At 72.1% G+C, this 55,860-nt stretch carries 51 protein-coding genes, 1 pseudogene and 1 riboswitch (2 of these 53 running past the window's edge); of the genes and pseudogenes, 28 read left to right on the top strand and 24 right to left on the bottom strand.

The window, feature by feature from the left end:
• From H343_RS30320 to cobC, 10 genes are all read left to right on the top strand, one after another.
• Positions 1-718, top strand: the 3' portion of a protein-coding gene (locus H343_RS30320; RefSeq protein WP_078505505.1) for an inorganic phosphate transporter. It extends 653 nt beyond the left edge of the window; the window shows 718 of its 1,371 coding nt (coding positions 654-1,371); its start codon lies off the left edge, out of view; it ends in the stop codon at positions 716-718.
• Positions 719-846: 128 nt separating this feature from the next.
• Complete coding sequence (locus H343_RS0112560; protein WP_028431437.1) at positions 847-1,059, top strand: hypothetical protein; 213 nt, start codon at positions 847-849, stop codon at positions 1,057-1,059.
• A 217-nt stretch (positions 1,060-1,276) separates the two neighbouring features.
• A riboswitch (cobalamin riboswitch) is annotated at positions 1,277-1,406 on the top strand.
• A 169-nt stretch (positions 1,407-1,575) separates the two neighbouring features.
• Positions 1,576-2,556, top strand: a complete 981-nt coding sequence (locus H343_RS0112555) for a cobalamin biosynthesis protein (protein WP_028431436.1) — start codon at positions 1,576-1,578, stop codon at positions 2,554-2,556.
• Entirely contained in the window at positions 2,553-4,370 is a 1,818-nt protein-coding gene (locus tag H343_RS30315) for a cobyric acid synthase (protein WP_078505503.1), read from the top strand. The genes H343_RS0112555 and H343_RS30315 overlap by 4 nt, the downstream gene beginning before the upstream one ends.
• Entirely contained in the window at positions 4,367-6,568 is a 2,202-nt protein-coding gene (locus H343_RS30310) for a putative cobaltochelatase (protein ID WP_037903473.1), read from the top strand. The genes H343_RS30315 and H343_RS30310 overlap by 4 nt, the downstream gene beginning before the upstream one ends.
• Positions 6,568-7,167: a cob(I)yrinic acid a,c-diamide adenosyltransferase gene (cobO, locus tag H343_RS0112540; RefSeq protein ID WP_028431435.1), complete on the top strand. Its 600-nt coding sequence runs from the start codon at positions 6,568-6,570 to the stop codon at positions 7,165-7,167. Before H343_RS30310 ends, cobO begins: the two co-directional genes overlap by 1 nt.
• A 166-nt stretch (positions 7,168-7,333) precedes the next feature.
• Positions 7,334-8,758, top strand: a complete 1,425-nt coding sequence (locus tag H343_RS0112530) for a cobyrinic acid a,c-diamide synthase CobB (protein ID WP_199778918.1) — start codon at positions 7,334-7,336, stop codon at positions 8,756-8,758.
• Positions 8,759-8,847: 89 nt separating this feature from the next.
• Positions 8,848-9,333, top strand: coding sequence for a cobalamin biosynthesis protein (locus H343_RS30305; RefSeq protein WP_486586883.1), 486 nt, complete (start codon positions 8,848-8,850; stop codon positions 9,331-9,333).
• Entirely contained in the window at positions 9,330-10,247 is a 918-nt protein-coding gene (locus tag H343_RS30300; RefSeq protein ID WP_078505501.1) for a sirohydrochlorin chelatase, read from the top strand. The genes H343_RS30305 and H343_RS30300 overlap by 4 nt, the downstream gene beginning before the upstream one ends.
• Positions 10,231-11,355, top strand: a complete 1,125-nt coding sequence (gene cobC / locus H343_RS0112515; protein WP_037903583.1) for an Rv2231c family histidinol phosphate aminotransferase CobC — start codon at positions 10,231-10,233, stop codon at positions 11,353-11,355. Before H343_RS30300 ends, cobC begins: the two co-directional genes overlap by 17 nt.
• Positions 11,356-11,485: 130 nt before the next feature.
• Here cobC and H343_RS30295 read toward each other — a convergent pair whose 3' ends face one another.
• The 3 genes from H343_RS30295 to H343_RS0112500 all read right to left on the bottom strand — a co-directional run bounded on the left by H343_RS30295 (position 11,486) and on the right by H343_RS0112500 (position 15,962).
• On the bottom strand, positions 11,486-12,814 hold the full coding sequence (locus H343_RS30295) for a carboxyl transferase domain-containing protein (RefSeq protein WP_051265111.1): 1,329 nt from the start codon (positions 12,812-12,814) through the stop codon (positions 11,486-11,488).
• Positions 12,815-12,965: 151 nt separating this feature from the next.
• Positions 12,966-14,405, bottom strand: coding sequence for an acyl-CoA synthetase (locus H343_RS0112505; protein ID WP_051265058.1), 1,440 nt, complete (start codon positions 14,403-14,405; stop codon positions 12,966-12,968).
• Between the two features lie 105 nt (positions 14,406-14,510).
• Entirely contained in the window at positions 14,511-15,962 is a 1,452-nt protein-coding gene (locus tag H343_RS0112500; RefSeq protein ID WP_028431431.1) for an SLC13 family permease, read from the bottom strand.
• A gap of 235 nt (positions 15,963-16,197) precedes the next feature.
• Between H343_RS0112500 and H343_RS0112495 the strand changes: the two genes are divergently transcribed.
• The gene (locus H343_RS0112495; protein ID WP_028431430.1) at positions 16,198-16,941 is read left to right on the top strand and encodes a FadR/GntR family transcriptional regulator; all 744 of its coding nucleotides are present in this window, start codon (positions 16,198-16,200) and stop codon (positions 16,939-16,941) included.
• Positions 16,942-16,988: 47 nt separating this feature from the next.
• Here H343_RS0112495 and H343_RS0112490 read toward each other — a convergent pair whose 3' ends face one another.
• Positions 16,989-18,410 carry an amidase gene (locus tag H343_RS0112490; RefSeq protein ID WP_199778917.1) on the bottom strand — a complete coding sequence of 474 codons (1,422 nt, stop codon included), beginning with the start codon at positions 18,408-18,410 and terminating at the stop codon, positions 16,989-16,991.
• 87 nt (positions 18,411-18,497) lie between these two features.
• Positions 18,498-19,589, bottom strand: a complete 1,092-nt coding sequence (locus tag H343_RS0112485; RefSeq protein ID WP_028431428.1) for an amidohydrolase family protein — start codon at positions 19,587-19,589, stop codon at positions 18,498-18,500.
• 432 nt (positions 19,590-20,021) lie between these two features.
• Here H343_RS0112485 and ectA point away from each other — a divergent pair, with 432 nt between their 5' ends.
• From ectA to H343_RS0112460, 5 genes are all read left to right on the top strand, one after another.
• Positions 20,022-20,600, top strand: a complete 579-nt coding sequence (gene ectA, locus H343_RS0112480) for a diaminobutyrate acetyltransferase (protein WP_028431427.1) — start codon at positions 20,022-20,024, stop codon at positions 20,598-20,600.
• A gap of 104 nt (positions 20,601-20,704) precedes the next feature.
• On the top strand, positions 20,705-21,973 hold the full coding sequence (gene ectB / locus H343_RS0112475) for a diaminobutyrate--2-oxoglutarate transaminase (protein WP_028431426.1): 1,269 nt from the start codon (positions 20,705-20,707) through the stop codon (positions 21,971-21,973).
• Positions 21,974-22,051: 78 nt separating this feature from the next.
• On the top strand, positions 22,052-22,456 hold the full coding sequence (locus H343_RS0112470; RefSeq protein ID WP_028431425.1) for an ectoine synthase: 405 nt from the start codon (positions 22,052-22,054) through the stop codon (positions 22,454-22,456).
• Between the two features lie 110 nt (positions 22,457-22,566).
• Positions 22,567-23,466, top strand: coding sequence for an ectoine hydroxylase (thpD, locus tag H343_RS0112465; protein WP_028431424.1), 900 nt, complete (start codon positions 22,567-22,569; stop codon positions 23,464-23,466).
• A 143-nt stretch (positions 23,467-23,609) separates the two neighbouring features.
• On the top strand, positions 23,610-24,467 hold the full coding sequence (locus H343_RS0112460) for a DUF1989 domain-containing protein (RefSeq protein WP_028431423.1): 858 nt from the start codon (positions 23,610-23,612) through the stop codon (positions 24,465-24,467).
• A 56-nt stretch (positions 24,468-24,523) separates the two neighbouring features.
• On the opposite strand, the gene H343_RS0112455 is transcribed toward H343_RS0112460, so the two are convergent.
• A complete protein-coding gene (locus H343_RS0112455) occupies positions 24,524-26,056 on the bottom strand; it encodes an aldehyde dehydrogenase (NADP(+)) (protein WP_028431422.1) in 1,533 nt (510 codons plus the stop codon).
• 122 nt (positions 26,057-26,178) lie between these two features.
• Here H343_RS0112455 and H343_RS0112450 point away from each other — a divergent pair, with 122 nt between their 5' ends.
• Complete coding sequence (locus H343_RS0112450) at positions 26,179-26,949, top strand: IclR family transcriptional regulator (protein ID WP_028431421.1); 771 nt, start codon at positions 26,179-26,181, stop codon at positions 26,947-26,949.
• Positions 26,950-27,139: 190 nt separating this feature from the next.
• Entirely contained in the window at positions 27,140-27,487 is a 348-nt protein-coding gene (locus H343_RS0112445; protein WP_028431420.1) for a DUF952 domain-containing protein, read from the top strand.
• Positions 27,488-27,544: 57 nt separating this feature from the next.
• Here H343_RS0112445 and H343_RS0112440 read toward each other — a convergent pair whose 3' ends face one another.
• From H343_RS0112440 to H343_RS30290, 3 genes are all read right to left on the bottom strand, one after another.
• Positions 27,545-28,120 (bottom strand): carboxymuconolactone decarboxylase family protein, encoded by a 576-nt coding sequence (locus H343_RS0112440; protein ID WP_028431419.1) that lies wholly within the window; start codon positions 28,118-28,120, stop codon positions 27,545-27,547.
• A 161-nt stretch (positions 28,121-28,281) separates the two neighbouring features.
• A complete protein-coding gene (locus H343_RS0112435) occupies positions 28,282-29,595 on the bottom strand; it encodes a hypothetical protein (RefSeq protein ID WP_028431418.1) in 1,314 nt (437 codons plus the stop codon).
• On the bottom strand, positions 29,595-30,635 hold the full coding sequence (locus tag H343_RS30290; RefSeq protein WP_051265054.1) for a 5-dehydro-4-deoxyglucarate dehydratase: 1,041 nt from the start codon (positions 30,633-30,635) through the stop codon (positions 29,595-29,597). Before H343_RS30290 ends, H343_RS0112435 begins: the two co-directional genes overlap by 1 nt.
• A gap of 300 nt (positions 30,636-30,935) precedes the next feature.
• On the opposite strand from H343_RS30290, the gene H343_RS0112425 reads away from it, so the two are divergent.
• Together H343_RS0112425 and H343_RS0112420 are read left to right on the top strand one after the other, a co-directional pair.
• Positions 30,936-31,745, top strand: coding sequence for an NAD-dependent epimerase/dehydratase family protein (locus tag H343_RS0112425; protein WP_028431417.1), 810 nt, complete (start codon positions 30,936-30,938; stop codon positions 31,743-31,745).
• A 123-nt stretch (positions 31,746-31,868) separates the two neighbouring features.
• A complete protein-coding gene (locus H343_RS0112420) occupies positions 31,869-32,150 on the top strand; it encodes a GlsB/YeaQ/YmgE family stress response membrane protein (protein WP_028431416.1) in 282 nt (93 codons plus the stop codon).
• Positions 32,151-32,237: 87 nt separating this feature from the next.
• Here the strand turns inward: H343_RS0112420 and H343_RS0112415 are convergent, their stop codons facing one another.
• Entirely contained in the window at positions 32,238-32,825 is a 588-nt protein-coding gene (locus H343_RS0112415) for a TetR/AcrR family transcriptional regulator (protein WP_028431415.1), read from the bottom strand.
• Between the two features lie 111 nt (positions 32,826-32,936).
• On the opposite strand from H343_RS0112415, the pseudogene H343_RS30285 reads away from it, so the two are divergent.
• The 3 genes and pseudogenes from H343_RS30285 to H343_RS0112400 all read left to right on the top strand — a co-directional run.
• Positions 32,937-33,824 (top strand): annotated as a pseudogene (locus tag H343_RS30285) (DMT family transporter); the annotation flags it as partial.
• A 115-nt stretch (positions 33,825-33,939) separates the two neighbouring features.
• Complete coding sequence (locus H343_RS0112405) at positions 33,940-35,148, top strand: TerD family protein (RefSeq protein ID WP_028431414.1); 1,209 nt, start codon at positions 33,940-33,942, stop codon at positions 35,146-35,148.
• Positions 35,149-35,401: 253 nt separating this feature from the next.
• Positions 35,402-36,799 (top strand): NADP-dependent succinic semialdehyde dehydrogenase, encoded by a 1,398-nt coding sequence (locus tag H343_RS0112400; RefSeq protein WP_028431413.1) that lies wholly within the window; start codon positions 35,402-35,404, stop codon positions 36,797-36,799.
• 105 nt (positions 36,800-36,904) lie between these two features.
• On the opposite strand, the gene H343_RS0112395 is transcribed toward H343_RS0112400, so the two are convergent.
• On the bottom strand, positions 36,905-38,203 hold the full coding sequence (locus H343_RS0112395) for a YeeE/YedE family protein (protein ID WP_028431412.1): 1,299 nt from the start codon (positions 38,201-38,203) through the stop codon (positions 36,905-36,907).
• 593 nt (positions 38,204-38,796) lie between these two features.
• Between H343_RS0112395 and H343_RS0112385 the strand changes: the two genes are divergently transcribed.
• On the top strand, positions 38,797-39,561 hold the full coding sequence (locus tag H343_RS0112385; RefSeq protein ID WP_028431411.1) for a crotonase/enoyl-CoA hydratase family protein: 765 nt from the start codon (positions 38,797-38,799) through the stop codon (positions 39,559-39,561).
• A gap of 110 nt (positions 39,562-39,671) precedes the next feature.
• Here H343_RS0112385 and H343_RS0112380 read toward each other — a convergent pair whose 3' ends face one another.
• Positions 39,672-41,231 carry a hypothetical protein gene (locus H343_RS0112380; protein WP_028431410.1) on the bottom strand — a complete coding sequence of 520 codons (1,560 nt, stop codon included), beginning with the start codon at positions 41,229-41,231 and terminating at the stop codon, positions 39,672-39,674.
• Between the two features lie 300 nt (positions 41,232-41,531).
• Between H343_RS0112380 and H343_RS0112375 the strand changes: the two genes are divergently transcribed.
• Positions 41,532-43,376: an endonuclease/exonuclease/phosphatase family protein gene (locus tag H343_RS0112375; protein WP_028431409.1), complete on the top strand. Its 1,845-nt coding sequence runs from the start codon at positions 41,532-41,534 to the stop codon at positions 43,374-43,376.
• A 172-nt stretch (positions 43,377-43,548) separates the two neighbouring features.
• Positions 43,549-44,157: a Uma2 family endonuclease gene (locus H343_RS0112370; RefSeq protein ID WP_028431408.1), complete on the top strand. Its 609-nt coding sequence runs from the start codon at positions 43,549-43,551 to the stop codon at positions 44,155-44,157.
• Here the strand turns inward: H343_RS0112370 and H343_RS0112365 are convergent.
• The 12 genes from H343_RS0112365 to H343_RS0112310 form a co-directional block, all read right to left on the bottom strand.
• Entirely contained in the window at positions 44,117-44,974 is an 858-nt protein-coding gene (locus H343_RS0112365) for an EI24 domain-containing protein (protein WP_028431407.1), read from the bottom strand. The two genes, H343_RS0112370 and H343_RS0112365, sit on opposite strands and share 41 nt — an antisense overlap.
• A gap of 55 nt (positions 44,975-45,029) precedes the next feature.
• The gene (gene dapD / locus H343_RS0112360) at positions 45,030-46,046 is read right to left on the bottom strand and encodes a 2,3,4,5-tetrahydropyridine-2,6-dicarboxylate N-succinyltransferase (RefSeq protein ID WP_028431406.1); all 1,017 of its coding nucleotides are present in this window, start codon (positions 46,044-46,046) and stop codon (positions 45,030-45,032) included.
• Between the two features lie 100 nt (positions 46,047-46,146).
• Positions 46,147-46,758: a TetR family transcriptional regulator gene (locus tag H343_RS0112355; protein ID WP_028431405.1), complete on the bottom strand. Its 612-nt coding sequence runs from the start codon at positions 46,756-46,758 to the stop codon at positions 46,147-46,149.
• Complete coding sequence (locus tag H343_RS0112350) at positions 46,758-47,078, bottom strand: DMT family transporter (RefSeq protein ID WP_028431404.1); 321 nt, start codon at positions 47,076-47,078, stop codon at positions 46,758-46,760. The genes H343_RS0112355 and H343_RS0112350 overlap by 1 nt, the downstream gene beginning before the upstream one ends.
• Before the next feature lie 154 nt (positions 47,079-47,232).
• Positions 47,233-47,562 carry a metal-sulfur cluster assembly factor gene (locus tag H343_RS0112345; protein WP_028431403.1) on the bottom strand — a complete coding sequence of 110 codons (330 nt, stop codon included), beginning with the start codon at positions 47,560-47,562 and terminating at the stop codon, positions 47,233-47,235.
• Positions 47,559-48,026 (bottom strand): Fe-S cluster assembly sulfur transfer protein SufU, encoded by a 468-nt coding sequence (sufU, locus tag H343_RS0112340; RefSeq protein WP_028431402.1) that lies wholly within the window; start codon positions 48,024-48,026, stop codon positions 47,559-47,561. Before sufU ends, H343_RS0112345 begins: the two co-directional genes overlap by 4 nt.
• A 37-nt stretch (positions 48,027-48,063) precedes the next feature.
• Complete coding sequence (locus tag H343_RS0112335; RefSeq protein WP_028431401.1) at positions 48,064-49,311, bottom strand: cysteine desulfurase; 1,248 nt, start codon at positions 49,309-49,311, stop codon at positions 48,064-48,066.
• Positions 49,312-49,322: 11 nt separating this feature from the next.
• The gene (sufC, locus tag H343_RS0112330; protein ID WP_028431400.1) at positions 49,323-50,087 is read right to left on the bottom strand and encodes a Fe-S cluster assembly ATPase SufC; all 765 of its coding nucleotides are present in this window, start codon (positions 50,085-50,087) and stop codon (positions 49,323-49,325) included.
• A 7-nt stretch (positions 50,088-50,094) separates the two neighbouring features.
• The gene (locus H343_RS0112325; RefSeq protein WP_028431399.1) at positions 50,095-50,436 is read right to left on the bottom strand and encodes a non-heme iron oxygenase ferredoxin subunit; all 342 of its coding nucleotides are present in this window, start codon (positions 50,434-50,436) and stop codon (positions 50,095-50,097) included.
• Positions 50,433-51,641 carry a Fe-S cluster assembly protein SufD gene (gene sufD, locus H343_RS0112320; RefSeq protein WP_028431398.1) on the bottom strand — a complete coding sequence of 403 codons (1,209 nt, stop codon included), beginning with the start codon at positions 51,639-51,641 and terminating at the stop codon, positions 50,433-50,435. The genes H343_RS0112325 and sufD overlap by 4 nt, the downstream gene beginning before the upstream one ends.
• A gap of 98 nt (positions 51,642-51,739) precedes the next feature.
• Positions 51,740-53,161, bottom strand: coding sequence for a Fe-S cluster assembly protein SufB (gene sufB / locus H343_RS0112315; RefSeq protein ID WP_028431397.1), 1,422 nt, complete (start codon positions 53,159-53,161; stop codon positions 51,740-51,742).
• Positions 53,158-54,039, bottom strand: a complete 882-nt coding sequence (locus H343_RS0112310) for a helix-turn-helix transcriptional regulator (protein WP_028431396.1) — start codon at positions 54,037-54,039, stop codon at positions 53,158-53,160. The genes sufB and H343_RS0112310 overlap by 4 nt, the downstream gene beginning before the upstream one ends.
• Before the next feature lie 188 nt (positions 54,040-54,227).
• On the opposite strand from H343_RS0112310, the gene H343_RS0112305 reads away from it, so the two are divergent.
• Together H343_RS0112305 and H343_RS0112300 are read left to right on the top strand one after the other, a co-directional pair.
• The gene (locus tag H343_RS0112305; RefSeq protein WP_028431395.1) at positions 54,228-55,154 is read left to right on the top strand and encodes an ABC transporter ATP-binding protein; all 927 of its coding nucleotides are present in this window, start codon (positions 54,228-54,230) and stop codon (positions 55,152-55,154) included.
• A gap of 41 nt (positions 55,155-55,195) precedes the next feature.
• Positions 55,196-55,860 carry the 5' portion of an ABC transporter permease gene (locus H343_RS0112300; RefSeq protein ID WP_078505529.1) on the top strand. Its footprint extends 58 nt past the window's final position, so only the first 665 of its 723 coding nucleotides appear in the window; it begins with the start codon at positions 55,196-55,198; its stop codon lies off the right edge, out of view.

The raw sequence follows: 55,860 nt of genomic DNA, 5'->3' as shown, positions 1-55,860 counted from the left end.
CACCTGGGTGATCGTCTCCGCGGGCCTGGCCATCGCGCTGGGCACCTACCTCGGCGGCTGGCGGATCATCCGCACCATGGGCAGGGGCATCACCGACATCAGGCCTCCCCAGGGGTTCGCGGCACAGACCAGCGCCGCCGTCACGATCCTCGCCTCCTCCCACATCGGCTTCTCCCTCTCCACCACGCACGTGTGCTCCGGCGCCATCATGGGCTCCGGCGTCGGCCGCAAGGGCGGCGTAGTGCGCTGGTCGACGGCGGCGCGGATGGTCATGGGCTGGGGCCTGACGCTCCCGGCCGCCGGACTGATCGCCGCCGGTGCGGCCGTACTGGCCCAGCAGGGCGACTGGGGCGTCGCCACGGTCGCGGTGCTCGCGGTGGTCATCAGCGGCGGTATCTGGCTCGCCTCGCGCAGCCAGCCCGTCGACCACACGAACGTCAACGACGCGCCGCCCATCGCCGCGGACGAGCCGGCGCAGAAGGACACCGGGGTCGTGGACGCGGCGATGCAGGCACTCGCACCGCCGCCCACCGCCGCCGCGCACAATGCGGCAGTACGGGACCAGATGGACGACGCGGGGAATGCGGCCGAGCCCGTCATCCCCTCCGCTGTGCAGGAGGCCGAACCGGACGGTCCGGCGGCGGTCGCCGCTCCCGGGGAGCGCTCCGGGAGCCACACCGAGTCCGAACGGCAGTGGGCGGGCTCCAGCCTCGGCTAGCGCCCCGGGGCGGGTCCGCACGGCCCGGACGGTGCACCGACCGTGCACCGTCCGGACAGCGGCCGGACAGCGGCCGCGGAGCAGACAGACCGGAACCGACAAGACCGGACAGCAGACAGGGAAGCGCTATGGAAATCGACTGGGCAGCGCTCGGCCAGGTATTCGGCATCAGCCTCGTGGCGACGGTCGGACTGGTCGGCGTGTTCACGCTCGGCATCGTCGGCACCTCCGCCGGCCGTACGGGCGGACCGTCGGTGCTCGCCCGCACGGGCGCGTACGCCTGCTTCACGCTGTGCGCCGCGGCAGTGGCCTACGGCATCTACATCATCACCGCGGGCTGAACGCCGCCGCGGCGGCCTCCTCACCCGGCGCGCACGTGCGCCCCGAAGGGGTACGGGACACTCCCGTACCCCTTCCGTGTCGCCGAGCGCGTCACTCCCAACTGATGGGCCGCCCCTGCTCCGTGTGCCTGCTCACACTCTCCCGCCGCAGGTCAGCGGCGAGTTGACGCCCCTCCCCGTACGTGGTGGACTGCCCGTTGCCCAACGGCGGCTGGAGAGGAAGCCGGTGCGAATCCGGCGCGGTCCCGCCACTGTCACCGGGGAGCGCACTCCCACCACTGGCCACGGCCCACCCGATCGACGGGCTGGAAGGCCGGGGGGCGCTGCGATCCGGGAGCCAGGAGACTCTCGCCGCCGGTACGTCGAGCCAGGGCGAGGACCCTGAGTGAGGACTCCGCCATGCGTGGCTTCCCGGCCGCATCCCCGTCCCCGTCCCCGTACGCTCACGGGCGGGCACCCGCGCCGCCGTGTCAGGCGGGCGCACCGTGTCTCCGAGGCATGACGGCCCGCTGACGGATGCGGGCTCAGCACGCCTACTCCTACGCCTTCGGCGCCGCCCTCGGTCATCTGGGTGACCTCCTGCTGGGAGACCCGCGACGCGGACATCCCGTCGCCGCCTTCGGACGGGCCGCCGCCGCGGCGGAGCGCGCCCTGTGGCGGGACCACCGTGCGGCGGGCGCGGCGTACACCGCGCTGTGCGTGGCGGGTGCGGCCGCAGCAACGGCTGCCCTCTCCCGAGCGGTGCGGGGCGCCGGCGGCGCGGCGGCGGGCACGGCGTTCACAGGGGCGGTGACCTGGACCGTGCTGGGCGGCAGCGGACTGGGCCGCGAGGCACTGGCCGTCGGCGCGGCCCTGCACCGGGGCGATGTGGACGGCGCACGACGGCTGTTGCCGCATCTGTGCGGCCGTGACCCGCAGACGCTGGACGCGGAGGGCATCGCGCGGGCCGTCGTGGAGTCGGTCGCGGAGAACACCTCCGACGCCGTGGTCGGCGCCCTGGTGTGGGGTGCCGCAGCCGGAGCGCCCGGCGCGGCGGCCTTCCGCGCGGTGAACACCCTCGACGCGATGGTCGGTCACCGCTCCCCGCGCCACCGGCACTTCGGATGGGCGGCGGCGAGGCTGGACGACCTGGCCGGGTGGCCGGGTTCGAGGCTGACCGCGCTGCTCGCCGCTCTGGCGGGCCCGTGTCCGGGCGGAGCCCTGCGCGCCTGGCGGGCCGACGCCGGCGGGCATCCCAGTCCCAACGCCGGTCCGGTCGAGGCGTCCTTCGCGGGGGCGCTGGGTGTACGGCTGGGCGGCGTCCTCAGCTACGGGGGGCGTACGGAGCACCGGCCGGTGCTCAACTCCCCCGGGCGCACCGTGCGGTGTGCGGACATCGCGCGGGCCGTGCGCCTCTCGCGGAGAGTCGGCCTGCTCGCACAGCTGACGACCACCGCCGCCGGCGTCGCCGGACGGCTCGCTGTGGCCCGCGTGCGGGCCGGAAGGGGGAGGCGATGACCGGGGACGCGACGGACGGGCGGCGCGGCGGTACCGGCCTCGGAGGAGGGCTGCTCGTGGCGGGCACCACCTCGGACGCGGGCAAGACCGTCGTGACGGCCGGTATCTGCCGCTGGCTGGCGCGCAAAGGGCTCAAGGTCGCGCCCTTCAAGGCCCAGAACATGTCGCTGAATTCGTTCGTGACGCGGGAGGGCGCCGAGATCGGCCGCGCACAGGCGATGCAGGCGGCCGCCGCGCGCACCGAGCCGACCGCGCTGATGAACCCGGTGCTGCTCAAGCCGGGCGGCGACCGCAGCAGCCAGGTGGTGCTGATGGGCAGGGCGGTCGGTGAACTGAGCGCCCGCGGCTACCACTCGGGGCGGCAGGAGCAGCTTCTCGGCACGGTCACCGACTGCCTGACGCGGCTGCGGCGCACACACGACGCGGTGATCTGCGAAGGGGCGGGCAGCCCCGCCGAGATCAATCTGCGGCACACCGACATCGTCAACATGGGCCTGGCGCGCAGCGCGCGGCTGCCGGTGGTGGTCGTCGGCGACATCGACCGCGGAGGCGTCTTCGCTTCCCTCTTCGGCACGACTGCGCTGCTGTCCGCCGGGGACCAGTCACTCCTCGCGGGCTACGTGGTGAACAAGTTCCGTGGTGACGTGACGCTTCTGGAGCCCGGCCTGGAGATGCTCCGGGGCCTGACGGGCAGGCCCGTACTGGGCGTGCTGCCCTTCCGGCACGGCCTGGGCATCGACGAGGAGGACGGGCTGCGGGTGTCCGCGTACTCCTTCGCGGGGCACTCGGCGGGCGGCGCCGGCGAGCACCCGGCGGCGCCCCACGGCACCGACGTCCTGCGGGTCGCGGTCGTGCCCGTGCCGCTGATGTCGAACTTCACGGACGTCGACGCGCTCGCGGCCGAGCCGGGCGTCGTCGTCCGCTTCACCGACCGTCCCGAGGAGTTGGCCGACGCCGACCTGGTGGTGCTGCCGGGCACCCGCGGAACCGTGCGGGCGCTGCGGTGGCTGCGCGAGCGTGGCATCGCGGAGGCGGTGCGGCGGCGGGCGGCCGAGGAGCGGCCCGTGCTGGGTATCTGCGGCGGGTACCAGATGCTCTCGCAGCGGATCGAGGACGACGTCGAGTCGCGCGCGGGCACGGTCGAGGGGCTGGGGCTGCTGCCCGTGCGGGTCCGCTTCGCCGAGGAGAAGACCCTTGCGCGGCCGGCGGGTTCGGCGCTGGGCGAGTACGCGGAGGGCTACGAGATCCACCACGGGGTCGCCGAAGTGCTGGGCGGGGAAGCCGTCTTCACCGGTGCGGACGGAGAGGGCGTGGACGGCTGCAGGTCGGGGCCGGTGTGGGGGACGCACTGGCACGGTGCGCTGGAGAGCGACGGCTTCCGGCGGGCCTTTCTGCGCCGGGTGGCGGCCGACGCCGGACGCACCGGGTTCGTGCCGGCGCCCGGCACCGGTTTCGCCGCGCTGCGGGAGGAGCAGCTGGACCGTCTCGGAGACCTCGTCGAGGAACACGCCGACACCGACGCGCTGTTGCGGCTGATCGAGTCGGGCCCTCCCGCCGGTCTGCCGTTCGTCGCGCCCGGAGCGCCCCGAACACCCGGACCGTCCGGCCCCTCCGATCCAGCCGGCCCGTCCGATCCAGCCGGGCCGTCCGGGACGCCCGGGCCCCCCGAGCCGACCGCACAGTCCGCACCGTCCGCACGGACCGAACCGCCGGGAGCGCCCGCGACCGCCGGAGCACAGGACGCACGACCGCTGCCGGCCACCGGCCGGACGACACCGGAAGTTCCGGAAGCCGACACGTCAGGAGCAGCATGAGCACCGCACGGAGCCCCTACCCCTTCTCCGCGATCGTGGGCATGTCCGACCTGCGGCTGGCGCTGCTGCTCAACGCGGTCTCGCCCGCGGTGGGCGGTGTCCTCGTACGCGGGGAGAAGGGCACCGCCAAGTCGACGGCCGTCCGGGCGCTGGCGGCGCTGATGCCCCCCGTGGAGGTCGTGCACGGCTGCCGCTTCTCCTGCGACCCGGCCGCCCCGGACCCCGACTGCCCCGACGGGCCGCACGAGACGGGCGGCGGCCGCGTACGGCCCGCCGCCATGGTCGAACTGCCCGTCGGCGCCTCGGAGGACCGGCTGGTGGGAGCGCTCGACATCGAACGGGCGCTGGCGGAGGGCGTGAAGGCGTACCAGCCCGGTCTGCTGGCCGACGCCCACCGCGGGGTGCTGTACGTGGACGAGGTCAACCTGCTCCACGACCATCTCGTCGACCTGCTGCTCGACGCCGCCGCCATGGGCGCCTCCTACGTGGAGCGCGAGGGCGTCTCCGTCCGGCACGCGGCACGGTTCCTGCTCGTCGGCACGATGAACCCCGAAGAGGGCGAACTGCGGCCCCAGTTGCTGGACCGGTTCGGCCTGACCGTCGAGGTGACCGCCTCCCGTGAGACCGGCGAGCGGGTGGACGTGGTGCGGCGCAGGCTCGCCTACGAGGCCGACCCGGCCGGTTTCGCGGCCAGCTGGGCCGAGGAGGAGCAGACGCTGCGCGAACGCATCGCGGCGGCGCGGGAGTTGCTGCCCCGGGTGCGGCTCGGTGACGCGGCGCTGCGCCAGATCGCGGCGACGTGCGCCGCGTTCGAGGTGGACGGGATGCGCGCCGATCTGGTGATGGCGCGTACGGCCACGGCGCTGGCCGCCTGGGCGGGGCGCCGGGACGTCCAGGAGGAGGACGTACGGCAGGCGGCGCTGCTGGCACTCCCCCACCGGCGCAGGCGGAATCCGTTCGACGCGCCGGGGCTGGACGAGGACAAGCTCGACGAGGTGCTCCAGGAGCACGGAGGCTCCGACGGCGACGACACCGACCCGGACGGCCCCGGACCCGACGGGCCTCAAGAAGGACCGGAGGGACCGGAAGGGCCGGACGACGGCGGGGGCCGGCCTCCGCAGGAGGGCCCTCCGCCCGAACCGGAGACGTCACAGGACGCGGCGCAGGAGCCGGCACTGCCCGAACAGGCGCAGGGCGAGCCGCGCGAGCAGCCCTCGCCTCCACCGCCCGGCGGCCCGGCCGGAAGCGGCCAGGAGCAGACCGGAGAGGACGAGACCGGCGCACCGTCCGGGCAGAGCGGGGAGAAGTCCCCCGCGCAGGCAGCCGAGCCCTTCCGGGCCCGCGCACTGTCCGTGCCCGGGCTCGGCGAGGGCGCGGCGGGCCGCCGCTCCCGCGCCCGTACCGCGCACGGCCGCACCACCGGAGCCCGCAGGCCGCGCGGCGCGCTGGGCAGGCTGCACGTGGCGGCGACCGTTCAGGCCGCCGCACCGCACCAGCACGCCCGCGGCCGCGACGGGCGGGGTCTGCTCCTGCGCCGCGACGACCTGCGCGAGGCCGTGCGGGAGGGCAGGGAGGGCAACCTCGTCCTCTTCGCCGTGGACGCCTCCGGCTCCATGGCGGCCCGGCAGCGGATGAGCGCGGTCAAGGGTGCCGTGCTGTCGCTGCTGCTGGACGCCTACCAGCGGCGAGACAAGGTCGGCATGGTCACCTTCCGCCGCTCGGGCGCGGAGGTCGCCCTGCCGCCCACGTCATCCGTCGAGGCGGCTGCCTCCCGTCTGGAGTCGCTGCCCACCGGCGGGCGTACACCGCTGGCGGCCGGGCTGCTCAGAGCGCGCGAAGTGCTCAGGGTGGAGCGCATGCGGGACCCCGCACGCCGGCCGCTGCTGGTCGTGGTGACCGACGGGCGCGCGACCGGCGGATCCGGCTCCACACAGGACGCTCGGCGTGCGGCACGGCTGCTGGCGGCCGAGGGAACCGCCTCGGTGGTGCTCGACTGCGAGGCCGGGCCGGTACGGCTGGGACTCGCCGCGGAGCTGGCACGGGAGCTGGGCGGCACCGCCGTGACGCTGGAGGAACTGCGCGCGGACGCTGTCACCGACCTCGTCCGGCACGCCACGGGGACGGCGCCGGCGGGCGGGCCACCGTCGTCCGCGCCCACAGGATCATCTGCGAACGCACGTACAGGGAGGGCCGCGTAATGCCGAAGGGACAGCCGAGCACCGTGCCCGGGGACGGGCTGACGACACGCCAGCGCCGCAACCGTCCGCTGGTGGCGGTGCACACGGGAGTGGGCAAGGGCAAATCGACGGCGGCCTTCGGGCTCGCGCTGCGGGCGTGGAACCAGGGCTGGCCGGTCGGGGTGTTCCAGTTCGTGAAGTCGGCGAAGTGGAAGGTCGGCGAGGAGCGGGCCCTGCGCGTGCTGGGCGCGAGCGGTGAGGGCGGCTCGGTGGCCTGGCACAAGATGGGCGAGGGCTGGTCGTGGATCCAGCGCGACGGCGAGCTGGGCAGCGAGGAGGCGGCGCGCGAGGGCTGGGAGCAGGTCAAGCGGGACCTGGCGGCCGAGACGTACCGGCTGTACGTGCTGGACGAGTTCGCGTATCCGATGCACTGGGGATGGGTGGACGCTCGCGAGGTGGTCGAGGTGCTGCGCACGAGGCCCGGCACGCAGCACGTGGTCATCACCGGCCGCAACGCGCCGCAGGAGCTGATCGACGCCGCCGACCTCGTCACCGACATGTCCAAGGTCAAACACCCGATGGACGCGGGGCAGAAGGGGCAGCGGGGCATCGAGTGGTGAGGACGGCGGGCGCGAGGAGCACGAAGCGCGTGGACGGCACTGCGGTCGCGCACGGCGCTGCGGGTGCCGACGGCACGGCGGGTACCGGCGGCCACGGCACGGCGGGTACCGGCGGCCCGGCGGACGCGGCGGCTCCGGACCCTAACGCACCGGGCAGGGCGGCCACATGAGCGGTCTGGACGTCCCCCGTCTCGTCCTCGCCGCGCCCTCCTCCGGCAGTGGCAAGACGACCGTCGCCACCGGCCTGATGGCGGCCTTCGCCGAGGCGGGGCTGCGTGTCTCCCCGCACAAGGTCGGGCCCGACTACATCGACCCGGGCTACCACGCCCTGGCCACCGGACGGCACGGACGCAACCTAGACGCCTACCTGTGCGGTCCGCAGCGGATCGCACCGCTCTTCGCACACGGCTCGGCGGGTGCCGAACTGGCCGTCGTCGAGGGCGTGATGGGCCTGTTCGACGGTGCAGGAGGCGCCGGCGAACTGGCGTCGACCGCGCACGTGGCGAAGCTTCTGCGCGCCCCTGTCGTGCTGGTGGTCGACGCCTCCTCGCAGTCCCGTTCGGTCGCGGCGCTCGTGCACGGCTTCGCGTCCTGGGACCCGGAGGTACGGGTCGCCGGCGTGCTGCTCAACAAGGTCGCCTCGGACCGCCACGAGGAGCTGCTCCGCGACGCGATGGGCGCCTCGGGGGTGCCGGTGCTCGGTGTGCTCCGGCGCATGCCCGCACTGGGAACGCCCTCCAGGCACCTCGGGCTGGTGCCCGTCGCCGAACGCCGCGCCGAGGCCGTCGAGTCCGTCGCCCGTGCGGCCGCGCAGGTCCGGCAGGGCTGCGACCTGGACGCGCTGCTCGCCCTGGCGCGCAGCGCCCCGCCGCTGCCGGTCGTGCCCTGGGACGCCGAGGCGGAGATGCGGGAGACCGCGGCGGCGCCCCCTCCCGCCTCCCGGTCCTCCGCGGCCGCTCCCGTGGTGGCCGTCGCGGGGGGCGCGGCGTTCACCTTCTCCTACGCGGAGCAGGAGGAACTTCTGAGGGCCGCCGGCGCCCGGGTGCGCCTCTTCGACCCGCTGCACGACGAGAAGCTGCCGGAGGGCACGCAGGGTGTCGTCGTGGGCGGCGGCTTCCCCGAGGTGTACGCGCCGGAGCTGTCCGAGAACGCCGCGCTGCGCGAGGACGTCACGCAACTCGCCGCCGACGGCGGGCCCGTGGCCGCGGAGTGTGCCGGACTGCTCTATCTCGCACGGGAGCTGGACGGACAGAAGATGTGCGGCGTGCTGGACGCCTCGGCACGCATGACCGAACGGCTGACCCTCGGCTACCGCGAGGCCGTCGCTGTGGGCGAGAGCTGTCTGGCGGCGGCCGGTACCCGGGTGCACGGCCACGAGTTCCACCGCACCGCCGTCACACCCGGGGCGGGGGCCGAGCCCGCCTGGGGACTCGTGCGGCCCGAGCGGCGCGGGGAAGGCTTCGTGGCCGGAGTGCGGGGCAGCGTCCATGCCTCGTACCTGCACGTGCACTGGGCGGCCGTTCCGCAGCTGGCGCGCAGGTTCGTGGACTCGTGCGCCGCGCGGGAGACCCGTACGGGGCCGGCAACGTGACGGGCAGCGCGCCGCCGCCGGGACCGCCGGGGCCTCTCCGTCCGGACGCCGCCTTCCCCGCGTCCGGACTCGCCCCGCCGGTCCGGGCGTTGACGGTCGGACTCGGTGCGGGCCGCGGCGTGGACGCGCGGGAGGTGCTGGTCCTGGTCCGGCGGGTGCTCGACGAAGCGGGTCATTCGGTGTGCGAGGTCGCGCAGTTGGCGACGGTGGACGCCAAGGCCGCCGAACCGGGCCTCCTTCGCGTGGCCGACCTGCTGGAGGTGCCGCTGCGCACGTTTCCGGCCGAGGTGCTGTGCGGCGTCGAAGTGCCCACGCCCTCGGAGGGAGTGCGTGCGACCGTGGCCACGCCGTCCGTGGCGGAGGCCGCCGCGCTGGCCGCCTCCGGGACCGGTGCACGGCTGCTCGTACGCAAGACCGCGTCGGTGCCGGCCGGCGTGCGGGCCGCCGCGAGGGCCACCGCGGCCGTGGCGCTGAGCAGTCGGCGCCTTCGGGGGGAGGCCGCAGGTGAGGTGCGGCGCGGCGGAGGGCACGATGGACGTCATCACGCACGGACGGACATCAAGGAGAACCAGTGACGACCCCGCCCGCCCTCCTCCTCGTCGGCGACGGCACCCGTGACGACGACAGTGCCGAAGCCTTCCGTTCCTTCGTCGGCGAACTGGCCGGACGCGACCCGGGGTTCCCCGTCGCGGGCGGCTTCCCCGGTCATGCGCGGCCCGCGCTGAGCGACACCGTGGCCGCTCTCGTGGCCGAGGGGACGACGCGGTTCACGGCCGTCCCGCTGACGCTGGTGCCCGGCGGTCACGCCGAAGACGGCGTACGGGCGGCGCTGGCGGCCGAGGAGGAGCGGCATCCGGACGCCTCCTTCGTCACCGGCGCCGCCGTGGGACCGCATCCCGCGCTGCTGTCCGTACTGGAGCGCCGCCTGGAGGAGGCGCTGAGCGGCGACGCCGGGACTGCCGGTGCCGCCGTGACTGCCGAGGGGACCGCGTCCGGTGAACCCGCCGCCTCCACCGCCTCCGCCGCGCAGGAGGCGCGTACGCCGCGCACCCCCCTTGACCGCTTCCGCACGACCGTGCTGCTCGTCGGACGCGGCTCGACCGACCCGTACGCCAACGCCGAAGTGCACCGGGCGGCACGGCTGCTGTGGGAAGGCCGCGGCTACGCGGGCGTGGAACCCGCGTTCGTCTCGCTGGCCGCCCCGGACGTGGCCTCGGGGCTGGACCGGTGCCGCAGGCTGGGCGCGACGACAGTGGTGGTCCTGCCCTACTTCCTCTTCGACGGTGCCCTCTCGGCGCGCGTACGCCAGCAGTCGTCGGGCTGGGCAGCGGCGAACCGCGAGGTGGAGGTGCGCAACGCGGACGTCCTCGGCGTGACGGAGGAGCTGGCGGAGGCCGTCCTGGAACGCTACCGGGCGGCCGTCGGGGGCGGGGCGTTCCGCGCGCCGGGCTCCCGGCCTCACGGAGCGGATCATGCCTCAACACACTGAGAGCACACCGGACGACTCCGGTCTGCGGCACCACGGGGACGCCGAAGTGCGTGACGCCGGACCGGAGTTGACCGACCTCGCCGTCAACGTCCGTACGGGTACTCCCCCGCCGTGGCTCACAGCGCGCCTGGCCGCCTCGCTCGGCACCCTCGCCGCCTACCCGGACGGAAGGGCCGCGCGCCGCGCGGTGGCGGCCCGGCACGGTCTCGACGAGGACCGCGTGCTGCTCACGGCGGGCGCCGCGGAGGCGTTCGTGCTGCTCGCCCGCGCACTGCCGGCACGTCAACCGGTCGTGGTGCACCCGCAGTTCACCGAACCGGAGGCCGCGCTGGCGGACGCGGGACACACCGTGGGTCGGGTGCTGCTGAGCCCCGCCGACGGCTTCCGCCTCGATCCGGCGGCGGTACCCGACAGCGCCGATCTGGTCGTCGTCGGAAACCCCACGAACCCGACGTCCGTCCTGCACCCCGCCCGTACGCTCGCCGCGCTCGCCCGCGAGGGCCGGACCCTCGTCGTGGACGAGGCGTTCATCGACGCGGTGCCGGGCGAGAGGGAGTCGCTGGCGCCGCTCCTGGCGGCAGAGCCGTTCCTGACGGAGCCGCCGGCGGGAACGGCCGGGACCGCACTCCCCGGCCGCCTCGTGGTGCTGCGCAGCCTCACCAAGACCTGGGGGCTCGCCGGGCTGCGTGTGGGCTACGTGCTGGCCGATCCGGACACGGTCGCGGGCCTCGCCCGTCACCAGCCGCTGTGGCCCGTCTCGACGCCCGCTCTGACGGCCGCCGAAGCCTGCTGCGAGCCGGAGGCGCTGGCCGAGGCCGGACTGGCCGCGCGCCGGGGCGTCGCCGACCGCGCCCATCTGGTCTCCCGGCTGGGCGAGTTCGCCTCGGCGGGCCTGCGTGTGCAGGGCCGTCCGGAGGGACCGTTCGTACTGGTGCGGCACCCGGAGGCCGCCTCGCTGCGTGAGGAGTTGCGCACGCTGGGGTTCGCGGTGCGCCGTGGCGACACCTTCCCCGGGCTGGACCGCGAATGGCTGCGGATCGCCGTACGGGACAGGGAGACCAGCGACCAACTGGCCGCGGCTCTCGCCAAAGTGCTCGGCATCGCCTGACAACGGCGGGCGGAGCCGGGCCTGTTGCCTCCGCTCCGGGCGTCTGAGGGCCGGCCGGCTCCGTCCGCTCCGTCCCGCCCGCGCGGGGCCGGTGACGGACGCCGGATGTTTCCGCCCCCGGACCCGGCGGTCACCGCGCGGCGCCTTCGCTGCCCGACCGCGGCGGATGCGCGTCCACGACCGCCCGGGCGATGCCCAGCCGCACCACGTCCTGCGGCCGCAGCCACAACTCCTCCGCGGTGGCGGCGGCTTCCTCCGGTGGGCGTTTGAGGATCGCCGCGGCGAGTTCGGGGGCGATCACGGAGAAGTAGCTGTCGGGCGTGACCCACAGCCTGCCGGGAGCGGCCAGGGCCAGCGCCCCGCCCGATCCGCCCTCGCCGATGAGCAGAGAGGTCACGGGCACCTCCGCCTCGGCGACCGCGGCGAAGACTTCCGCGATGGCCGGGCCCGCGCCCGCGCTCTCCGCCTCGGCGTCGTTCGCCGCTCCGGGTGTGTCGATGAGCGTCAGGACGGGAATGCCGAGCCGGCCGGCGGTGCGGATCAGCCGCGCGGCCGTGCGGAATCCCGCGGGGCGCGTGGCCGTGCCGGTCTGGGCCGCATAGGCGACGGTACGGCCCCCGGCATGCCCGAAGCCGCAGAGCATCCCCTCGTCCACGCCGCCGCACCGGTCGCCGCGCAGCTCCTCACGCCAGTCGAAGTAGTCGTCCAAGTAGGCGGTGGCGCGCGGCCGTCGGGACGACCGGGCGCGCGCCACCGCCTCCTGCCCGCCGGAGGGGACGGAGGCGGCGGGTCCGGCGGACAGGGCCCGGGGAGGGCCGGGCGGGCGGTGCGAGCGTCCGGCCAGCAGGGCGACCCACCGCTGAAGTGCCTCGCCCAGGTCCTCCCCGGAGACGATCTGGTCGATGTGCCCGGCCGCGTACTGCCCCTCCGCCGTGTAGGCCGCCGGCTCGGCACCCTCGGGACGCACCCGGGAGCCCGCGAAGGCGACCTGCGCGCCCGGCAGTGCCAGCACCACGTCCGCCCCTGCGCCGAGGGTGGCCCAGCCGCCGCCGGTAGAGGGGTCGCGGAGCACCGCGAGCTGCGGAACACCGGCACGCCGCGCCAGTGCCGACTCCCGTGCCACCCGCTGCAGTTGGGTCAGTGCGATCATGCCTTCCTGCATGCGGCTGCCGCCGGTGGCGATCAGTGACACCAGCGGCAGCCGGTGCGTACGGGCGTGCGCGTGCGCCGCTGCGAGGAGTTCGCCCGTGCGGACGCCGAGCGAGCCGCCGAGATACCCGAACTCGAAGGAGACCAGGACCACTTCGGCCCCGCCGATGCGGGCCGTGCCGCACACGGCCGACTCGCTCTCTCCCGTGGCGGTCCGCGCCCGTTCGCGGGCGGCGCCGTAGCCCCGCCAGTTGATCGGCCCGTCCGGCGGGTCGCAGGGAGACGTTCCGGTGACGTCCGTGACATCCATGCCCCCGGTGACGTCCGCGCCCTTCGCCCCGTGTCCTTCCGTGCCCGGCGAAGCGCCGTACTCCCGTGCGGAAGGCGCCAGTTCGGCGAAGCCGCTGGAGACGGCGCGGATGATCCCGCGCGCGGAGAGCCGTCCGCCGGCAGGGGCACGGTCACTCATGGAGCGCCCTCTTCAGCAGCTTGCCCATGTCATTGCGGGGCAGGGATTCACGGAAGCGGACAGCGCGTGGGCGCTTGTGCGGGGCGAGTTGAGCGGCCACATGGTCGGCGAGTTCCTTCTCCCCGGGGCGCCGGCCGGTGCCGGGAACGATCCAGGCGACGACGCGTTCGCCGAGGTCGTCGTCGGGCTCGCCCGTCACCGCGGCCTCCACGACTCCGGGGTGCTCCAGCAGCGCGTTCTCGATCTCCCCCGCGCCGATCTTGTAGCCCCCGCTCTTGATGAGGTCGGTCGCCTTCCGCCCGACGATCCGCAGGCAGCCGTCGTCCTCGCGGACGGCCATGTCACCGGTGCGGAACCAGCCGCCGTCGAACGCCTCGGCCGTGGCGTCGGGCCTGTTGAGGTACTCCGTGAACAGGTTGCGTCCCCGCACCTGGATCTCGCCGACGCTCTCGCCGTCGCGGACGCCGAGAGCCGTCCCGTCCTCGTCGACGAGCCGCACCTCGACACCCGGCAGGGGAACGCCCACGGTGCCGGGGCGGGGCTCGCCGTCCGTGCGGACGCTGGTGTTCATCAGCGTCTCGGTCATGCCGTACCGCTCGATGACCCGCCGGCCGGTCCCGGCTGCGATCCGCTCGTGGTCGTGCACAGGCAGCGCGGCCGAACCGGACACGAGCAGGCGGGCGTTGGAGAGGGACCGGGCCAGTCGCGCATCGTCACCGACCTCCTCGGCGATCCGGTGGTACATCGTCGGTACCCCGAAGAGCATCGTTCCCCCCGCGTCGAGCGCCTCCCTGACCCCGTCGGTGGAGAAGCGCCCGAGGTGGTGCACGGTTCCGGCGCGGCGCAGCGGGCCGAGGACGCCCAGGATCAGCCCGTGCACATGGAAGAGCGGAAGCCCGTGCACGAGCACGTCCTCGGCGCTCCACTGCCAGGCGTCCCGCAGCGCGTCGAGGGTGCAGGTGACGGCCCGGCGCGGGAGGACGGCCCCCTTGGGCGGGCCCGTGGTCCCCGAGGTGTAGACGATCAGCGCGGGTGCTTCCTCGTCCACGTCGTCGGGCGGCGTGGGGACGGTCTCCGGCGGCGCGGTGACGATGTCCGTACGGGGCAGCGCGCCGAGCACCCCGGGCAGGGGGACGCCGGGTTCCGCGAGGACGAGGGCGGGCTCGCTGTCACCGACGATGTGCGCCAGTTCGCGCTCGCCCACCTTCGGGTTGAGCGGCACGGCGGGTGCACCCGCCAGCAGCGCGGCGACGACCGCCACGCTCGTCTCCATGGTGGGGGTGGCCCACACGGCGACGCGCTGCCCGGGGGTGAGCCGCCGGGCCAGCGCTCCGGCCGTCGCGGCGAGTTCCGCGTAGGTCAGTGCCGCGTCGCCGAAGCGCAGCGCGGTCTTGGCGGGCGGGTTGTGCAGCGCGGGGATGATGGCGGACACGGGGTCTCCCTCGCAGTCGTGCCGGTGGGCGTGGGCGGTACGGGCGTGGGCGGTACGGGTGTGCGCGGCCTCCGGGCGGCGGCCGTCGGGGACGGCGGCCGCGGATCACCCGAAGCCGGGTACGACGACGGCCAGCCAGATCAGTGCGGGGACCAGCGCCGTCACGGCACCGCCGTAGACCATGAGCTGGCGGAAGAAGCGGTCCCTGTCGACCTCCTCGGCGCTGGCCAGGACGAGTGCGCCGTTGGTGGAGAACGGGCTGACGTCGACGACGGTGGAGGAGACCGAGAGGGCGGCGACCATGCCGACGACGCCGATCTCGCCCTTCTCCAGGAAGGGGACGACGAGCGGGATGAGGGCGCCGATGATGCCGACGGAGGAGGCGAAGGCGGAGACGAATCCGCCGATGTAGCAGAAGAGCAGCGCGGCGAGCAGCGGGACGCCGATGGCGGCGACGCCTTCGCCGGCCCATTCGATCGTGCCCATCTCGTCCAGGACGTTGACGTAGGTGAGCATGCCGCACACCAGAAGGACCGTCGGCCAGGTGATGCCGTTCACGGCCGCCTTGCTGTCCTGCGGCCAGATGACGGCGAGGACGACGGCGAGGGCGATGGCGGTCAGGCCCGCGTCGAGGTCGAACCCGAGCACGGCGGTGACGAGGAGGAGCAGGCCGACGAGTGTCGCGGTGCGGGCCGGGGTGAGGCGCTCGGTCCCCGCGGGCAGCGCCGCCTCCCGCGGACCGTCCCCCGGCTTCCGTGTGCCGGCGGGGGAGCCGGTGGCTGTCGCGGTGGCCGCACCGGGGCCGGTGCTGGTTCCGCTGCCGCTGCCGCTTCCGGTTGCCGCTGCCGCTGCCGCTCCGGTCACCGTGCCGGAACCCGTGCCGGCGCCCGTCCCCGCGGCTTCGCCGCCGGCGGAGTCCACCCCGCCGGCGGTGGCTGTGTCCACGCCGGCACCTCGCAGCCTCATACCGCCGCAGGCGACGAAGATGACCACCGCGATGACGAGGTTCACGACCAGGCTCGCGCCGAACAGTGCGAGTTCGTTGCCCGGCAGCCCCTCCCTGGCCACGATGCTGTTGACCGTCGAACCGTAGATGCTGATGGGAGAGAAGCCGCCGGCCTGCGCACCGTGCACCACGAGCGCGCCCATGAGCAGAGGATGGATGCGGTACTTGGCCGCGAAGCCCATCGCGATCGGCGCGATGATGGCGACCGCCGCGGGAGAGACGGCGCCGATGGCCGTCAGCAGGCCGGTGACCGCGAACATCACCCACGGGATGAGCACCACCCGCCCCCGCACCATGCGGATGCCCGCGTGCACGAGCCAGTCCGTGGTGCCGTTGGCGCGGGCGATGGCGAAGAAGTAGGTGACGCCGACCAGCACCACGAAGAGGTCGCCGGGGAATCCGGCGAAGACCTTGTCGGCGTCGAAACCGGCGGCCAGCGTTCCCACCCCGAAGGCGGCCGCGAAGGCGAGCGCGCCGATGTTGACCGAGCGTGTGGTGGCGATGACGAAGATCACCGCCAGCACCAGGATCGATATGAGTTCGGCGGACATGGGGCTCCCGTCCTTCGGCTCCCAGGGGGCGGATGGGCCGGATCGCGGCTCGCGGACCGGCATGGTCACCAAATGGTCAAATGGCCAAGTGGCTGAACCACGTTGTGCCCACGGGTTTTGCGGTGTCAATGCCTCGGACGCAATTGGTTCATCCACTTGACCACCAAACCAGTGAGCCTTTGAGCCACGGTGTTAGGCTCCCGGCCACGGGGCATCGGCGATCAAGGGGGCCCGCATGACGGACGACTCGCTGCGACCCATGACACGGCCCCGCCTCTACGAACAGGTGCTTGACCGCCTGCGCGCCTATGCCGTCGAGCACGAACTCAGGGCGGGCGACCGGCTGCCCCCGGAGCGCGAACTGGCCCAGCGGCTCGGCGTCAGCCGGGCCTCGGTGAAGCAGGCCGTGGTCGTCCTCGAGGTCCAGGGACTCGTCGAGACGCGGCACGGCGGCGGCACGTACCTCGTGCGCGACACCCTCGACGCCGAACCCGTCGACCGGCTCGTCGAACGGCAGCGGCGCCTCCCCGACGTGCTGGAGGCCCGCGAGGCGATGGAGACGAAGCTCGCCGAACTCGCCGCGGAACGCCGCACGGAGGAGGACCTGGCCGCGATGCGCGCCGCCCTCGGCGAGATGGAGTCCGACATCGTGGCAGGCGGGCACGGAGCCGAGGGGGACCGCCGCTTCCACGCGGCCGTCACGGCGGCCGGACACAGCACGCTGCTCGCGCAGTTCATGCGCTCGATCTCCGATGCCGTCGCCGAGAGCCGCAACGAGTCGCTGCGTCAGCCCGGCCGGCCCACGCGCTCACTCGACCAGCACATGCGCATCCTGGACGCCGTCCAGGCCGGCGACCCCGACGCCGCCGCGGCAGCCATGCGCAGCCACGTGCGCACGGTCGCCAAGGTCCGGCTGCTGGAGTGGAACCCGGACGAGAAGGAGGACCGTCCCGGCGAGGACGGCAAGCCGGGAAGCTGACGGACGGAGGACTCGCGGGGAAGGTGAACGCCCGGGAGCCGGTCCGGTCAGCCGAGCAGCGGTGGCTTCACCCGCTCCACCCATCCGGTCAGCTGTTCGTAGGCGTGGGCCAGTTGGAGCAGCCCGAAGTCGTCCCCGTGCCTGCCGACCAGCTGGACGCCCATGGGCAGCCCGCTCTCGCCGAACCCCGCGGGCATCCCGATCGCCGGCAGCCCGCCCAGCGACCAGGGCACGACCGTCTCCATCCAGCGGTGGTAGGTGTCCATCTCCTGCCCGCCTATCCGCCCGGGCCAGTGCACCCGCTTGTCGAACGGGAAGACCTGGGCGGACGGGGCGAGTACGTAGTCGTACTCGGAGAGGAACGACGTCAGAGCGGCGTACCAGCGCTCGCGGGAGGCCGCGGCGACGCGGAGGTCGAGGGCGCTGAGCGGCAGGCCGTGCTCGACCTCCCACACCGCCTCCGGCTTCATCCGCTCACGCGAGCCGGGGTCGGCGTAGAGGCCGTGCCTTTCGAGGTTCGCCCACCAGCGCCAGGTCAGGAAGGTCTCCCACAGCTCCTCCGGCGCGAAGTCGGGCAGCGCGTAGGCGATTTCACACCCGAGGGTCTCGAAGGCGGCGAAGGAGGAGCGGCACAGCTCCAGCACACCGGGCTCGGTGGGCAGGTAGCCGTTCCAGTCGCCGACCCAGGCGATACGGGCGCCGCGGAAGTCCCTCTCGAGGCTCTCCCTGAAGCGCTCCCCTCCCTCGGTGAGGGCGGACGCGGCGCTCTCGTGCGGCCCGGCCATGACGGAGAGCAGCCACGCCAGGTCAGCCGCCGTGCGTGCCATGGGCCCCGTCACGGACGGCTGCTCCGTGAACCCCGGCGCCGGGACGCGTCCGCGGCTGGGACGCATGCCCAGTACGTTGTTGAAGGCGGCGGGATTGCGCAGCGAGCCCATGTAGTCGCTGCCGTCGGCGACCGGCAGCATTCGCAGCGCCAGCGCCGCCGCCGCTCCCCCACTGCTGCCGCCGGCCGTCAGCGCGGGGTCGTAGGCGTTGCCCGTGGTCCCCCACACCTTGTTGTAGGTCTGCGAACCCAGCCCGAACTCGGGTGTGTTGGTCTTTCCGATCACCAGCGCCCCGGCGTCCTTGAGGCGTCGCACGAACAGCGCGTCCCGCGCGGCGACACGGTCCCGGTGGAGCGGCGATCCCTCGGTCCACGGCAGCCCCTCGGCTTCGGCGAGGTCCTTCACCGCGTGCGGGAACCCGTGCATCCAGCCCAGGTGTTCGCCCCGTTCGAGCTGCACGTCCCTCTCGTGCGCCTGCCGCAGCGACATCTCCGGGTCCTGCATCCCGACGATCGCGCCGACGTGGGGGTCGAGGCCCGTCATGTGGTCCAGATAGGCCTCCATGACCTCGACGCACGAGACCTGACGGCTCGTGATGGCCTGCGAGAGGCACCTCGCGTCCCACGAGACGATCTCCTGCACGGTGGGACTCCTTCGTGGCGGCAGCGGCGGGCGGTTCGCAGGCTGGCGGTTTGCGGGCGGGCGGCGTGGTGCGGGCGGCCCGGGGGCCTACCGCACCACCTTCCCCCGCAGCAGCACCCGTCGGGGCGTGCCCAGCACCCGCACGTCCTCCCGCGGGTCCTCCCCGTAGACCACGAGGTCCGCCGGAGCGCCCTCTTCGAGCCCGGGCCGGCCCAGCCACCGCCGGGCCCCCCAGACCGCCGCGGAGAGGGCGTCGGCCGCCGGGAGGCCGGCCTTGACCAGTTCGCCGACCTCCGCCGAGACCAGGCCGTGCGGCAGCGAGCCTCCGGCGTCCGTGCCGACGAAGACGGGGATGCCCGCGTCGTGGGCGGCGCGGACCGTCTCGTAGCGGTTCTCGTAGAGCCGCCTCATGTGTGCCGACCAGCGCGGGTACTTCAGGCCGCCCGCGGCGAGCTGGGGGAAGGTGGCGGTGTTGACGAGCGTGGGGACGATGGCCACGCCGCGCTCCGCGAAGAGCGGAACCGTCTCCTCGGTGAGCCCTGTCGCGTGCTCGACGCAGTCGATGCCCGCCTCGACGAGATCTCGCAGGGAGTTCTCGGCGAAGCAGTGCGCGGTGACCCGGGCGCCCTCCTCGTGCGCGGCGGCGATCGCCTCCTCCAGCGCCCAGCGCGGCCAGCACGGCGCCAGGTCGCCCTCTTCACGGTCGATCCAGTCGCCGACGAGCTTGACCCAGCCGTCGCCCCGCCTCGCCTCGCGCCGCGTGTAGGCCGCCAGGTCGCCGGGCTCGATCTCGTGCGCGTAGTTGCGGATGTAGCGCTTGGTGCGGGCGATGTGCCGGCCCGCGCGCACGATCCGCGGCAGGTCCTCCCGGTCGTCGATCCACCGGGTGTCCGCGGGTGAACCGGCGTCCCGGAGCAGCAGCGTGCCGGCTTCGCGTTCGGTCAGCGCCTGCTTCTCCGAGGTGGAATCGTCCACGGCTCCGTGGGCGTCGAGACCGACGTGGCAGTGCGCGTCGACGAGGCCGGGGAGCGCCCAGCCCTCGATGACGTCGGGGTCCTGCCCGGTGTGAGCGGGGCGTTCGTAGGTGATCCGCCCCTGGACCACCCACAGTTCGTCCCGTACGTCCTCGGGCCCGGCAAGTACGCGCCCTTTGATGTGCAGACAGCCGCGGTCACTCATGTCCGCAGCCTACGAGGCGTTTGGGGGCACTCATACCCGGCGGAGCGGCCGGATCACCGCGCGAGTACACAACGTGGCGATCTTATTGCGTTCGGGGGACAAAAGATGCGACCTTGGAGCACCCGGCGGAGAATCCATTCCAGACTTTATGCGGAACGCACTTCCCGCCTTTCTTCTGCCCAATTTCCACCGGCTTAAACGCCGTGATTTCTCACGCCTGCTGCTGGCCCATTTCGAGCCGATCTCCAGGTTGTTATGGCACTGTGACAGACTCCACAGGGCGCCTTCATTGCAGGGAAAATGCGGATACTTCGGGGCGAAACGCGCCCCTTCCGGGAGACTTGGATCTGCTGGCGATAACATACGACCACCCTGCCGCGTAACCCTGCCTCGCCGTGCGTTTTCGGAATCTACTGGGTAAATTTAGTACCCATGACCGCCGCACAAGCAGTACCTGCACGTGCCCACAGCGATTTCCAGGGAATGCCGGAAGGGCTGATACTCGACGCTCCGCGGCTCGAGGACGGAGCGGCCCTGTGGCGTATCGCCCGCGACTCCCGGACGCTCGACCTCAACTCCTCGTACAGCTATCTCCTGTGGTGCCGCGACTTCGCCGACACGTCTGTCGTGGCACGGGACGAACGCGGCGAGCCCGTCGGATTCATCACTGGCTACGTGCGCCCACGGCACCCACGCACACTGCTCGTCTGGCAGGTGGCCGTCGACGAGTCGGCCCGCGGCCGCGGACTCGCGGCCGCGATGCTGGACGGGCTCACCGCGCGGGTGGCACGGGAGGCGGGGGTCGACGTGGTCGAGACCACCGTCACCCCCGGCAACACCCCTTCGAACCGCCTCTTCACCTCCTTCGCGGAGCGCCACGGCGCGGCGGTGGAGAAGGAGGTGCTCTTCGACGCCGACGTGTTCCCCGAGAGCGGTCACGAACCCGAAGTGCTGTACCGGATCGGCCCGGTGGCGCCCCCGGCGGACGCCGGGCCACCGGCCGGGCGCTGAAGCTACGCGCGTCCGGTGCCGCTTCACACTCCGATCTTCGAACCACCCCTGCAATTCCCGCAATCGCACGACTACCGCACGCAACTCACTCCCAGGAGCATGCTGTGACGATCACCCAGCCGGACCTGAGCGTCTTCGAGACCGTGGAGTCGGAGGTCCGCAGCTACTGCCGCGGCTGGCCCACGGTCTTCGACCGCGCCCAGGGCTCGCACATGTACGACGAGGACGGCCATACCTACCTCGACTTCTTCGCCGGAGCCGGGACGCTCAACTACGGCCACAACAACCCCGTACTCAAACGCGCGCTGCTCGACTACATCGAGCGCGACGGCGTCGTGCACGGACTGGACATGAGCACCAGCGCCAAGCGCGCGTTCCTGGAGGCCTTCAACGAGAAGATCCTCAAGCCGCGCGGCATGAACCACAAGGTGATGTTCCCCGGCCCGACCGGCACCAACTCCGTCGAGGCGGCGCTGAAGCTGGCGCGCAAGGTCAAGGGCCGCGAGTCCATCGTCTCCTTCACCAACGCATTCCACGGCATGTCCCTCGGCTCGCTCGCCGTCACCGGCAACGCCTTCAAGCGGGCCGGCGCGGGCATCCCGCTCGTGCACGGCACGCCGATGCCCTTCGACGACTATCTGGGCGGCACCACCGAGGACTTCGTGTGGTTCGAGCGGCTGCTGGAGGACCAGGGCTCCGGTCTGAACAAGCCCGCGGCCGTCATCGTGGAGACCGTCCAGGGCGAGGGCGGCATCAACGTCGCACGCGCCGAGTGGCTGCGCGATCTGTCCGATCTGTGCGACCGTCACGACATGCTGCTTATCGTCGACGACATCCAGATGGGCTGCGGCCGTACCGGTGCCTTCTTCTCCTTCGAGGAGGCGGGCATCAAGCCGGACATCATCACCCTGTCGAAGTCGATCGGCGGCTACGGTCTGCCGCTCGCCCTGACCCTGTTCAAGCCCGAGTTGGACATCTGGGAGCCGGGCGAGCACAACGGCACCTTCCGCGGCAACAACCCGGCCTTCGTGACGGCCACCGCCGCGATCGAGACGTACTGGAGGGACAGCCAGACCGAGAAGCAGACGCTCTCGCGCGGCGAGCAGGTCGAAGCCGTCCTGCGCGCCATCTCGGAGGAGCACACCGAGGACGTGGCGGACTTCCGCGGCCGCGGGCTCGTGTGGGGCCTGGAGTTCCACGACAAGGACCGCGCCGACGCCGTGGCCAAGCGCTGCTTCGACCTGGGTCTGCTCATCGAGACCTCGGGCCCGCAGAGCGAGGTCGTCAAGCTGCTGCCGTCGCTGACCATCACCCCCGAGGAGCTGGACGAGGGCCTGCGCGTGCTGGCCCGGGCAGTCCGCGAGACAGCCTAGTTCCACCGCTCACGGCCCGCCCCGGTTGCGTCCGGGGCGGGCCGACCCCGTAATGAGAAGAGAAAGGCCCGACGACACGTGATTGTTCGCTCCTTCAAGGACATCGAGAACACCGACCGCCACATCAAGAGCGCATCCGGCACCTGGGAAAGCAAGCGGATCGTGCTGGCCAAGGAGCGCGCCGGCTTCTCGCTGCACGAGACGGTGCTGTATGCGGGTACGGAAACGTCGATGTGGTACGCAAATCACATCGAAGCCGTACTCTGCGTAGAGGGCGAAGCCGAACTCACCAACGACGAAACCGGTGAGAAGCACCTGATCACCCCCGGAACCATGTATCTGCTCGACGGGCACGAGAAGCACACCATGCGCCCCAAGTCCGACTTCCGGTGCGTCTGTGTCTTCAACCCGCCCGTCACGGGCCGGGAGGATCACGACGAGAACGGTGTCTACCCGCTTCTCACCGAGCCCGACGAGGGCTGAGCCCTCCAGGCTCACTCGTTCGAATTGCCGCGGCCGGAACTGATTGGTTCCGGCCGATCCGGCCACTCGCCCACCCACAGGGCCGCACGAGAGGAGAGGAAGGCAACACCATGACCACCGCACCCGAGCGCACCGCCGACCTGTACCCGACCCGCGGAGCCACCGAGGTGGCGACACCGAGGATGGACCCCGTCGTGTGGTCCGAGCCGGGTACACCAGGGCCGATCGAGCCCGCGGTTCTGGCGGACTACGAGCGGGACGGGTTCCTCACGGTCGACCAGCTCATCACCCCCGATGAGGTGGAGACGTACCGCAGGGAACTGGAAAGGCTCACCACGGACCCGGAGATCCGTGCCGACGAGCGCTCGATCGTGGAGCCCAAGTCGGACGAGATCCGGACCGTGTTCGAGGTGCACAAGATCAGCGAGGTCTTCGCCGGACTGGTGCGAGACCCCCGAGTGGTGGGCCGGGCGCGGCAGATCCTGGGCTCGGACGTCTACGTCCACCAGTCCCGGATCAACGTCAAGCCGGGATTCGGCGCCACAGGCTTCTACTGGCACTCCGATTTCGAGACCTGGCACGCGGAGGACGGTCTGCCGAAGATGCGTACGGTGTCGGTCTCGATCGCTCTGACCAAGAACTACGAAACCAACGGTGGCCTGATGATCATGCCGGGGTCGCACAGGACCTTCCTCGGCTGCGCGGGCGAGACACCGAAGGACAACTACAAGAAGTCCCTGCAGATGCAGAACGCGGGAACACCCTCCGACGAGTCCCTGGCCAAGTTCGCCGACGCCCACGGCATCAAGCTCTTCACGGGCGAGGCCGGTTCGGCGACGTGGTTCGACTGCAACTGCATGCACGGGAGTGGTGACAACATCGCCCCGTACCCGCGGAGCAACGTGTTCATCGTCTTCAACAGTGTGGAGAACGAGGCCGTCGAGCCCTTCGCGGCACCTGTCCGCCGCCCCCCTTTCATCGGGGCGCGCGACTTCACCCCGGTGAGGTGACGCGGGGCGCGTTCCGCGAACGACCCGCCGCATGAAGGGGGGAGGCCGCACCGCGGCCTCCCCCCTTTCCACGCCGTGCCCCTGACCGCGCACATGACGGCCACCGGCCGGCAGCAGACGACCGCGAGGGAGAGCTCACACGCATGGCCAGCACCGCCGCCGCATACCGGGCCGCCGAGGGCGGCCCGCTCGACGTCGACCGGGCCTTCTACGACCGGGCGGCATCCGCCGACGGCCGGGAGCTCCTCGAGAGCTTCACCGTCCCGATCCGCTCCGGCCGCGCCTGGGAGGTACCGGCCGGACATCTGTGCCGCCTGGTGACGTTGGAGGGGCCGCAGGTGGGCGACCTCAACGTGTGGAACCGGCACGACCCGCGCGAGCGGCTGTGGGCCTCGCGCACACGGCAGTTGCAGCGCGCACACGTCAGCACCTACGACCGGCTGTGGTCCACACTGCCCTTCCTGCGGCCCCTGGTGACCATCACCCGCGACACCCTGGCCGGTTACGGCACGGACGCCGAGGGCGGAAGGGTCCACGATCTGCTGGGGACACGCTGCGACCCGTACGTCAACCGCATGCTGACGGGTGAGGACTTCGACTTCCACTGCCATTCGAACCTGGTGCGGGCGGTGCTTCCGTACGGCCTCACGGAGTTCGACGTGCACGACGTGCTGAACGTCTTCCAGTGCACGGGACTGAACGAGGACGACCAGTACTTCATGAAGGACTGCCCGGCCCGGCCCGGCGACCACCTGGAGTTCTTCGCCGAACTGGACCTGCTGTGCGCGCTGTCGACGTGCCCGGGCGGCGATCTGTCCGTACCGATGTGGGGGCCGGGGGCATCCCCCGACGACGCCCTCGCCGTCTGCCGTCCGATCGGTGTCGAGATCTACCGTCCCGACCCCGCATTGCTGAGCGGCTGGACGCCGCCGGAGCGGGCCGCGTACAGCAACCTGCACGGCATGACCCGCCCCGAACGGCCTTCCGCTCGATCCGGCTGACCGGGCCGAACGGCACCGCCGGCCCGTCAGTTCACCCCGCCGCGGCCTTCCGCCCGTCAGTTCTCCCTGCGGCCGTCCACGCGGCGCGGCAGCCCCAGCGGGTTGGCGTCGTGGAGCTCGGGCGGCAGCAGCGCCTCCGGCGCGTCCTGGTAGGCCACGGGGCGCAGCCAGCGCTCGATGGCGGTGGCGCCGACGGAGGTCGAGGTGGAGGTGGTGGCGGGGTACGGGCCGCCGTGGTGCTGCGCGGGCGCCACCGCCACGCCGGTGGGCCAGCCGTTGACCAGGACCCGGCCCGCCAGCGGCGTCAGCCGCGCCAGCAGCTGTGCGCCCAGCCCGCCGTCGCCCGCTGCCTCGCCCTCGCTGAGGTGCACGGTGGCGGTGAGGTTGCCCTGCAGCCGGGAGAGCACCGCCGTGATCTCCTCGTCCCGGCCGTAGCGGGCGACGACCGTGACCGGACCGAAGCACTCCTCCAGCAGCAGTTCGTACTCCGGCTGTCCGACCTTCTCCGCGGGGACGGTCAGACAGCCGGCGCTGACCGTGTGGCCGTCCTCGCCCGCACCGGCGGGCACGGGTGCCTCCACGCCCTCCAGTTCCGTACGGGCGGCGACCCCGGAGAGGAACGCCTCCCTCATCCTGCTGTCCAGCAGCGGTCCCTGCGCGGCCTTGGCCACCGCGTCCCCCAGAGCGCCCAGCAGCCTCTCGCCCGCCTCACCCTCGGGGGCCAGGACGAGGCCGGGCTTGGTGCAGAACTGGCCCGTGCCCATCGTCATCGACCCCGCCAGGCCCGTACCGATCTCCTCTGCCCGCTCGGCCGCCGCGGCCCCGGTGACGACGACCGGGTTGAGGGAGCCGAGTTCGCCGTGGAAGGGGATCGGTGTGGGGCGCGAGGCAGCGGCGTCGAAGAGGGCACGGCCGCCGCGCACGGAGCCGGTGAAGCCCGCGGCGGCGACGAGCGGGTGCTTGACGAGCTCGATGCCGGCCTCGAAGCCGTGCACCACGCTCAGCACGTCCTCGGGCAGGCCGGCCTGGGCCGCCGCACGGCGCAGCGCGGCGCCCGTCAGCTGCGAGGTCGCGGGGTGGTCGGGGTGCGCCTTGACGACGACGGGGCAGCCCGAGGCGAGCGCGCTCGCGGTGTCGCCGCCGGGCACGGAGAAGGCGAGGGGGAAGTTGGACGCGGCGTAGACGGCCACGACACCCAGCGGGATCTTGTAGCGGCGCAGGTCGGGGCAGGGCGGCGTCGCGTCCGGGTCGGTGTGGTCGATGGTGATGCCCAGGTACGCGCCGTCCTCGATCTCCTCGGCGAAGGCGCGCAGCTGGGCCTGCGTACGGGCCAGCTCCCCGGTCAGCCGGGGCCGCCCGAGGGCGGTCTCCGCGTCCGCCGTGGTGATGATCTCCTCGCTCGCCGCCCCCAGTTGGTCCGCGGCGGCACGCAGGAGGGCGGCGCGCACGTCGCGGTCGGCGAGGGGCTCACGGGATGCGTGGGCCGCCCGTACAGCCGCGTCGACGTCGGCGGCCGTCGCCTCCGCGCCGACCTGTTCGCGCTGCTTTCCGGTCCGGGGGTCGACGCTCCACACTGGTGTTGCTGTCACCGCGATTCCTCCTGCCGCGTGCTTGTCTCCGCAGAGCCGTCGTTCGATATGCTGAACGCCGTCTCTGTCGGTGAATCACTGCCGGGGACTTTATGAGCGCCGTCACGGAGGGGTCAAGGACGATGTCAGCTGGCGAGACGGGAGCTTCGCAGGTCAAGTCCGCTGTGCGCACGGTGGAGCTGCTGGAGTTCTTCGCGGGACGTCCCGGGATGCACTCCCTCGCCGCCGTCCAGGAGTCCGTGGGCTACCCCAAGTCAAGCCTCTACATGCTGCTGCGCACCCTCGTCGACCTGGGCTGGGTCGAGACCGATGCCACCGGCACACGGTACGGCATCGGCGTACGGGCACTGCTGGTCGGCACGTCCTACATCGACGGCGACGAGGCGGTCGCCGCCGCCAGGCCGACTCTCGACAGGCTCTCCGACGACACGACCGAGACCATCCACCTCGCACGGCTCGACGGCACGAACGTCGTCTACCTCGCCACCCGCCAGTCGCAGCACTACCTGCGCCCCTTCACCCGCGTCGGACGCCGCCTGCCGGCGCACTCCACCTCGCTGGGCAAGGCGCTGCTGGCCACGTACGACGACGAGCAGGTGCGCAAGATGCTCCCCGAGACTCTGCCCGCCCTGACCGACCACACCCTCACCGACCGCGAGAAGCTGATCGAGGAGCTGGCGCTGGTACGGGAGCAGGGCTACGCGGTCGACCGTGAGGAGAACACGCTGGGGCTGCGCTGCTTCGGCGTCGCCATCCCCTACCGCACGCCCGCACGGGACGCCATCAGCTGCTCGGTGCCGGTCGCCAGGCTGACCCCCGCGCACGAGCAGCTGATCAAGGACGCGCTCTTCGACGCCCGCGACCGGCTCACGCTGGCCACCCGACGGCTCTGAGGGCGCGCGGGCGGGGCGCGGGGACGGCAATGGGAGTGCCGGGCGTCGCGACGGGGCAGACCCTGCCGGGAGGGGCGGGGCACCAGCGTCGCCTCGTGGCTTCTCCCCCTCCGGCGGAGGGGGATTCCCACGGCTCGCTCCGTTGAGGGTTTCCGCTTCGTGACCGACTGCCCGTCCGGGAGGACTCACGATGACTGAACTGCTGCACATCACGGAGCGGTCCGTATGGGAGGCCGCCCGCGCGTCCGGTACGTACGAGATGTCCACACGCGGGCAGACCCTGCGGGAGGTGGGCTTCATTCACTGCTCCCTGCGGCACCAACTCCCGCAGGTGGCGGAGCTGCTGTACAGCGACACCGATCCGGACCGCCTCGTGGTGCTCGTCATCGACAGCGAACGGATCTCCTCACCCCTGCGGTACGAGCCGCCGTTCCCGGGGGCCGGGGAGGAATTCCCCCACATCTACGGCCCGTTGCCGGTGAGCGCCGTGATCGCCGAGGAGGCGTGGAGCGGCGGCACCCCCGGCACGGTGCCGTAGGGCCCGGACGGGACGCTCGGGACGGACGGGACGGACGGGACACTCGGGCCGTTCCGCTCAGGACGGGGCGGCCCCCGGCCTGCGCAACGGCACCGCGCACCGGTCGGAGAAGCCCTGGCCGACGAGGCCGAGCGCGGCGTTGATGCGGGAGCGGTGGTTCTCGACGGCCACGATCGCCGTCAGCTCGACGAACGCCCGCTCCCCCAGCCTGCCGGTCAGCGCCGCCACCATCCCGTCCGTGACGGTCGGCTCGGTCTCGGTCATCGCCTCGGCGAACTCCATGACGAGCAGCTCCAGTTCGCCGAAGCGCTCCCGGTGGTCCCGCCACTGCGGGACGTACTGCACCTTCTCCATCGGCATGCCCAGGTCCTCGGCCAGCCAGTGCCCGAAGTCCACACACCATGAGCAGCCGATACGGGCCGCCGAGACCATCTCGGCGAGGTGCTTGAGGGCGGGGTCCAGGTCGCGCCACTTCGCGACGCGCTGCTCGTAGCCGGCCACGGCGCGCAGCACCCGGGGGTTGTGTCCGGCGGCCAGGAGCGGGTCGAGGACCTTGCCGTACTTTCGTCGGGAGTACCACTCGGCGAGGCGCAGGACGACGGTGCGCGGCGGATCGAGCGAGATGCGGGCCATGGCGGGGCTCCTTCGCAGCGTGCGTACGGACGTGTCCGTGCCGGGTTTTCCGGCCGGCATCAACAACGACGGGACGCACCGCCGCGATGTGACATACGAGGCCGGGCCGGCCCGAAGGACCGCCCGAAGAGAGCCCGGGGAAGTAACCGCCGGGGAAGGAATCAGCCGGGCGGGCGGCTGCCGAGCACCCGCAGGCCCTCCCGCACCGCCGCGAGGTCGCTGTCGGAGGCCAGTCCCGCGTGGTACAGCCGCAGCTCGTCGGCGCCCAGCTCGCGGGCGTGCCCGGCGTCGGTGGCCAGAGTCCGCGGGGAGCCGCCCATGCCCCGGACGACTGGCAGGTTCGCCGCGACGGTGAACGGGCCGGGACGGCGGTCGGTGCGACGGCTGAACGGGCCGAGCACATCGGCGCGTTCAGCCGTTCCTCCCGCGCAGGAGAGCACCACTCCGTCGGCGTCCTCGACGGCCTCGGACGGGTCCGCGCCCGCGTTGGCGCCCACGCGGTGAGGTGCCGGATCGGCGTGCAGCAGCACCCGGAAACCCCTGGCTGCGCCGGCGGCCGCACCGCTTCCGGTGCCGGTCCCGCCGGCGTCCTGCCCGTTCCGGGCCGCCTCCGCGCGTACGGCCGCCACGGCCTCCCGGCGCAGCCGGCGCGCCGCTGACCCGCGCCAGGCCGCGAACACTCCGGCCGTCTCCTCCCCCAGCAGCCCGCACACCTCCTCCCACTCGGCGTCCCGCCCCGGGGCGCCGCCCGGCGCCCCCGCAGAGCCTGTGAGCGTCCCGCCGCTCCACACCGGCCGCATGGCCCGCCGCACCGTTTCCCGCAGCTCCTGCGGATCGGCGCCGAGCGTGGCGTAGCCGTCCTCGCAGGTCTCGCAGAAGCACAGCGACATCAGATACCCGGCCGCGCCGCCGAGCGGTACGCCGGCGGTCTTGTCGTGCGCGTGCAGATGCGCGAAGCCGTACCAGCCGCAGGACTCCAGTTCGGTGCCGCGCGTGTACGGGCGCACCGCCGCCTCGGCCGCGAGGGTGACCGCGTACTCGCGCACCTGCGGGCGGGCGATGCAGGGCGCCCAGGGGTAGCGGTCGCCGTGGGCGTTGCGGACGGTGACGTGCCCGAAGTCCTCACCCAGGCGGGAGTTGTGGGCCAGGACCACCCACGAGTGCACTTCCAGGCCCGCCGCGCTCAGCGCGCCTGCCGCCTCGGCGTAGGGGCCTCCGGGGTCGTCGCTGGTCACCCAGCGCTGCTCGTAGGGGCGCAGTTCACGCCCGCTCCAGCGCAGCGGGTCGGGCGGATAGAGCACGGCGGAGTGCTGCGCGGTCACGATGCGGTGGCGCGGATGGCGGGGGGTCAGGGCGCGGGTGGAGTGGTAGGCGGAGGCGAGGGTGACCTGCTGGATGCCGAGGTCCGCCAGACGGCGCGGGGCGTCCGGGTCGCCGACGACGTCCCAGGGGTAGACGAACGCGGAGGCGCGCATCACTCGCCGCCCCCGCCGGGGCCGTCCTCGCCGGGCCCACCCTCGCCTGCGCCCCCTCCGTCGCTCACCAACGCCAGTCCCCGCTCGATCAGTTCGGCCAGCCGATCCACGTGCGCCGGTGCGGGCTCGGTCAGCGGCGGACGCACCTCGCCCACATCCGTACCCCGCAGCCGTACACCTGCCTTGACGAGCGAGACGGCGTATCCCCGGCCCTGGTCGCGCAGTTCGACCAGGGGGTGGAAGAAACCGTCGAGCAGCAGGCGCACCGTCGCGTCGTCCCCGGTGGTCAGGGCGCGGTGGAAGGCGAGGGCGACCTCGGGGGCGAAGCAGAAGACCGCGGAGGAGTACAGGGTCACGCCCAGGGCCCGGTAGGCGAGGCCGGTCTGCTCGGCGGTGGGCAGCCCGTTGAAGTAGCGGAAGGAGGCGGCCGTTTCGCCGGGTAGCCCGGTGCGCACGGCGCTGATGATGCGCTGCATCAGGTCCAGGTCTCCGTGGCCGTCCTTCAGGCCGGCGATGCCCGGGGTGGCGGCGAGCCGGGTGACGGTGTCCGGGGTGAGGACGGCGTTGTCGCGCTGGTAGACGACGACTTCGAGGCGGGTGGCCCGGGCCAGCGCGGTGTAGTGCCGCAGCAGGCCGTCCTGCGAGGGGACGACCAGATACGGCGGCATCGCCAGCAGTCCGTCCGCTCCCGCCTCCTCGGCGAGCTGAGCGAACTGGCGGGCGAGCGCCGTGCCGTAGCCCGCGCCGGCGACGACCGGCACCCGGCCGTCCGCCTCCTCCACCGCCGCGGCCACGCACTCGCGGAACTCACCGGGCGTCAGCGCGTGGAACTCCCCCGTTCCGCAGCAGGCGAAGACCGCGCCGGCACCCGCCTCGATGCCCTGGCGCACGTGCGTACGGAAGACGTCGAGGTCGAGTGCGCCGTCCGGCCCGAAGGCGGTGACGGGGAAGAAGAGCAGGCCGCCGAGGCGTGCGGCGAGCGGGCGCGCCCCCGCCCCCGGTAGCGGTGCGGACGGAGAGGGAGAGGTCGGTGAGGTCATGTCGCTCCCTGGTCCGGGCAGGTACGGGACCGGGACGGGCGCGGGGTGCGCCGCGGGGCGCGCCCCGCTCGGCGTGCGCTTCCGCAGCCCGGCTACTCGGACACGTTTCTGATCTGCGTCTATATTTCTGAACATCGGCACCGTAAGTCAGCCCGCCCGCGCCGGTCAAGCGCGGCAGCCGCCGCCGGAGCACCGGAGAGCACCCATTCCGGCGCCCGCGGCGGCACTTGACGCCGCGGGCGGCACCTCCCAAGCTTGTCCCCATATATGAATCATGTCTATGTGGACGGAGACTCGCCGATGCCCGCCCCCCGCACGGTCCTGCTCACCGGCGCCGCCGGCGGCCTCGGCACCCTGATGCGCCGACTGCTCCCGCAGTACGGATACGCGCTGCGCCTGCTCGACCTGCGCCCCGTCGAGGGCGAAGCGGACGCCGTCACGGCCGACCTCACCGACGCCGCCGCGCTGCGCGAGGCGGTACGGGGCGTCGACGCGATCATCCATCTCGCGGGCATCTCGCTGGAAGCCCCGTTCGAGAAGATCCTGCACTCCAACATCGAAGGCACCCACCGGCTCTACGAGGCCGCCCGGGAGGAGGGCGTACGCCGCGTGGTCTTCGCCTCCTCCAACCACGCGGTCGGTTTCACGCCCGTCCCCCCACCCGGCGCACCGCCCGTCCCCGTCGGGACACCGCACCGCCCCGACACCTTCTACGGGCTGTCCAAGTCCTTCGGCGAGGACCTCGCCCAGCTCTACTGGGACCTGCACGGCATCGAGACCGTCTCCGTGCGCATCGGCTCCTGCTTCCCCCGGCCGACCACCGTGCGGATGCTGTCCATCTGGCTCAGCCCCGCCGACGGCGCCCGCCTCGTCCACGCCGCACTGACCGCAGAGGACGTGCGGCACACGGTCGTCTACGGCTCCTCGGCCAACACCCGCCTGTGGTGGGACCTGGCCCCCGCCCGCGCGCTCGGCTACGAGCCGCAGGACGACTCGGAGCCCTACGCGCCCCAACTCATCGCAGAACAGGGGGAACTGGACCCCCGTGAGCCCGATCAGGCCCATATCGGCGGGCAGTTCTGCACGCAGCCGCCCATCTGGCCGCACTGAAAGGCACGTCAACGGGCATGATGGACCCCGGACCGATCACAGGGATCGCTCAATCACGGGGAGGGGCCCGCCACCATGTACTTCTTCGCAGACACCGACCCGGAGTCGGCCTTCTCCAGCCTCATGGAGTCGGGGCTGCTCAGCTGGGTGCTCCTGGGACTGGTCGCGGGCACCATCGCCAAGGTGCTGCTCCCGGGGCGCGACCCGGGCGGCCTGCTGGGCACCATCCTCATAGGCATCGCCGGCGCCTTCATCGGCGGATGGCTGTCCTCGACGTTCCTGGACAGCTCGGTGGAGCGTGACTTCGTGGACCCGAAGATGTGGATCTCGGCCATCGCGGGTTCGCTGGTGCTGCTGATCGCCTACCGGATCTTCTTCGGCCACTCGCGCGAGAAGCGGCGCTGAACCGGCCCCGCGCGGGCGTCCGGCCCCTGCGGACGGGCCTGCGGCCGGTCCGTCCGCGGACGGACCGGCCGGCGCGGACAGCACGCCTCACCGGCGGCAGCCCGCGCGCTCCAGGGCGCACTGTGCGAGGGAGCGGGCCGCGGCCACCGGGTCGGCGACGACGCCCAGCCCGCAGAGGACCGTCGCCCCCTCGTGCAGCAGCAGGAGTTCGCCGGCGAGGCGGTCCGCGTCGTCCGCTCCGGCCTCGGCGCACAGCTCGCGCAGATGGCCGCGCAGCCACCGCTTCTGACCGGAGATCACCTCGCGTCCGGGATGCTGCGGGTCGGGGAGCTCCGCCGCCGCGTTGACGAAACCGCAGCCGCGCGGGGACTCCCGGCGCATCCACACGTCCAGCGCGTCGAAGGTGCCGATCAGCCGTTCGTACGCGCTCGCCGTGCCGTCCGCCGCCGTCTCTCCGGTCAGCCAGAGGCGCCAGCGCGCGTCGCGCTCGCGCAGATACGCCGCGACGAGCGCCTCCTTGGAGCCGAAGCGGTCGTAGAGCGTCTTCTTGGTGACGCCGGCCTCACCGGCGATCAGGTCGACGCCCACCGCGGTGATGCCGCGCTCGTAGAACAGCCGCGCCGCCGCGTCCAGGACCTTCCGCGCACCCGGGGTGAGCAGACCCTCCTGCGTCATCGCCGCTCCTCCTCCCCTTGCGTAAACCGATCGGTTTAGTTCACTGTAACGGCCAGTGGAGTAAACAGATCGGTTTACTCGCCGCGCGCAGCAGACCCGGAGGAGCCCCCAGTGCCGACCCTTCCCCCGCCGCTGATCGCGGCCGGCCTCGTCGTGATGTGGAGCTCCGGCTTCGTCGGCGCCGAGCTCGGCACCCGCCAGACCGGCGCCGGCACTCTTCTGACGTGGCGGTTCCTGGCCTCAGCCGCACTGCTGGGGAGCGTCGCTCTGCTGGTGCGGCGCCGCTCCTCCCGGCGGGGGAAACCTGTCGTGCGGACACCCGGCGGGTGGCGGCTTCCCCCGCGTGCGCTGCTGGAGCAGTCCGCCGTCGGACTGCTCTCCCAGGGCGTCTACCTCGGTGCGATCTACTGGGCCGTCGGCCTGGGCGTACCGGCCGGAACCGCCGCCCTGATCGCCGCGCTGCAGCCGCTCGCCGCCGGAGCCCTCGCGGGACGGCTGCTCGGTGAGACGGTCACCCGCGGCCAGTGGGCGGGGCTCCTGCTGGGGCTGGCGGGGGTCGTCCTGGTCGTGCGGGACGACCTCGCCTCGCCGTCCGCCGCGGCGCCGGCCGCGTACCTGCTCCCCTTCGCGGCGATGGCGGGCCTGCTGGCCGCCAGCTTCCTGGAGCGCAAGGCCCGCCACCGGGTCGCCGCGGCCGACGCGCTGCCCCTGCACTGCGCGGTCAGCGCCCTGCTCTTCACCGCCGTCGCGGCGCTGGCCGGGCGGGAGCATCTGCTGCCGCCCGCCACGGGGGCGTTCTGGCTGGCGGTGGCCTGGGTGGTGCTGCTCTCCACTGCCGGCGGCTACGGCTTCTACTGGCTGAGCGTGCGGCGCAGCGGAGTCACCCGCACCAGCGCGCTGATCTATCTGACACCGCCGACCACGATGGTGTGGGCGTACGCCATGTTCGGCGAACGGCCCGGCCCGCTCGCCCTGGTGGGCCTTGCCGTCGCCGTGCTGGGAGTGTCCTGGGCCGTACGCTCCCCCCGGCCCCGTACGGGCACCGCGCCGGGCGCGCCGCCCTCGGCAAAGGAACCGCAAAGCGGGGCCGCTCGTTACGACCGTCATGACGGCAATGACTCCTGGTTCGAACCTTCCGCTGACCGCGACACAGGTGGCTGTGGAAGTGACCGCTCCGACCCGGCTCGACGTGTCGGGACTCCTCCTCGGCGAGCAGGGAAAGGTGCGCTCCGACGACGACTTCGTCTTCTACAACCAGCCGGCCGCGCCGGGCGTCAAGCACAGCAGCGGTGCCGCTGACACGATCACCGTCGAGACGGGCTCGGTGCCGGCGGATGTGCACAAGATCGTGGTGACCGCGAGTCTCGACGCGCCGGGTGCCTCCTTCGCCGGTACGGAGCCGACCGCCACCGTCCGCGACGCGGCCACCGGAGGAGTCATCGCCACCTTCACACCCCCGCGGCTGGGCACCGAGACGGCGCTCGTCGTGGTCGAGGTCTACCGCCGCGGCAACGCCTGGAAGGTGCGCGCGGTGGGGCAGGGATACGCGAACGGGCTCGGCGGCATCGCGTCGGACTTCGGTGTCGACGTGCAGGAGCCCGCTGCACCGGCCGTCTCCCCCGCCCCTGCCTCCGCACCCCAGGCGCCCCCGTCTCCCCCGGCCGCGCCCCGGACAGCGCCGGCCGCCCCCCAGGCCGCACCGGCCCAGGCCGCTCCGGCGGCCGCATCCTCCGGCAAGATCAACCTCGACAAGGGCAGGGTCAGCCTCCAGAAGAACCAGACGGTCTCGCTCACCAAGGGCGGCGCCCCGGTCCTGACCGGCGTCAAGATGGGCCTCGGCTGGGAGCCGGCTTACCGTGCCGGACGCCGCGCCCAGGAGATCGACCTGGACGCCTCCGTCATCGCCTACGACGCCAACCGCAAGAAGGTGGACGCCTGCTACTTCGGCAAGCTCGTCATCCTCAACGGTGTCGTGCAGCACTCCGGTGACAACCTCACGGGTGAGGGCGGGGGCGACGACGAGGTCATCACCGTCCATCTCGGAGATCTCCCGCCGCAGGTCAGCGGTCTGGTCTTCACCGTCAACTCCTTCTCGGGGCAGAAGTTCACCGAGGTGGCCAAGGCCTACTGCCGCCTCATCGACGCCTCCACCGACCAGGAACTCGTCCGCTTCGACCTCAGCAACGCCGAGCCCCGCACGGGGGTGCTGATGTGCAAGCTCGTGCGCCAGTTCTCCGGCGAGTGGGACATGACGGCCCTGGGCGAGTACGTCGACTCCCGTACGGTCCGCGGCATGGTCAAACCGGGCGGCGCCGCGCTGTAGGGGCCACCGCCACGCGCCGCCCGGCACGGGAGGGGCGGCACGGGGCGGGGCGCGAACATCCCGTGCCGAGCTCCCGCAGCCATAGAGCGGCGATTCCCGGGTACCGCGGGTGGACGGCACCACGAAGCCGTGCGGCACGGGTACGCACCAGGGCCGAGGACGCGCGAGGACGTGCGCCCCCGGCCCCGCGTCCGGCACGCGGCTCGGCCACCACCCGCACAGGCACGGAAGCACGCAGAAGGAGGCGCTTCACATGGCCATCGCCACCGTGAACCCGGCCACGGGCGAGACCCTCAAGACATTCGACGCGCTGAACGTCGGCGAGATCGAGGAGCGGCTCATCAGGGCGGACCGCGCCTTCCGCACCTACCGCCTCACCGACTTCGCCGAGCGGGCCGGGCGCATGCACAGGGCGGCGGACCTGCTGGAGGCCGAGGCCGACAACATCGCCCGCACCATGACGACCGAGATGGGCAAGACGCTCGTCTCGGCCCGCGCCGAGACGGCCAAGTGCGTGAAGGCGATGCGCTGGTACGCCGAGCATGCGGAGGCGCAGCTCGCCGACGAACACCCCTCGCCGGCCGACGTCGAGGACTCCGGTGCGGCGCGCGCGTACGTGCGCTACCGCCCGCTGGGCCCCGTCCTGGCGGTCATGCCGTGGAACTTCCCGCTCTGGCAGGTCGTCCGCTTCGCCGCCCCCGCCCTCATGGCCGGAAACACGGCGCTGCTCAAGCACGCCTCCAACGTCCCCCAGACCGCGCTGTACATCGAGGAGCTCTTCCGCAGGGCCGGATTCCCCGAGGGCGTCTTCCAGACCCTGCTGGTCGGTTCCGACGCCATCGCGGACCTGCTGCGCGACGAGCGGATCGTGGCGGCCACCCTCACCGGGAGCGAGCCCGCGGGCCGCTCGGTCGCCTCGATCGCGGGTGACGAGATCAAGAAGACGGTGCTGGAGCTGGGCGGCAGCGACCCTTATCTGGTGATGCCCTCGGCCGACCTGGACAAGGCCGTTCGTACGGCCGTCACCGCGCGGGTGCAGAACGCCGGCCAGTCCTGCATCGCCGCCAAGCGCTTCATCGTGCACGCCGACGTCTTCGAGCGCTTCGCCTCCGGGTTCGTGGAGCGCATGGCCGCCCTGAAGGTCGGCGACCCCATGGCGGAGGGCACCGACGTGGGGCCGCTCTCCAGCGCGCAGGGCCGCTCCGACCTGGAGGAGCTGGTCGACGACGCCACCAGGCGCGGCGCCACGGCACTGTGCGGCGGCGGCCGCCCCGCGCACCTCCCGGAGGGCTGGTTCTACGAGCCGACGGTGCTCACGGGCATCACGGAGGAGATGAGGATTCACCGTGAGGAGGCCTTCGGTCCGGTCGCGTCCCTCTACCGTGCGACCGACCTGGAGGAGGCCGTGGAGATCGCCAACGACACCCCGTTCGGCCTCAGCTCCAACGCGTGGACGCGTGACGCCGCGGAGCAGGAGGTGCTGACCCGCGATCTGCAGGCCGGCGGTGTCTTCTTCAACGGCATGACGGCTTCGCACCCCGGCCTTCCCTTCGGCGGTGTCAAGCGGTCCGGGTACGGGCGTGAGCTGGCCGGGCACGGAATCCGCGAGTTCTGCAACGCCACCACGGTGTGGTTCGGCCCGGAGGGGTGAGCGAGGCCCGTCGGGGGACCGCGGTCCCCCGACGGGCCTCTGTCTCTGCCTCTGTCTCTGTCTCTGCTCACGCAAGGACGCGGGAGCGAGCGCGGGACGTCCCGCTCAGCACGCCCCGTCACGGGGAGCGGGGTTGCCCAGCTTGAACAGAGGCCGCAGCTTCAGCCCGGCGAAGGTGCCGAGCATCGCGGCGGCGCCCCAGATCCAGCCGTGAAGACTGCCGGAGGCGATTCCGGCCAGGTATGCGCCGATGTTGCAGCCGCCGGCGATGCGGGCGCCGACCCCCATCAGGACACCGCCGAGGACGGCTCCCAGGGCACGGCGCCAGGGGACTTGGCGGTGCAGCTTCCACACGCCTCCCGCCGCGGCGGCCAGCGCGGCGCCGATCATGATGCCGATGTCGGTGAGGGTGGTCTTGTCCGCCAGCACGGGACCGGCGAGCTGCGACGCGTTGTCCTGCTGCCAGTACGCCCACGTCTCCGGCGAGCCGCCCAGCGCACCGACCAGTTCCGAACCCCACAGGGCGAAGGCACTCGTGACGCCCCAGGCCCCGCCCGAGACCAGCAGCACGAGCCCGCCCAGCACGGCGAGCGCGACCGCCCCGGCAGCCAGTGGCCATGAGCCGCGCACCGTACGGGCGAGCGCGCTCCCGGCCGACGGCGGCGGGGAGACCGGCGGCGGGTTGCGGCGCGCCTGTACGCGGCGGGTGACGAGCACCACCAGCCCGAGCAGCGCGAGGGTCACCGCAAGCGACCCCGGCCAGCCCAGCCCGTCGGCGAAGACGACCGGTTCGAGGGCCGGCAGGTCGCGCCAGAGCCCGAACTGCCAGGCGGCGAGCGTGGAACCCGCGACGAAGCCCCCCAGCGTGAGCACGATCGTGCTCTGACCGGAGCCGACCGCGAAGAGCGTGCCGGAGGCGCACGCGCCGCCGATCTGCATGCCGAGGGCGAAGAGGAACGCGCCGACGAGGAGTCCGACGCCGAGCGGGGCGCTGCTGGGCGCGGGCGCCGTACCGAACAGTCCGGTGCCGGTGCCGATGATCAGGGCGAACAGGGTCGCCGTGGTGCCCAGCAGCAGGGCGTGCGCGCGCAGTCCTGTTCCGTTGCCGACGGCCACCAGTTGGCGCCAGGCGGAGGTGAAGCCGAACCGCGAGTGGAAGAGCCCCACACCCAGGCCCGCTCCGAGCAGGAGCAGCACGCCGGGCTTGGTGCCGTGCACCGCCCACACGTAGGCGGTGAGCGCGGCGCCGAGCAGCCCGGCGACGACGAGCGGTGCGCGGCGCACCGGCGGGGCGGGGGCGGCTTCCGGGGCGGGCACACGGGTGGGCGAGGGCTGGGGCCGGGTGAGCCTGGAGATCGGACGGGCGGGCCGGGGAGGCGCCCCGGAGGGCGGTGCTGTGGTCACGTGGGGACTCCGCAGAGGTATGAGGAGCGGCAAGGGTTCACGGGCGGGGATCACCGGCGGTTCACCGGCAGGGTTCACCGGCGGGGTTCACCGGCGGGGCCCGGCCGCATCGGGCACCGGGGCACGGCCGCACGGGTGCGTCCTGCCGCCCCCTGCCGGCCGTGTCGGATCCGGGCCGCCCTTCGGAAGCCGGGAGGCGCCCCGGCGTACGTCCCGCCCGTACGCCCGGGAGCAGCCCGGGACCATGCGGGGGAACAGGCGGAGGGAGGACGCGCGAGGAGCCGGGCGGAAGGGCGGCGCGAGGGAGTCAGCGCGGACAGAGCGCGTCGTCGACGCTCCACGCCGTGGCCGCGAAGAGTGCGAGTGCCAGTTGGCGCGCGGTACCGGACATGAACGGCACAGTAGTTCAAGCCATCCACATGACGGAAAACCGTCCCGGAATCCGAGACAGCCGTCCAGGACGTCCGCCGCGGTCCCCGGCGGTAGGGTCTCCACCGCCGCACAGAGACACGATCACGCCCGCGCCGCCGCACCGCCGCACCGCACCGCCGTCCCGTCCCGTCCCGTCCCGCCCGACCGGAGGTCACCCCTTCATGGCCGTACGCACCGAGAAGCAGGGCCCGGTCACCACGGTCGTCCTCTCCCGCCCCGACGCGCGCAACGCCGTCGACGGCGAGACCGCCACCGCCCTCGCCGACGCCTTCCGCGACTTCGAGAGCGACCCCGGGGCGCTGGCCGCGGTCCTGTGGGGAGAGGGCGGCACCTTCTGCGCGGGCGCCGACCTCAAGGCCATCGGCACCGACCGTGCCAACCGCGTGGCTCCCGGTGGAGACGGCCCGATGGGCCCCACCCGGATGCGCCTGTCCAAGCCGGTCATCGCCGCGGTCAGCGGCCACGCCGTCGCCGGGGGGCTGGAGCTCGCGCTGTGGTGCGATCTGCGGGTGGCCGAGGAGGACGCGGTCTTCGGCGTCTTCTGCCGGCGCTGGGGCGTCCCCCTGATCGACGGCGGAACGGTACGCCTCCCCCGCCTCATCGGCACCGGCCGCGCCCTCGACATGATCCTCACAGGCCGTCCGGTCCCCGCTGCCGAGGCGTACGACATGGGACTCGCCAACCGGCTCGTGCCGCCCGGCGGCTCCCGCGGCGCGGCCGAGGAACTCGCCGCCGGACTGGCCCGCTTCCCCCAGACCTGTCTGCGCGGTGACCTGGCCTCCGTGCACGAGCAGGAGGGGCTGCCCGAGGAGGAGGCCCTGGCACGCGAACTGCGCCACGGCCGGGTCTCGCTGGCGGAGGCGTCCGAGGGCGCGGCCCGGTTCGCCGCGGGCTCGGGCAGGCACGGGGACTTCGATGCGCACTGACGGGCGCGGCACGCCAGGGCCACTCCGGCGAACTGCGCCGGGCCCGGCGCGGTTCGCCGCGTGCCGGCGCCCGCGCTCAGCCGGCCGGTGGGTGCGCCGTCCGGCCCGTCTCAGTCCATCCGGCTGCGTGCTTTGAAGGCCGCCTTGCGGGCATCCTTCGCCGTCTGCCTGTCGGGGTGCACGCGCCCCATCGCCTCCAGTACGTCGCCGGTCGCCGGGTGGGCCACCTTCCATGCCTTGTCGAAGAATCCGGCGTGCTGGTCGACGAGTCCCTGTACGAGTCCCCGGAGTTCGGCCGCCTCACCCGCCGTGGCGAGCTGCGCCGCGATCGTGTCGACGGTCAGCCAGAAGACCATCTCCTCGTCCGGCTGCGGGACGTCCTGCGCCCCGTGCTCGACGAGCCAGACCCGCGCCAGGCCGCCGAGCTGGCGGTCCTCCAGCACGTCGCGCAGGGCCGGTTCGGCGTCCTGTCCGATGAGGGAGAGGGCCTGCTGACAGGAGAGACGGCGGGCCGGGGCGTTCTCGTCCGTCCCGCGTGCCGCCGCGAGCAGTTCGCGTGCCGCGTCCAGGGGCGTACGTGCGGCGAGCCACAGCCCGATCTCCGCCTGCGCGTTCTCCTCGGTGAAGGAGGGAAGCGCATCGAGCAGCTTCACCGCGTCCGCTCCCACGAGGTCACCGACCGCGGGGGCCTCGACACCGGCCTCGCGCAGGCGTTCCCGCACGCCGTGGAGGCCCAGCGGGGTCAGCCGCACCATGCCGTAGCGGGAGACGTCCTCGTCGTCCAGCTGCTCGGGGAGTTCGGCGTCCTCGTCCGTCTCCTCGGTCAACGCCTCGTCGACCGGGCGGTATTCGACGAGTCCGGTCGGGGCGAGCATGCGGAACTGCTCGTCGAGCTTCATCATCGCCGCCGACACCTCTTCGAGGACCGCGTCGGTGGGCTCCTCCATGTCGTCGGGGACGATCATCGAGGCGGCCAGCACCGGCAGCGGCACCATGGCACCGGCGGAGACGGCCTGATCGGTGGCCGTGAGGACGTAGAGGTTGGCCAGGGCGCCGTCGAGGAAGTCGACCTCCTCCTCCGGGTTCCAGTCCAGCGCGTCGAGGTCGATGGCGGCCGGGTCGATCTCCCCGTCCTCACCCGTGACTCCGTCGAGGTCGCCGACGAGATCCTCGAAGCTGGGGGTGGCGGCGTCGGCGAGGACGCTCTCCAGCCCCTCCTGCCAGATCTCCAGCACGTCGCCGGGGCCGCCCTCGCCGCGGAGTTGGGCCAGTTCCGGTCCGGGACGGGCGGTGCCCACCGGCTCGTCCGTCAGGGACAGTGCGGCGTCCGGATCCTCCTCGTCCTCCTCGACCTCCAACATGCCGGTGTCGACGGCCAGATGCCATGCCTGCGAGACATGTACCGGCCCGTCCTCGTCCGCGGAGAGTTCCAGGTGCGCGACCGCCTCCTTGAGCTGCTCGACGAGCAGTTCACCGCCTGCGCCGACCGGTACCCCGGCCGCCGCGCCCGGCCCGGCCGTGCCCTCGCCCGTGGCGCCCGGATCTCCCCCGGCCCAGGTCGCCAGCCGGACGGCCCGGGCGAAGAGCGGTGCGGCGAGCGCGTCCCGTGCCAGCTCGGCTTCGGAAGGCAGCCGCACGGGCGGCACGGCTCGGTGGTCGTCACCGGTCATCAGCGCGTTCATCTCCTACGGGGTACGTGCGTTGCCGAAAGCTGCGGCCCCCAGAGTAGACGGGATGCGCCCCCCGCTGCCCGCAGCGCGCGCCCGCGGGACCGTGTCCGTCCGTCACCGCGCGGAAGCGCCGCGTGTCACCGGACGGCGGACGGGCCGCAGTTGTGTCGCGCTTGTGCGAAGCGGCCCGTCATCTCCTTGACAACTGGGGTTTCCGGGCCAGACTTTACGCGCGTAGAGAATGGCCGGACCGTGACTCACACCCGGACCACCGCCCGCCACCCCCCACCGGAGGCACCGTTGTCGTCCCGTCTCGCCCGCACCTCGGCGCTCACCGTCGCGGCGCTGTGCTCCACACTGCTCGTGCTGCCCGCGTCCTCAGCCGCAGAGAAGCCGGCCAAGGCGCCGCGGCTGCACGACATCCAGGGCAGCACCCGGATATCCCCCTACGCGGGCGAGCACGTCACCGATGTGCCCGGCGTCGTCACCGCCGTTCGCGGCTTCGGCAAGGCGCGCGGCTTCTGGATGCAGGACCCGGAGCCGGACCGCGACCCGGCCACCAGCGAGGGCGTCTTCGTCTTCACCGGCGAGGAGACCCCCGGTGTGAAGACCGGCGACCGCGTGCGCGTCTCCGGTGACGTCACCGAGTACTACCCCGGCGGCGAAGGAGCCGGCGGCCAGTCCGTCACCCAACTGACCGGCGCGGAGTGGACGGTGGGGGCCCGGGGCGAGCGTCTGCCCCGGGCCGTACGCATCGACGCCGAGCGCGTCCCCGGCACCTACGCGCCCCGGGCGGAGGGCGGCGGGAACATCGAGCCGCTGCCGCTGCGCCCCGACGAGTACGCCCTCGACCTCTACGAGTCGCTGGAGGGCATGCGCACCGAACTGCGGAACGCTCCGGTGACGGGGCCGACGACGCAGTACGACGAACTGTGGGTCACCGCCGACCCCGAGCAGAATCCCACCCCCCGCGGCGGCACCCTCTACGGCGGATACGACCAGCAGAACGGCGCCCGCCTCAAGGTCAGTTCACTGCTCCCCCTCGACGAGCACCCCTTCCCGCAGGCGAACGTCGGGGACGCGCTGCGCGGCAGGACGGCCGGGCCGCTCGACTACGACAACTTCGGCGGCTACACCGTACGGGCCACCACGATGGGCGAGTTGAAGGACAACAAGCTCAAGCGCGAGAAGACCCGCAAGCAGCACAAGGGCCAGCTCTCCGTCGCCACCTACAACGTGGAGAACCTCTCGCCCGAGTCCGAACCGGAGAAGTTCACCCGCCTCGCCGGCGCGCTGGTGAAGAACCTCGCCTCCCCCGACATAGTCGCCGTGGAAGAGGTGCAGGACAACACCGGACCCGAGGACGACGGCACAGTCGCCGCCGACAAGACCCTCGACCGGCTGACCGCCGCCATCGAGGAGGCGGGCGGCCCGGCCTACGAGTGGCGGCAGATCAGCCCCGAGGACAAGGCCGACGGCGGGCAGCCCGGCGGCAACATCCGCGTCGCCTTCCTCTACGACCCGGAGCGGGTCTCCTTCACCGACCGCGAGGGCGGTGACGCGACCACCGCGGTGGAGGTGAAGGACGCCGACGGCACGCCGCAGCTGTCCGCCAACCCGGGCCGTATCGAGCCGGAGGACGCGGCGTGGGAGGCGAGCCGCAAGTCGCTCGCCGGGGAGTTCACCTTCCGGGGGCGCCAGGTCTTCGTCGTGGCCAACCACTTCAGCTCGAAGGGCGGGGGCGACCTGGAGGGCGACCAGCCGCTGGAGGGCCGCATCCAGCCGCCCGTACGGTACTCCGAGCCGCAGCGCGTCGAGCAGGCGAAGCTGGTCAACTCCTTCGTCAGGGACGTGCAGTCCGTCGACCCGGACGCGGCCGTCATAGCGGCCGGCGACCTCAACGACTTCCCCTTCTCCCCCAGCCTCGACGCGATGCGCGCCGGCGGCGCCCTCACCAGCCCGATGGAGCAGCTGCCCGAGGACGAGCACTACGGCTACGTCTTCAACGGCAACTCGCAGGTGCTCGACCACGCCCTGACCAGCCCGGGCGCGGGCCCCGTGGAGTACGACATCGTGCACATCAACGCCGAGTTCCACGACCAGGCCAGCGACCACGACCCGTCGGTGCTGCGTCTGCGGCCCTGACGCGGGGAAGCGCGGGGAAGCGCGGGGAAGCGCGCGAAAGGCCGCACACGGACCCGCCGGCGGGCGCCCTTGAGGGAAGGCGCCCGCCGGCGCTCGACGCGTGACCTGCTTCCCGGCCGTATCGTTGGAGAAGCGGCTGCTCCGCACGGCGCGCCGGGGAGGGAGCGGCACGATGACCGTCGAGCTGACCGACAGGACCGAGATGGCCGACAGCAGCGAACTCAGCCTGGACGAACTGTTCGAGCTGCTGGAGCGCATGCCCGTCCCCGAAGGCTACAAGGCCGAAGTCGTGGAGGGTACGGTCCATGTGTCGCCGCAGTGGGACGCTCACTGGGAGATCATCCGCAGAATCGTCCGCGCCCTCGAGGACAGATTCGGTATGGGCGTGAAGGTCAATTCGGACGTACGTATCGACTTCCCCGGCCACAAGAACGGTTTCGCGCCCGACGTGGCGAAGCTCGCCGACGGAGCACGGCCGAACGAACAGGGCCGCTGGCGCTACGAGGACATCGAGTTCATCGCCGAAGTCATCTCGAAAGGCACAGGGGCGAATGACTACGGTCCGAAACTGCGGGCGTACGCGGCCGCAGGAGTACCCGTCTACCTGATCGCCGACCCCTACGTGGGCCGCTGTCACCTCTACACCCAGCCGAAGGACCCGGCGGACTACGCGAGTGAACTGACCGTCGACTTCGGCAGCCCCGTCGACCTCACCACCACACTGCTCGGCATGACACTGGCTACCACGGACTTCCCGCGTGAGGAGCGGACGGGCCGCTGACGCCGGATTCCGGGGTCCGCGGGCCCGGTTCGGGCCCCGGCTGCGCCGCGTCCTCCCGCTCTCCGGCCCCTTCGGCCTCGCCGTCCCCCATGAGGTCCCGCACGAGCAGCGCCGCACCCGCGACCGCACCCGGCATCAGCACCACGGCCACGAACGGGACGAGGAACGCCAGCACCAGCGGCACGCCGAAGCCGAGCGCCAACGCCCTGTGCCTGCGCAGGATGCGCAGCCTCTCGCGTACGGGGATGCCGCGCCGCTGCATGGCGACCGACGACAGTTCCAGCGTGAGGAAGAATCCGGCGACGCAGAAGCTGAGCGCGGGGATGAACGTCTGCCCGAGGACGGGCAGGAACCCCAGGAAGAACAGCGGCACGGTCAGCAGCAGCATGCGCCACAGCACGAACAGGCTGTCGCACAGGGAGATCCACAGCTCCAACGGCAGCGGCCGGTCCGGGCCCTCGGGGCAGTGCCCCTCGGACTCCTCGACCTGCTCGGAGAGTTTCTCGTAGAAGGGGTCGCCCACCAGCAGCGTGACGGCGGTGAAGGTGACCACGGAGACGAACAGTCCGGCGAGCCAGAGCAGCACCGCGAAGACGGTGCGCAGGGCGTTCCGCCACAGCTCGTCCCAGTCGTCGGCGAAGGGCGTGGCCCAGGCCGCGGCGTCGTCGGTGAGGAACGCGAGCGCGGTGAGCGCCGCCGCGTACAGCACGAAGGTCACCAGGGCGGGCAGCATCCCGAAACCGAACCAGCGCCCGTGGCCTGCGGCCCATCGCTGGCCACGCGCCAAGTACCGTGCTCCCGCCGTAAGATCACGCATGCCCGTAAGCCTATGGCCTACGGGCATGCGAACGGCAATCGGCTCCCGCGCAGCGTCAGTTGTTGCTGTGCAGCGCCTCGTTCAGACCGCCCCACGAGCCGGTGCGCTGCAGGATCTCGACCGAGCCGGTGGTCGAATTGCGGCGGAAGAGGAGGTTGTCGGCCCCGGACAGCTCCATTGCCTTGACGATCTTCCCGTCGGGCAGCGCGACCCGCGTGCCGGCTGTCACGTACAGGCCCGCCTCGACGATGCAGTCGTCGCCCAGCGAGATGCCGATACCGGCCTCGGCGCCCAGCAGGCAGCGCTCGCCGATGGAGATCCGCTGCTTGCCGCCGCCCGAGAGGGTGCCCATGATCGAGGCGCCGCCGCCGATGTCGGAGCCGTCGCCGACGACGACTCCGGCGCTGATGCGGCCCTCCACCATGGAGGTGCCGAGGGTGCCCGCGTTGAAGTTCACGAAGCCCTCGTGCATGACGGTGGTGCCCTCCGCCAGGTGCGCTCCGAGGCGGGCGCGGTCGGCGTCTGCGATGCGTACGCCCTTCGGCGCGACGTAGTCCGTCATGCGGGGGAACTTGTCGACGCTGGTGACGCTCAGGTGCCTGCCCGCGGCGCGGGCGGCGAGCCGCACCTGCTCCAGCCGGTCGACGGCGACGGGACCGAGGCTGGTCCAGGCGACGTTGGCCAGCAGCCCGAACAGGCCGTCCAGGTTCTGTCCGTGCGGCTGGACGAGCCGGTGGCTGAGCAGGTGCAGCCGCAGGTACGCGTCGTGGGCGTCCAGCGGCTTGTCCTCCAGGGAACCGATGACCGTCCGCACCGCCACGGTCTCGACCCCGCGCACCGGGTCGGCCCCGAGCGCCTGGGGCGCGGCCTCCCCGAGGGCCTCGGCTGCGCGCTCCGGGCTCAGGCGCTCGCTCCCGGCGGGCGCGCCGGGCTCGGCGACGAGCTCGGGCGCGGGGAACCAGGTGTCCAGAACGGTGCCCGCGCCGGAGCCGTCCGGGCCCGCGAGAGTGACGGTGGCGAGTCCGGTGGCGACGGCGCCGGTGGTACGGGTGGTGGTGGCTGCTTGGGTCATGTATCGCACGCTATCCGCCACGGTCGGGCGAGGGCCAACCGGTCCCACCAGGCGGAGGGCGCTCGACTCCTCCTCTGCCGAGGTGATCCCGCACCCGCGCTCACGGCTCGCCCGTGACGCGGGCGAGCGCCGCCCGTACCGCTCCGCGGTCGAACGGGCGGTCGGTGAGCAGGAGCTGGAGCAGCAGACCGTCGATGAGGGCCACCAGGACGCGCGCGGTGGCCGGGTCGGAGGTGTGCCGGGCGAGTACTCGGGTCATCTCGTCGAGCCAGGCGGCGGCGACCGGCTGCAGGGCGGGGCGGCGCAGGGCGGCGAGGTAGAGCTCGTACTCCAGACGGATGCGGCCGCGGCCTCCGTGCGCGTACTCCTCCAGGAGGCGTGTGAGCGCGTCGGCGAGCGGGATTCCCGCGGTGGCGTCCTCGGCCGTCGCGGCGGCGCCCTCGGCGGCCGTGCCCGGGGAGGCGTGCCCCACTTCGGCGAGGACGTCCTCCCAGTCCGTCATGGCGGTGCTGGGCTCGCCGGTGATCTGCTGGAGGGCGGCGACGAGCAGGTCGTCGAGGCTGGCGAAGTGGTAGGTGGTCGAACCCAGCGGAACGTCCGCCTCCGCGGCCACGGTCCGGTGGCTCAGCGCGTCGATGCCCTTGTGCTCGACGATCCGGATGGCGGCGTCGATGATGCGCCGGGGGCGGTCGGGGTCGTACCGGCGGGGCATCAGTGGGCACCGCCCACGTTGAGCAGTATGACCCCGAAGATCACCAGCAGGATGCCCATGATCTTCGCCGCGGAGACCGACTCGCCGATGAAGACGATGCCGATGACGGCGATCGCCGCGGTGCCGACGCCTGACCAGATCGCGTAGGTGGTGCCGACAGACATCGTCTTGAGCGTCTGCGCGAGGAGCGCGAAGGCCACGGCGTAGCTGAAACCGGTGATCAGCGAGGGCCAGAGCTTGCTGAAGCCGTCGCTGTACTTCATCGCGGTGGTGCCCAGGACCTCCGCCAGAATCGCTCCCACGAGCGTCACGTACACCATGTGTACGAGCGTACACACTCATGCGTACGCCCGTACACAAACAGGGCGCCCTTCGGCCCTCCCGGTTCCGGACGCGAAGAACGGCCATGCCTCGGCAGTGCACGAGACATGACCGTTGACGCGCTCCGCCGGCAGAGCGCCGGGAGCACCCCGCTCAGACGTTGAAGCCCAGCGCCCTCAGCTGCTCACGGCCGTCGTCGGTGATCTTGTCCGGACCCCACGGCGGCATCCAGACCCAGTTGATCTTGAGTTCCTGGACGAGGCCCTCCGTCGCGGACTTGGCCTGGTCCTCGATCACGTCCGTCAGCGGACACGCCGCCGAGGTGAGCGTCATGTCGATCGTGGCGATGTTCGCCTCGTCGACATGGACTCCGTAGATCAGGCCCAGATTGACGACGTCGATGCCCAGCTCGGGGTCGACCACATCGAGAAGGGCCTCACGGACCTCTTCCTCACTCGCGGGCTTCGCAGTGGTCTCGGTCATACGGTCTTCTCCTTTACCGAGTCCTCGCCCAGCGCCTGGGCGGTGGCGTCCTTCCATGCCATCCAGCTCAGCAGAGCACACTTCACACGTGCCGGGTACTTCGAGACCCCGGCGAAGGCGACGGCGTCCTCCAGAACCTCCTCCATGGCATCGTCCGGCTCGATCTTCCCCTTGGACTGCATCAGTTCCAGGAAGGTCTCCTGGATCTTCCTCGCCCGGGGGAGGTCCTTGCCGACCAGCAGCTCGTTCAGCACGGAGGCGCTGGCCTGGCTGATGGAGCAGCCCTGGCCCTCGTAGCTGACGTCGCGGACGGTGTCGCCGTCGTAGCGGACACGCAGTGTGATCTCGTCCCCGCAGGTCGGATTGGTGTGGTGCACCTCGGCGTCACCGTCACGCAGGCCGCGGCCGTGCGGATGCTTGTAGTGGTCCAGGATCACTTCCTGGTACATGGAGTCCAGCTTCACGAGTCAGTCCGTCCGTCGTCCTGCGCCGCAGTCGTCGCTATCCGAAGAAATTCCGTACGTGCTCCAGCCCTTCGGCCAGGGCGTCCACCTCGGCCGGAGTGGAGTACAGATAGAACGACGCCCGTGTCGTCGCAGGAATTCCGTACCGCAGACATACCGGCCGCGCGCAGTGGTGGCCGACCCGGACCGCGATGCCCTGTTCGTCCAGCACCTGGCCCACGTCGTGCGGGTGGATGTCCCCGAGGGTGAAGGAGATCGTCGCGCCCCGGTCCTCGGCCGTGGTGGGGCCGATGAAGCGCAGGTCGGGGATCTCCCTCAGCTTGCTGACGGCGTACGCGGTCAGCGCGTGCTCGTGCTTCTGGATCCTGTCCATGCCGACGGCCGACAGATAGTCCACGGCGGCACCGAGCCCGACCGCCTGCGCGATCGGCGGCGTGCCCGCCTCGAACTTGTGCGGCGCGGGCGCGTAGGTGGACGAGTTCATCGTCACCGTCTCGATCATCTCGCCGCCGCCCAGGAACGGCGGAAGGTCATCGAGCAGCTCCTGCCGTCCCCACAGCACGCCGATGCCCGTGGGACCGCACATCTTGTGCCCGGTGAAGGCGACGAAGTCGGCCTGGAGCGCCTGCACGTCCAGCACCATGTGCGGAGCCGCCTGCGAGGCGTCGAGCACGACGAGGGCACCGACCTCCTGGGCACGCCGGACGATGGCCTCGACCGGGTTGACGGTGCCCATGATGTTGGAGACCAGGGTGAAGGAGACGACCTTGGTCTTCTCGGTGATGACCTGCTCGATGTCCGACAGGTCGAGCCGTCCGTCGTCGGTCAGGCCGAACCACTTCAGCTTCGCGCCCGTGCGCTGCGAAAGAAGCTGCCAGGGGACGATGTTGGAGTGGTGCTCCATCTCCGTGATGACGATCTCGGTCTCGCGGCCCACCTGGTACGGCTCGTCGGCCCAGCCCAGCATGTTCGCCACGAGGTTGAGCGACTCGGAGGCGTTCTTGGTGAAGACCACCTCGTCACGGCTCGGCGCGTTGATGAAGGCGGCGACCTTGTCACGCGCGCCCTCGTAGAGCGCCGTGGCCTCCTCGGCGAGCACGTGCACGCCGCGGTGGACGTTGGCGTTGTGCCGCTCGTTGTAGTCGCTCATCGCGTCGAGCACCTGGCGCGGCTTCTGCGAGGTCGCCGCGTTGTCCAGGTAGACGAGCTTGTGCCCGTCATGGACCGTGCGGTCCAGGATCGGGAAGTCCTTCCGGATCGCCTCGGTGTCGAGCAGACCCGGCAGCGTCTCTTCGCTCACGAACCGGCGCCTCCCTTCACGTACGCCTCGTAGCCCTCTTCCTCCAGCTTGTCCGCCAGCTCCGGGCCGCCGGACTCGGCGATCCGTCCCTTGGCGAAGACGTGAACGTGGTCGGGCTTGATGTAGCGCAGGATGCGCGTGTAGTGGGTGATCAGCAGGGTGCCGATCTCGCCGCTCTCACGGACGCGGTTGACGCCCTCGGAGACCACCCGCAGTGCGTCCACGTCGAGGCCGGAGTCGGTCTCGTCGAGGATCGCGATCTTCGGCTTGAGCAGCTCCAGCTGGAGGATCTCGTGGCGCTTCTTCTCGCCGCCGGAGAAGCCCTCGTTGACGTTGCGCTCGGCGAAGGACGGGTCGATGTTGAGGCGCGCCATGGCCTCCTTGACCTCCTTCACCCAGGTACGCAGCTTGGGCGCCTCGCCGCGCAGGGCCGTGGCCGAGGTGCGCAGGAAGTTGGAGACGGAGACGCCGGGGACCTCGACCGGGTACTGCATCGCCAGGAAGACGCCCGCGCGGGCGCGCTCGTCCGGGGTCATCTCCAGGACGTCCTCGCCGTCGAGGAGCACCGAGCCACCGGTGATCGAGTACTTGGGGTGGCCGGCCAGGGAATAGGCGAGGGTGGACTTGCCGGAGCCGTTCGGCCCCATGATCGCGTGCGTCTCGCCCTGCTTCACGGTCAGGTCGACGCCGCGCAGGATCTCGTTCGGACCGTTCTCGGTTTCGACGGAGACGTGCAGGTCGTTGATCTCAAGCGTTGCCATGGGGACTTCAGGACTCCTGGGTGACGGAGACGAGTACGGCCGCATCGGGGCCTTCGCCTTCGATTCTTACGGGGTACACGGGCACGGGTCGGGTCGCCGGCAGGCCGGAGGGCTTGCCGGTGCGCAGATCGAAGCTGGAGCCGTGCAGCCAGCACTCGATCTGACAGTCTTCGACCTCTCCCTCGGAGAGCGAGACGTTCGCGTGCGAGCAGATGTCGTTGACCGCGAACACCTCTCCCTCCGTACGGACGAGAGCGACCGGCACACCGTCGAGCTCCACCCGCTTGGGGGTGTCCTCCTCCAGCTCGCTGAGCGCCGCCACCCGCACAAAGCCTTCGCCGCCGCTCATACGGACGACTCCAGCTCGGTCTCGATCTTCTCGATGAGACGCTTCTCCAGGTCCGGCAGGCCGATCTGCTGGACGAGCTCGGCGAAGAAGCCGCGCACGACGAGCCGCCGCGCCTCCTTCTCCGGGATGCCCCTCGCCTGGAGGTAGAACAGCTGCTCGTCGTCGAACCGGCCGGTGGCCGAGGCGTGCCCGGCCCCGACGATCTCGCCGGTCTCGATCTCCAGATTGGGCACCGAGTCGACCCGCGCCCCGTCGGTGAGGACGAGGTTGCGGTTCAGCTCGTAGGTGTCGGTGCCGGTGGCGGCGGCACGGATCAGCACGTCGCCGATCCACACCGCACGCGCCTCCTCGCCCTGCAGCGCGCCCTTGTAGACCACGTTGCTGCGGCAGTTGGGCGTGTCGTGGTCGACGAAGAGACGGTGCTCCTGGTGCTGGCCGTCGTCGGTGAAGTACAGGCCGTAGAACTCGGCCTCTCCGCCGGGACCGGCGTAGCGCACACGGGGGTGGAGCCGCACGAGGTCACCGCCGAAGGTGACGACCACGGACTTGAACGTGGCGTCCCGGCCCACCAGCGCGTTGTGCTGCGAGCAGTGGACGGCCGTGTCGTCCCAGTCCTGCACGGAGACCACGGTCAGCTTCGCGCCGTCGCCGACGACGAACTCGACGTTGGCGGCCCGTACGGCGTCGCCGGTGTGGTCGATGACGATGACCGCTTCGGCGAACTCCTCGACCTCGAAGACGGTGTGCCCGTAGCTGACGCCGCCCTCGCCGTGCAGCGCGACGCGCACCGGCTCCTCCAGCACGGCCTCCCTGGGGACCGTGACAACCGACGCCTTCTCGAAGGAGGAGAAAGCCTGCGCGGCGACCCGGTCGACCGGCTTCCCGGCACGGCCGACGCGGGAGTCGTCACGTCCCACGGTCTCGACCGTCACACCCTCGGGCGCGTCGACCTCGACCTTGAGAGAGCCCGACGCCTCGGCCGACCCGTCGTGCAGCCCCTTGAGCCGCTCGAGCGGAGTGAAGCGCCACTCCTCCTCCCGGCCGTGCGGGACCGGGAAGTCCGCCACGTCGAAGGAGGGCGGCGCACTCATCCGCGTGGCGACGGTGGACTCGGCTGCCACCGCGATCGACCCGGTGGTGTTCGAACCGACCGGTGGGGGTCCTCCCTGGACGGCGTCCTCGGGGGAGTTCTGAGCCTCAGCCATGGCGCTCGTGTTGCTCACTCTCTGGAATCGGAACCCCGGGTGAAGGTGCCCGGGGTCAAGTCGCTTGCGGGCGGACTGTCTGGCGCACGGTACGGGCGTCAGCCGACCGCGCCCTCCATCTGCAGCTCGATGAGCCTGTTGAGCTCCAGCGCGTACTCCATCGGGAGCTCCTTCGCGATGGGCTCGACGAAGCCGCGGACGATCATGGCCATCGCCTCGTCCTCGGACAGGCCCCGGCTCATCAGGTAGAAGAGCTGGTCGTCGCTGACCTTGGAGACGGTCGCCTCGTGGCCCATCGTCACGTCGTCCTCGCGGACGTCGACGTAGGGGTAGGTGTCCGAGCGGGAGACGGTGTCCACCAGCAGCGCGTCGCACAGCACGTTGGACTTCGAACCCTCGGCGCCCTCGGCGATCTCGATCAGACCGCGGTAGGACGTACGGCCACCGCTGCGGGCCACCGACTTGGACACGATGTTGGAGGAGGTGCGCGGCGCCATGTGCACCATCTTCGCGCCGGCGTCCTGGTGCTGGCCCTCGCCCGCGAAGGCGACCGAGAGGGTCTCGCCCTTGGCGTGCTCGCCCATGAGGTAGACGGCGGGGTACTTCATGGTGACCTTGGAGCCGAGGTTGCCGTCGACCCACTCCATGGTCGCGCCCTCGTAGGCGACGGCACGCTTGGTCACCAGGTTGTAGACGTTGTTCGACCAGTTCTGGATCGTGGTGTAGCGGCAGCGGCCGCCCTTCTTCACGATGATCTCCACCACGGCGGAGTGCAGGGAGTCCGAGTCGTAGATCGGAGCCGTGCAGCCCTCGACGTAGTGCACGTAGGCGTTCTCGTCGACGATGATCAGCGTCCGCTCGAACTGGCCCATGTTCTCGGTGTTGATCCGGAAGTAGGCCTGCAGCGGGATGTCGACGTGCACGCCCGGCGGGACGTAGATGAAGGAACCGCCGGACCACACCGCCGTGTTGAGCGCGGCGAACTTGTTGTCGCCGGGCGGGATGACGGTGCCGAAGTGCTCCTTGAAGATCTCCGGGTGCTCACGCAGCGCCGTGTCGGTGTCCAGGAAGAGGACGCCCTGCTGCTCCAGGTCCTCACGGATCTGGTGGTAGACGACCTCCGACTCGTACTGCGCGGCGACACCGGCGACCAGGCGCTGCTTCTCCGCCTCCGGGATGCCGAGCTTGTCGTAGGTGTTCTTGATGTCCTCCGGCAGGTCCTCCCAGGTCTGGGCCTGCTTCTCGGTGGACCGCACGAAGTACTTGATGTTGTCGAAGTGGATGCCCGACAGGTCCGAACCCCAGTTGGGCATGGGCTTCTTCTCGAAGAGCTTGTGGCCCTTCATCCGGAGCTTGAGCATCCACTCCGGCTCGTTCTTCTTCTCCGAGATGTCGCGCACGACCTCCTCGGAGAGGCCACGCTTCGCGGTGGCACCGGCCGTGTCGGAGTCGGCCCAGCCGTACTCGTACTTGCCCAGTCCCTCGAGCTCCGGGTGAGCAGTCTCCGTAGGAGAGGTCATGCGGGGTTCCTCCCGGCGGTGTTCGCTGGTGCTGTGGTGGCGTTGCTGGCTTTGCTTGCGTTGCTGGTCTTGCGGGTGGTGCCGGTCGCGACGGGCGGCACGGAACCGCCCTGGCGCGTCTGCGGGACGAAGGTGGTGCACACCCCGTCACCGTGGGCGATCGTCGCGAGCCGCTGGACATGGGTGCCGAGCAGGCGGGAGAAGACCTCCGTCTCCGCCTCGCACAGCTGCGGGAACTGCTCGGCCGTGTGAGCCACCGGGCAGTGGTGCTGGCAGAGCTGCTCCCCGCCGGAGTTGCCCCCGGCGGACGGGGGGGCGCTGCGCGCAGTGGCAGCGTACCCGTCCCGTGTCAGGGCCTCGGCCAGCGCCCGTGTGCGCTCTTCGGGCGGCACGCCCTCCAGGGCGCGCCGGTACTGCTCGGCCTGTTCGGCCACGCGGGCGCGGGCGAAGTCGGCGACCGCGGCGTCACCGCGCTCACCGCCCCCGGCGGTCTGCGCTATCCAGCGCAGCGCGTCCGCGGCCAGTCTGTCGTAGTCCTGGTCGAAGGCGTCCCTGCCGCAGTCCGTCAGGGCGAACACCTTTGCGGGCCGGCCCCTGCCCCGTGAGCCGTACACGCGCTTCTCGCGGGGCTCGACGACTCCCTCACCCACGAGCGAGTCGAGGTGGCGGCGGACCGCCGCCTGGGTCAGCTGGAGTCGCAGCGCCAGCTCGGCGGCGGTGGACGGACCGTGGTCGAGGATGGAACGCGCCACCCTGTTCCGCGTGCCGTGCTGCTCCTCCTGCGGGCCGGCGGCTCCGGCGGCCGCGGGCACGGACGAACCGCCGGTGGCCCGTGCGGCCGCCGTTCGCGTCTCATGTCCTTCAGCCGTCTTTTTCACAACGTCATTGTTGCGTAATTCTTCGGGCTGCGGCAAGCCGCATCCTGACCTGCCGGAATGGGCTGTGTCACGTAAGGGGAGCCTTACTTACCGCTTGTGAGCGGTGCGGGCAGGGGCCCCGGGCGGCCCGGTCCGCGTTTCCCGGCCCCCGCGTCGTGAGGCACCCGGCCCTCCTTAGACTCCCCCGTATGGGAAGCGGAGGGGCGGTCGAGGTCACCGGACTGGTGAAGCGGTACGGCGCGAGGACGGCGGTGGACGGTCTCGACCTGTCCGTCCCGTACGGCACCGTGACCGCCGTCCTGGGCCCCAACGGCGCGGGCAAGACGACCACCGTCGAGACCTGCGAGGGCTACCGCAGCCCGGACGGCGGCACCGTACGCGTCCTGGGGCTCGACCCCGTGGCACAGGCCGCGCTCCTGCGCCCCCGCCTCGGCGTCATGCTGCAGAGCGGCGGCGTCTATCCGGGTGCGCGGGCCGAGGAGATGCTGCGTCACATGGCCGCCCTGTACGCGCACCCGCTCGAAGTGGAAGCGCTCGTCGACGCGCTCGGCCTGGACAGCTGCGGCCGCACCCCCTACCGGCGGCTCTCGGGCGGGCAGCAGCAGCGGCTCGCACTGGCCATGGCCGTCGTCGGACGCCCTGAGCTGGTCTTCCTGGACGAGCCGAGCGCGGGCCTGGACCCGCAGGGACGACGGGCGACCTGGGACCTCGTACGGGAGCTGCGCAACGACGGCGTGACCGTCGTACTGACCACCCACCACATGGACGAGGCCGAGGAGCTGGCCGACGACGTCGTCATCGTCGACGGCGGCAGGATCGTCGCCCAGGGCAGCCCGGAAGCGCTGTGCCGCGGCGGAGCGGAGAACTCGCTGCGCTTCACCGGACGCCCCGGCCTCGATCTGGCCTCGCTGCTCAAGGCGCTGCCGGACAACACCGCCGCGGCGGAGCTCGTCCCTGGCGGCTACCGCGTCACCGGCACCGTCGATCCGCAGCTGCTGGCCACCGTCACCTCCTGGTGCGCGCAGAACGGTGTCATGCCCGACCGCATATCGGTGGAGCGCCGCACCCTGGAGGACGTCTTCCTGGAACTCACCGGCAAGGAGCTTCGGTCTTGAGCGTCGGCACCTTCACCCCCGCACCCGGGGCAGCGCCGCTGATGCGCATGATCGGCGCGCAGGCCGCCCTGGAGACGCGGATGCTCCTGCGCCACGGCGAGCAGCTGCTGCTGACCGTGTTCATCCCGACGCTGCTGCTGGTCCTCTTCAGCTCCGTCGACATCGTCCGGCTGGGCGGCGGCGAGCGCGTCGCCTTCCTCACTCCCGGCATCCTCGCGCTGGCCGTGCTCTCCACCGCCTTCACCGGGCAGGCCATCTCCACCGGTTTCGAGCGCCGCTACGGGGTGCTCAAGCGCCTGGGCGTGTCGCCTCTTCCGCGCTGGGGGCTGATGGCGGCGAAGACGGTCTCCGTGCTGGCGATCGAGCTGCTGCAGGTGGCGCTGCTGACCGCGGTCGCCCTGATGCTCGGATGGTCGCCGCGCGGCAACCCGGCGGCCGTGGCACTGCTGCTGCTCCTGGGCACCGCCGCGTTCAGCGGCCTGGGGCTGCTGCTGGCGGGGACGGTACGGGCGGAGGCCACCCTCGCCGCGGCGAACCTCGTCTTCATCCTGCTGCTGGTCGGCGGCGGCGTCGTCGTTCCGCTGGAGAAGTTCCCGGGGGCCGTGCAGGGCGCGCTGGAGGTGCTGCCGATCGCCGCGCTGTCGGACGGTCTGCGCGCGGTGCTCCAGCACGGGGCGGGCGTCCCCTGGGGGGAGGCCGGCGTTCT

Source organism: Streptomyces sp. TAA204 (assembly GCF_000424965.1).
Note: the sequence above shows the minus strand (reverse complement) of the source record. Positions and strands in the feature narration are given on the sequence as shown.

What these genes read in the sequence shown, in the direction of transcription:
- H343_RS0112560 (WP_028431437.1), top strand. Translation starts at nt 847, where the DNA reads ATGGAAATCGACTGGGCAGCGCTCGGCCAGGTATTCGGCATCAGCCTC.
- H343_RS0112555 (WP_028431436.1), top strand. Translation starts at nt 1,576, where the DNA reads ATGCGGGCTCAGCACGCCTACTCCTACGCCTTCGGCGCCGCCCTCGGT.
- H343_RS30315 (WP_078505503.1), top strand. Translation starts at nt 2,553, where the DNA reads ATGACCGGGGACGCGACGGACGGGCGGCGCGGCGGTACCGGCCTCGGA.
- H343_RS30310 (WP_037903473.1), top strand. Translation starts at nt 4,367, where the DNA reads ATGAGCACCGCACGGAGCCCCTACCCCTTCTCCGCGATCGTGGGCATG.
- cobO (WP_028431435.1), top strand. Translation starts at nt 6,568, where the DNA reads ATGCCGAAGGGACAGCCGAGCACCGTGCCCGGGGACGGGCTGACGACA.
- H343_RS0112530 (WP_199778918.1), top strand. Translation starts at nt 7,334, where the DNA reads ATGAGCGGTCTGGACGTCCCCCGTCTCGTCCTCGCCGCGCCCTCCTCC.
- cobC (WP_037903583.1), top strand. Translation starts at nt 10,231, where the DNA reads ATGCCTCAACACACTGAGAGCACACCGGACGACTCCGGTCTGCGGCAC.
- H343_RS30295 (WP_051265111.1), bottom strand. Translation starts at nt 12,814, where the DNA reads ATGGATGTCACGGACGTCACCGGAACGTCTCCCTGCGACCCGCCGGAC.
- H343_RS0112500 (WP_028431431.1), bottom strand. Translation starts at nt 15,962, where the DNA reads ATGTCCGCCGAACTCATATCGATCCTGGTGCTGGCGGTGATCTTCGTC.
- H343_RS0112495 (WP_028431430.1), top strand. Translation starts at nt 16,198, where the DNA reads ATGACGGACGACTCGCTGCGACCCATGACACGGCCCCGCCTCTACGAA.
- H343_RS0112485 (WP_028431428.1), bottom strand. Translation starts at nt 19,589, where the DNA reads ATGAGTGACCGCGGCTGTCTGCACATCAAAGGGCGCGTACTTGCCGGG.
- ectA (WP_028431427.1), top strand. Translation starts at nt 20,022, where the DNA reads ATGACCGCCGCACAAGCAGTACCTGCACGTGCCCACAGCGATTTCCAG.
- thpD (WP_028431424.1), top strand. Translation starts at nt 22,567, where the DNA reads ATGACCACCGCACCCGAGCGCACCGCCGACCTGTACCCGACCCGCGGA.
- H343_RS0112460 (WP_028431423.1), top strand. Translation starts at nt 23,610, where the DNA reads ATGGCCAGCACCGCCGCCGCATACCGGGCCGCCGAGGGCGGCCCGCTC.
- H343_RS0112450 (WP_028431421.1), top strand. Translation starts at nt 26,179, where the DNA reads ATGTCAGCTGGCGAGACGGGAGCTTCGCAGGTCAAGTCCGCTGTGCGC.
- H343_RS0112445 (WP_028431420.1), top strand. Translation starts at nt 27,140, where the DNA reads ATGACTGAACTGCTGCACATCACGGAGCGGTCCGTATGGGAGGCCGCC.
- H343_RS0112440 (WP_028431419.1), bottom strand. Translation starts at nt 28,120, where the DNA reads ATGGCCCGCATCTCGCTCGATCCGCCGCGCACCGTCGTCCTGCGCCTC.
- H343_RS0112435 (WP_028431418.1), bottom strand. Translation starts at nt 29,595, where the DNA reads ATGCGCGCCTCCGCGTTCGTCTACCCCTGGGACGTCGTCGGCGACCCG.
- H343_RS30290 (WP_051265054.1), bottom strand. Translation starts at nt 30,635, where the DNA reads ATGACCTCACCGACCTCTCCCTCTCCGTCCGCACCGCTACCGGGGGCG.
- H343_RS0112425 (WP_028431417.1), top strand. Translation starts at nt 30,936, where the DNA reads ATGCCCGCCCCCCGCACGGTCCTGCTCACCGGCGCCGCCGGCGGCCTC.
- H343_RS0112420 (WP_028431416.1), top strand. Translation starts at nt 31,869, where the DNA reads ATGGAGTCGGGGCTGCTCAGCTGGGTGCTCCTGGGACTGGTCGCGGGC.
- H343_RS0112415 (WP_028431415.1), bottom strand. Translation starts at nt 32,825, where the DNA reads ATGACGCAGGAGGGTCTGCTCACCCCGGGTGCGCGGAAGGTCCTGGAC.
- H343_RS0112405 (WP_028431414.1), top strand. Translation starts at nt 33,940, where the DNA reads ATGACTCCTGGTTCGAACCTTCCGCTGACCGCGACACAGGTGGCTGTG.
- H343_RS0112400 (WP_028431413.1), top strand. Translation starts at nt 35,402, where the DNA reads ATGGCCATCGCCACCGTGAACCCGGCCACGGGCGAGACCCTCAAGACA.
- H343_RS0112385 (WP_028431411.1), top strand. Translation starts at nt 38,797, where the DNA reads ATGGCCGTACGCACCGAGAAGCAGGGCCCGGTCACCACGGTCGTCCTC.
- H343_RS0112380 (WP_028431410.1), bottom strand. Translation starts at nt 41,231, where the DNA reads ATGACCGGTGACGACCACCGAGCCGTGCCGCCCGTGCGGCTGCCTTCC.
- H343_RS0112370 (WP_028431408.1), top strand. Translation starts at nt 43,549, where the DNA reads ATGACCGTCGAGCTGACCGACAGGACCGAGATGGCCGACAGCAGCGAA.
- H343_RS0112365 (WP_028431407.1), bottom strand. Translation starts at nt 44,974, where the DNA reads ATGCGTGATCTTACGGCGGGAGCACGGTACTTGGCGCGTGGCCAGCGA.
- dapD (WP_028431406.1), bottom strand. Translation starts at nt 46,046, where the DNA reads ATGACCCAAGCAGCCACCACCACCCGTACCACCGGCGCCGTCGCCACC.
- H343_RS0112355 (WP_028431405.1), bottom strand. Translation starts at nt 46,758, where the DNA reads ATGCCCCGCCGGTACGACCCCGACCGCCCCCGGCGCATCATCGACGCC.
- H343_RS0112350 (WP_028431404.1), bottom strand. Translation starts at nt 47,078, where the DNA reads ATGGTGTACGTGACGCTCGTGGGAGCGATTCTGGCGGAGGTCCTGGGC.
- H343_RS0112345 (WP_028431403.1), bottom strand. Translation starts at nt 47,562, where the DNA reads ATGACCGAGACCACTGCGAAGCCCGCGAGTGAGGAAGAGGTCCGTGAG.
- sufC (WP_028431400.1), bottom strand. Translation starts at nt 50,087, where the DNA reads ATGGCAACGCTTGAGATCAACGACCTGCACGTCTCCGTCGAAACCGAG.
- H343_RS0112325 (WP_028431399.1), bottom strand. Translation starts at nt 50,436, where the DNA reads ATGAGCGGCGGCGAAGGCTTTGTGCGGGTGGCGGCGCTCAGCGAGCTG.
- sufD (WP_028431398.1), bottom strand. Translation starts at nt 51,641, where the DNA reads ATGGCTGAGGCTCAGAACTCCCCCGAGGACGCCGTCCAGGGAGGACCC.
- sufB (WP_028431397.1), bottom strand. Translation starts at nt 53,161, where the DNA reads ATGACCTCTCCTACGGAGACTGCTCACCCGGAGCTCGAGGGACTGGGC.
- H343_RS0112305 (WP_028431395.1), top strand. Translation starts at nt 54,228, where the DNA reads ATGGGAAGCGGAGGGGCGGTCGAGGTCACCGGACTGGTGAAGCGGTAC.